The organism is Actibacterium sp. XHP0104, from assembly GCF_025751515.1.
Taxonomy (GTDB): Bacteria; Pseudomonadota; Alphaproteobacteria; order Rhodobacterales; family Rhodobacteraceae; genus Actibacterium_D.
Map to the genome: position 1 here is coordinate 222,247 of NZ_JAOWLE010000005.1, position 51,968 is coordinate 274,214.

A 51,968-nucleotide genomic window follows, 5' to 3' on the forward strand; every position below is an offset into this window, starting at 1 on the left:
GCGACGCCTGCCCGGTGGACGCGCTGGCCGACGGGTACGACGTGGCCGCCTGTCACGGATGGCTTGGCGGCCCCGGGGGGGAGGACTGCATGAATTCGGGCTGCGCCGTCCGCCGGGCCTGTCCGATCAGCGCAAGCTATGGCAGGATGACCGAACAATCTGCGTTTCATATGAAAGCCTTTTATCCATGAGTTTGCGCCTGATCCTTGTTCGCCATGCCAAGTCCAGCTGGGACGATCTGATGGTGGACGATCATGATCGGGTGCTGAACCGCCGGGGCCGGGCGACGGCGCCGCTGATGGCGCGGTTTCTGGCCACCCATGGGCACCGGCCCGCGCTGGTGGTCAGCTCGACCGCACGGCGCACTCTGGAAACCTGGGACAGGATGGCGCCCATTTTCGGCGGCACAGATATGCCGCCCCTGCACCCCGAGCCAAAGCTGTATCACGCCAGCGCCGACACGATGCTGGCGGTTCTGCATCGCTGCCCGCCCTCGACGGTGATGATGCTGGGTCATAACCCGGGGATCGGAGATTTCGCATCGGACCTGCTGGCCGAACAACCGCGCCACCCAAGCTTTCACGCCTATCCGACCTGCGCGACGCTGGTCGCGGATTTTCCGGCACGCCGATGGTCAGAGGTGCGGTTCGGCACCGGCCGGGTTGTCGATTTCGCGATCCCGGCCGATATGACCGATTAACGGAAGGGCGGCGAGTAAATCAGCCCGCCATGCGTCCATAGCGCGTTCAGCCCGCGCGACAGGCGGATCGGGGTGGCCTCGCCGATGTTGCGCTCAAAGATCTCGCCGTAATTGCCGCCGGCCATGATCGCCATCTTGGCCCAGTCGGGCGTCAGGCCCAGCGTTTCACCCATCGCGCCCTCGGCGCCCAACAGGCGGCGCACCTCGGGGTTGTCGGAATTGGCGGCCAGTTCCTCGACATTGGCAGAGTTCACGCCCAGCTCTTCGGCGGTGATCAGGGCGTTGAGCGTCCAGCGCACCAGATCGGCCCATTGTTCGTCGCCATGGCGCACCACGGGGCCAAGGGGCTCTTTCGAGATCACCTCGGGCAGCAGGATATGCGCGTCGGGGTCGACAAAGGTGGCGCGCGTCGCGGCCAGGCCGGACGCATCGGTCGAATAGACATCGCAGTCACCCGCGACATATTTCTGATGGGCGTCAGCCGCGCTTTCGACCAGTACGGGTTGGTAGGTGATGTTGTTGACGCGGAAGAAATCGGCCATGTTCAGCTCGCTGGTCGAGCCGGTTTGCACGCAGATCTTGCGGCCCTCCAGTTCCTTGGCCGAGGTCACGCCGGCGGACTTACGCACCATAAAGCCCTGACCGTCGTAATAGCTGATGCCGGCGAAATCCAGCTCGCGGCTGACATCGTTGACGAAGGTCCAGGTGGTTTTGCGCGCCAGCAGGTCGATCTCGCCCGACAAGAGCGCCTCGAACCGGGTCTTGGCCGAAACCTCGACATAGCTGACCGCCGCCGGATCGCCCAGCGCGGCCGCCGCCACGGCGCGGCAGAAATCGACGTCAAAGCCGCGCCACACCCCGTTGGTATCGGTCGCGGCGAAACCGACCAGCGTCGGATCGACGCCACATTTCACCGTTCCGCTCGCTTTCACACGATCCAACGTCCCGGCGCTGGCGCCCAAGGCCATAAAGGCCGCGGCCAGCACACCCAGAGACAGGGATTTAATCATTGCGATGTTACCTCTTCCCGATCTTTGTGTTTTTCGGCTCTGCCCTGCCTGCGGGACTGGCCCAATCGTTCACTCGGTCAATCATCCCCCTATATAGGGGTAAGTTTGGGCGGATAAAGCGAAACCCGTCAAGGTAAAGCGGCACACCGAGATGTGATCCTGCGTCGCGGGGGCCAATTGGCCCCTAGGCGCGGCACAGGGTGAGGAAACGGTGGGCGTGCAGGAAATCGCGGCGTTTGGCCTCGGCCATCTCGGCGGCTTCTTCGTCGATGCCCCATTGTTCCTCTTGCCAGGTCTCGTCAACGCGCGAGGCGCGCCAGATCTCTTCGGGGCTGGCCCAACCCTCGCTGGCGGCAAAACCCAGCACCAAAGACCCGCTGAGCGACACCAGGTCATGCAGGGCGGTCAGCTCGAACGGGGTAAAGGCGCGCACCTCGCCCGTCAGGCGGGCGATGCTGTCGGCGGGCTGGGCACAGTGGACAACGCCGCGATGCACCTCAAGCGGCGCGCCCAGATCGCGCGCGGCCCGGTCAAGATAGGGGTCCCAGGTCTCGGCCTGGCGGGCGATCAGCCCCTCGGGCGTTTCGGCGCGATAGCACAGCAGATCGGAATCGCCATAGGCGGCGATCAGCCCGGCCACTTCGGCATGTTGCGGCGTCACCTTGTCGATGGCGGCGTTGGCCGAGCGTGTGCAGGGCATCTTGGCGGGGTCGATCTCGGCCTCGACGGCGGCCCATTCGGCGGCGATGGCCTCGGCCAGCGGGCGGGTCGGCAGGATCAGCGTGGCCTTGGCCGGGGTCTTCAGCACCCGCCCGTCCAGCACCACGCCGAACCCGTTGTCATCCTCGGTAACGGTGGCCTCTTTCCAGAACCGTTTCTTCGCCCATCCGCTCATGTGTTTCTCCATAGTTCGTCCAGCGTCGGCAGCAGGTCGTCAAAGCGATCCAGCACCCGTGCAGCGGCGGCCAGTGCAGGGCGCGGGTGATAGCCCCAGCTAACCCCGATGCCGGTCACGCCCGCGGCGCGCGCCATGTCCATATCAAAGCTGGTATCCCCTATCACGACCGCATCGCCGGGTTCCACGCCTGTTTCGGCCAGCGCGGTCAACACCATCGACGGATGCGGTTTCGAGGGGTGATGATCGGCCACCTGTTGGGTGACGAAATACCGGCCCAGGTCATGCGCCTCGATCACGTGATCCAGCCCCTTGCGCGATTTGCCCGTCGCCAGACCCAGCAGCACCTCGTCACGCGCCCTTAGCGCATCCAGCGCCGCACGGGCACCGGGATAAAGCGGCGAGGGCAGATCGGCCGCACGCAGGTCGTGAAAGGCCTGTTTGTAGGTGGCAACCATGGTCGCGCGGGTGGGATCGTCAAGCTGGGGCGCCAGCCGGGCCATGGCCTCGGGCAGAGACAGGCCGACAATGCCCAGCATGTCGTGCGGCGCAGGCAGGCCCTGTTCGGCAAAGGCCGCCGCCATGGCGCCCTTGATATGGGCCTGGCTGTCGACCAGCGTGCCATCGACGTCAAAGATCACCAGTTTCAGGCGGGTCATTCGATCTCGTCAAAGGGGTCGGCGGGCACATCGGCCTCGCGCCAATCCAGCGTTTCCCAGGTGCGTTCCATATGCGGCGGCAGGGGTGCGGTGATTTCCAGCCGGTTGCCCGTCACAGGATGCGTCAGAGAGATCATCCGGGCATGCAGGTGCAGCTTGCGGCTGATCTCTCCGCCCAGCTGGGCACCCCAGCCGTCGCCCAGGTTTTCCTGGCCCGAGCCGCCATATTTGCCGTCGCCGATGATCGGGTGGCCCATCTCGGCCATATGGGCGCGCAGCTGGTGCGTGCGGCCCGTCACCGGCACCAGCGCGACCCAGCTGACCCGGCCGCCCAGGCCCGACAGCACCGCGTAATCGGTGACTGCGCGTTTCGCGTCGGGGGTCTTGTCGACGTCGCGCGGATGGATGCACAGCATCTTTTCCGCCTCGCCCTTGGCACCGTGACCGGGCGCCTTGACCAGACCATAGCGCACCGTGCCCATGGCGGGCTTGGGCTGGCCCGCGACGGCGGCCCAGTAAATCTTGCGGGTATCACGCGCCCGGAACGCGCCGGTCAGTGCGGCGGCAACCGAGCGTGTGCGCGCCAGCAGCAGCACGCCCGAGGTGTCCTTGTCCAGCCGGTGCACGAGGCGCGGCTTGTCGTCGAGCCCGAATTTCAGCGCCTCGGCCAGGCCATCGACATGGCGGGTTTGCCCCGTGCCGCCCTGGGTGGGCAGGCCGGGCGGCTTGTTCAGCGCGATGATGTGATCGTCGCGATACAGCACACAGGCCTGGATCATCTTGGCGTCGGCGTCCGAGACCTTGGGCTTGGGCTGCGATGTCACCTCGCCCGGATCGGGCAGCGGCGGCACGCGCACCATCTGGCCGGTCTCGACCCGGCTGGCCGGTTTCACCCGGCCGCCATCGACGCGGATTTCGCCCTTGCGGCACATCTTTTCGATGCGGCCCTGGCTGACATGGGGAAAGCGGCGGCGGAACCAGCGGTCCAGCCGCTGATCGCCCTCGTCGCTGGTCACCTCGACGGTCTGAACCCCGGTCATGCGAATACCCCGCGCATCATCATCATCGCCAGCACGATCGCCGCCAAAGACAGCACCACCGAGGCCAGCACGTAAACGCCAGCGACCATCACCTGCCCGCGTTCGAACAGGGTGATCGCATCCAGCGAAAAGGCCGAAAAGGTGGTGAACCCACCCAACAGCCCGGTCATCAACAGCGGCGCATAGCGGTTGCCGAATTTCACGGCCAGCAGCACCACCAGCACCCCCATTAGGAAAGAGCCCACCACGTTCACCGTCAGCGTGCCCCAGGGGAATCCATGCCCCATCAGGCGGGTGGCCCCCAGACCTGTCAGGTAACGGGCGCAGGCGCCGATCGCGCCGCCCAGTGCCACTTGTGCCAGAACTGTCATCATGGGGTCTCTCTCGGGCCGGGCGCGGCGGATGTCAACCGCCCTGCCGTTTTGCGCGCAGTTTGGCAAAGTAATCGACGCGCTTTTTCAGCTCGCGCTCATAGCCGCGTTCGACGGGGGTGTAATAGACGCCGTGTTTCATGCCGTCGGGGAAATAGTGCTGCCCCGAGAAGCCATCCTCGGCGTCGTGGTCATAGGCATAGCCGTCGCCATAGCCCTGGTCCTTCATCAGCGACGTCGGCGCGTTGAGGATGTGTTTGGGCGGCGGCTCGCTGCCGGTTTTGCGGGCGGCGGCGCGGGCCTGTTTATAGGCCACGTAGGCCGCGTTCGATTTGGGGGCCAGCGCCAGGTAGATCACCGCCTGCGCCAGCGCCAGCTCGCCCTCGGGGCTGCCAAGACGTTCGTATGTGGCCCAGGCATCCAGGCAGTGACGCTGGGCGGCGGGGTCGGCCAGGCCGATATCCTCGACCGCCATGCGGGTGACGCGACGCGCCAGATAGCGCGGGTCTTCGCCGCCTTCCAGCATCCGGGTGAACCAGTAGAGCGCCGCGTCGGGATCAGACCCGCGCACCGATTTGTGCAGGGCAGAGATCAGGTTGTAATGCTCGTCGCCCGATTTGTCGTATTTCGCCGCGCGCTTCATCAGGCGGGTGGCCAACTGGTCGGGCGCCAAGGGCTTGTCGGTCTTCCACGCCGCGACTTGTTCGATCAGGTTCAGCAGGGCGCGACCATCGCCATCTGCCATTTCCAACAGCTGTTCGCGCGCCGGGCCATTCAGGGGCAGCGCGCGGCCCAGTTCCTTTTCGGCGCGTTGCGCCAGCAGTTCCAGATCGGTCAGGTCCAGCCGTTTCAGCACCAGAACCTGCGACCGGCTAAGCAACGCGGCGTTCAACTCGAAACTGGGGTTCTCGGTCGTGGCGCCAACCAGCAGGATGGTGCCATCCTCCATATGGGGCAGGAACCCGTCCTGCTGCGCCTTGTTAAAGCGGTGGATCTCGTCCACGAACAACAGCGTCCCCTGCCCGTTCGCGCGGCGGATCTTGGCCGCCTCGAACACTTTGCGCAGCTCGGGCACGCCTGTGAAAATCGCGCTGATCTGCACGAAATGCAGATCGGTCTCATCGGCCAACAGGCGCGCAATCGTGGTCTTGCCCACGCCCGGCGGCCCCCAGAAGATCAGCGAGCCCAGACTGTTCGAGGCCAGCATCACCCCCAGCGGCGCGTCGGGGCCAAGCACCTGCTCCTGCCCGATCACCTGAGCCAGCTTGCGCGGGCGCAGCCGGTCGGCCAGGGGGCGCGGCGCCTCTTTGCCCGGTTGGGCGGCGGGGATTTGATCGAACAGATCTGCCATGGCCCTACCCTAGCGCGCCCCGGTCACAGCCGAAAGCGCTAGCGTTGCCCAGAGGGCCAGGGGAATCAGCGGCGGGTAGCATGGTTGGCTCCGATAGGTCAGGTATCGGATATGCGCCTGCCCCCGTTGGGTTTCAACAGGTTTGCGCCCCCCGCCACAAGGACGGAGGGCCGCATTTTATATCTGCGCTTAGTGCAGGTTCGACGCAAAGTTCATCGACACAACCTGGTTGTTGATGCCGTCGATCTCCATCACCGGACCCATGGCCGTCATGTCGACGCCCACGCGCTTGGACCACAGCGGCCAGTTGGCGTTCAGCAGGGTCACACAGCTGCTGGCGCCCAGCGAACGCGCGGCCTTGGTCAGTTCAAGCACCAGCTTGAAGTAGATCGGCCGGCGCTGTGCCAGAGGCACCCGCTGCGACACAAACAGGCGCGAGCTTTCCCAGACCATGTCCGACACCGGTGCCTCATCATAAAGCAGGTTGGCCGGGATGGTGTTGAGCAGCCCCTTTTGCGCATCGCGGATCATGTAGGTGTAGATCCCGCATTTGGCCGTGGTGGGGGTCAGACGGTTGCCGGCCAGAACCTGGCCGAACTCGTCATGCACGACGACCCAACGGCTGGCCGGGGTGTCGTACTGGTCGTATTCCATTCCCAGGGCCTCGGGCAGATCCCATTTGTTCTGCTCGATGAACAGCTCGCGACGTGCGCGAAGCATGTTCGCGAACAACTCGCCATGGTTGTGGATGTTTTCGAAAGAGAGGGTAGTGGTAAGCATGAGAGCCTCCTGCAAAGTTAAGTTGGGGTGGTAGTAACCTTGCGGAGGGCGAGTTTGCTTTTCAGAGCAGCCTGTAGTCTTTCGCTCGTTGAATCGCTTCGGCAGTTGTGCGTGCCATCAGGCGTTGTCGCGCAGAGTTCAGCCGCGCTTTCAGTGCACTTTCCGAGATTCCCAGCTTTGCAGCAGCAGCTGCGTGCCGGTCGCCATCCGCAATCAGTTTAAGCGCTTCGATCTGAGCTTGGGTAAGCTCTTGCGGTGGCTCGGTCATTTCATGAAGCCTGCGAACAATCGCTTCGGCTTGTTCCATTTCGGCGTCAGTGAATTCCCGATCTGCTCGTGCCAAGCTCGCAATAGTCCTGGAGCTGATAGGCCCACAGGAGATCGTCACGCCATACCTCAACCCGAATTTTGCGGCTTTTTTGAAGATGCCGAAGGGATCCGGGATAAACTTATTGCTCCACCGCGTTGCTCCGGTGGTTGCGAAGCCCCACGCGACAACGGGGTCGCGTAGAACATAACCGTGGTCGGTGTAGTAGCTCAGCCAGTCAGGGTCATAGGTCTGAAAGGTCATCAACGGAGACGTAAACCGGATGTGCAATCCGATGTTGTACCCTTGGGGGGCCAAGGGATCCAACTTCCGCAACTCGCGATCAAACACTGACTTTTCGAACATGTCTTTTTAGACAAGTTGCTTCAAACTCAGTCAACCTTAAATTGACGCATAGGAACACGAGTATATGAGAGTCGGGAGTAGCCCGTGAATACCATTCATCCAAACCTGTTTGCACAGTTGATGCGGCTACCTGCCGGGATTCGCGTTGATCTGCTTGAGTTCTTGGGCGCAACGCCGGTCGAGGATGCCCAGTTGCGGCAGATGTTGGCAGAGGCCATTAGCCGCACCCAACCCAGCAACCCTGAGTTGAATGTCGCCGCTTGATTCTTACCACTGCCAGAAACGAAAAACCCCGCCGAACCGGCGGGGTTTCGCTTTTCCGGGCTGGCCGGATAAGTCTTATTCTTCTTCGTAGGCGGCCAGTTCGGCCTCGACGCGGGCCTTGTCGGCGGCGCCTTTGGCGGCCGGGTCACGGTCGACGAATTCGATGATCGCCATCGGGGCCATGTCGCCATAACGGAAACCAGCCTTGAGGATACGGACATAGCCGCCCTGGCGTTCTTTGTAGCGGGGGCCTAGCACGTCGAACAGTTTGGCCACATAGGCATCCTGTTTCAGACGCGAGGCAGCCTGACGGCGGGCGTGCAGGTCGCCGCGCTTGCCCAGGGTGATCAGCTTTTCGATGATCGGGCGCAGTTCTTTCGCCTTGGGCAGGGTGGTCTTGATCTGTTCGTGTTCGATCAGCGAGCCAGCCATGTTGGCGAACAGGGCCTTGCGGTGTTCATGGGTGCGGTTCAGACGGCGATAGCCACGAGCATGACGCATTTTCTAATTCCTTCTTCAGGTTTTTGCTTTGTCTGGCGGCCGATGCGTGTCAGCCACTCTCCTTGGGGCGGGATTGCCCGGTTGATGCGGGGCCGCGAACGGCCCCGCGAATGGATCAGAACTGGTCTTCGAATTTCTTGGCCAGGTCTTCGATGTTCTCCGGCGGCCATTCCTCGACATCCATGCCAAGGTGCAGGCCCATGCCCGACAGAACCTCTTTGATCTCGTTCAGCGACTTGCGGCCGAAGTTCGGGGTGCGCAGCATCTCGGCTTCGGTTTTCTGGATCAGGTCGCCGATATAGACGATGTTGTCGTTCTTCAGGCAGTTTGCCGAACGGACCGACAGTTCCAGCTCGTCCACTTTCTTGAGCAGCAGCGGGTTGAACTCCAGGCCATCGTCTTCGTCCTGGCGGCCGGCGGCTTCGGGCTCGTCAAAGTTGACGAAGATCGACAGCTGGTCCTGCAGGATGCGGGCGGCAAAGGCGATCGCGTCCTCGGGGGTGATCGAACCATCGGTTTCGATCTTCAGGGTCAGCTTGTCATAGTCCAGCACCTGGCCTTCGCGGGTGGGCTGCACGTCATAGGCAACCTTTTTCACCGGCGAATAGATCGCGTCGATCGGCATCAGGCCGATCGGGGCATCCTCGGGCTTGTTCTTGTCAGCCGAGACATAGCCTTTGCCGGTATTCACGGTCAGTTCCATGAACAGGTCGGCGCCTTCGTCCAGGTGGCAGATCACGTGGTCCTTGTTCAGCACCTCGATGCCGGCGGTTTCCGAGATCTGGCCGGCGGTCACGGCACCGGGGCCTTTGGCGGCGATCGAAACGCGCTTGGGGCCTTCGACTTCCATGCGGATGGCGACGCCCTTGAGGTTCAGAACGATGTCGGTGACGTCTTCACGCACACCGGCGACGCTGGAAAACTCGTGCAGGACGTTGTCGATCTGAACGCTGGTGATGGCGGCGCCTTGCAGCGACGACAGCAGGATGCGGCGCAGGGCGTTGCCCAGGGTCAAACCATAGCCACGCTCCAGCGGTTCGGCGATCACGGTCGCCTGACGCGCGGGGTCGTTACCCGGTTTCACGTCCAGCTGGGTCGGCTTGATAAGTTCCTGCCAATTCTTGTGGATCATGCCTGTCTCCTCAATTCTTGTTCGCGCCCATGTCCAAAGTCGCGAACGCCCGAGGTGAAAAATGACGAAACCGGGCCGTGCGGAAACCGCGCGGCCCGGGCAGTAGAAACGAAATCAGACGCGGCGGCGTTTCGGCGGGCGGCAGCCGTTGTGCGCGATCGGGGTCACATCACGGATCGAGGTGATGTTGAAACCGACGGCAGCCAGCGCGCGCAGGGCCGACTCACGGCCCGAACCGGGGCCCTGAACTTCGACTTCGAGGGTTTTCACACCATGTTCCTGGGCTTTCTTGCCTGCGTCCTCTGCAGCCATCTGGGCGGCATAGGGGGTCGATTTACGCGAGCCTTTGAAGCCCATGGTGCCGGCCGACGACCACGAGATGGCGTTGCCTTGCACGTCCGAGATCAGGATCTTGGTGTTGTTGAACGAGCTGTTCACATGCGCCACGCCAGCGGCGATGTTTTTACGCTCTTTGCGTTTAATGCGGGTCTTATCGCGAGCCATTGTTCCTGCCTCCCCTTACTTCTTCTTGCCGGCGATCGGCTTCGCCGGGCCCTTGCGGGTGCGGGCGTTGGTGTGGGTGCGCTGGCCGCGCACGGGCAGGTTGCGACGGTGGCGCAGACCGCGGTAGCAGCCCAGGTCCATCAGGCGCTTGATGTTCATCTGAACTTCGCGGCGCAGGTCGCCTTCGACGGTGTAGTTGGCGTCGATATGTTCGCGGATCGCCAGAACTTCGGAATCCGACAGTTCATTGACGCGGCGGGTGGCTTCGATGCCAACGGCTTCGCAGATCTGCGAAGCGCTGTGGGCGCCGATACCGGTGATATAGGTCAGTGCGATGGGGACGCGTTTCCCCGTCGGGATGTTTACGCCAGCAATACGTGCCAAGACGGTCTTCCTCTGGTTGCGGTTCCGTAGCTCCAGAACCTTTTTTCACAACTGAAGCCCGAAAAGCGGCAAAGCCTTCGGGCAACGGCTAACTCGTCTTAGTGATTGGGCGGGTGCCCGGACAGACTCAAGACGATTCTCATACGAGAGGCCTGTCCGTAGGACCTTTTCAGCACAAGGTCAAGGGGTCGGCAGGGCTTTGTCAAGCACGGATTTGATTTCGGCGAAATACCCGCCGAAACGACACCGGCCGAGAGCGGGAAGCCCTGCTCTCGGCCGGTGATGTTGTTTGCGGCGACTGCGCGCCGATCAGCGGCGGACGGGCCGTTTCTTGGCCTTGCGCTTGGCGCCCTTGCCGCGCAGCTGCGATTTCTCGATCAGGCCCTCATACTGGTGCGCCAGCAGATGCGACTGAACCTGTTGGATCGTATCCATGGTCACCGACACGACGATCAGAACCGAGGTGCCGCCGAAATAGACTGGGATCGCCAGCTGCGTGCGCATGATCTCGGGCAAGAGGCAAACCAGCGCCAGATAGCCCGACCCGATCACCAGCACCCGCGTGACGACGTAATCGAGATACTCGGCGGTGCGCTTGCCCGGACGGATGCCAGGGATAAAGCCGTTCTGGTTTTTCAGGTTGTCGGCCACGTCATCCGATTTGAAGGCGACGTTGTAGGTATAGAAATAGGCAAAGAACACGATCATGCCCGCAAAGAACAGCAGGTAGAGCGGCTGTCCGGGCCCGAAATAGGCCAGCAGGGTGCTCATGATCGGGCCGCTTTGCGAGCCCTGCGAGAAGGTCGCGATCGTGGTCGGCAGCAGCAGCAGCGACGAGGCGAAGATCGCCGGGATAACGCCTGCGGGGTTGACCTTGATCGGCAGGTGCGACGAGCCACCGTCGTAGATCTTCATGCCGACCTGGCGGCGGGGATACTGGATATGGATCTTTCGCAAGGCCCTTTCCATGAACACCACGAACGCCAACAGCGCGATGATCATCACCACCACCAGCAGGATCACGGCGGGCGACACCGCGCCCGAACGGCCCTGCGACAGGAACTGCGCCATGGCGGCGGGGATCTGGGCGATGATGCCGACAAAGATGATCAGCGAGATGCCGTTGCCGACGCCGCGGGCGGTGATCTGCTCGCCCAGCCACATCAGGAACATCGTGCCGCCCACCAGGGTGATCACGGTCGAGGCGCGGAAGAACCAGCCCGGATCGGTGGCCAGGCTGCCGCCTTCGAGGCTGACCGCCATGCCATAGGCCTGGAACGTGGCCAGCAGCACGGTGCCATAGCGGGTATACTGGTTGATCTTCTTGCGGCCCGGCTCGCCCTCTTTCTTGAGAGCCTCCAGCGACGGCACCATGGCCGTCAGCAGCTGCACAATGATCGAGGCCGAAATGTAGGGCATGATCCCCAGGGCAAAGATGCCCATGCGGCCCAGGGCGCCACCGGTGAACATCGACAGGATGCCCCCCAGGCCCTGGCTGGCCTGCTCCATGAAATCACGCAGCGCGACGCCGTCGATGCCCGGAACCGGGATATAGGTGCCCAGCCGGTACACGATCAGAAGGCCGAGGGTGAAGAAAATCCGCTGACGCAGCTCGGTCGCCTTACCGAAGGCGCCCCAGCTCATGTTTGCGGCCATTTGCTCTGCTGCAGATGCCATGATGCCCTGTCTCTTGAACATGAGCGCCGCCAAACCGTTTCCCGGTCTGGCGGCGCTTGGAAAACTTGAACAGGATGTAAGCGGCCTTGGCGCCGCTCACAACCTCTTATTCGGCCTCTACGGCCGCAACTTTCAGCGAGCCGCCGGCTTTTTCCACGGCCTCGATGGCCGATTTCGAAGCGCCAGTGACATTCAGGTTCAGTTTCGAGGTCACTTCACCCTTGGCCAGAACCCGGACACCGTCCAGCTTGCGGCGCACGACGCCAGCGGCGATCAGCGCGTCTTCGTTGATCTCGGCCTTGACGTCCAGCTTGCCGGCCTCGACGAATTTCTCGATCAGGCCCAGGTTGACGACGGCGAATTTCTTGCGGTTCGGCTTGTTGAAGCCACGCTTGGGCAGGCGCTGGTACAGCGGCATCTGGCCGCCCTCGTAGCCCTTGATGGCCACGCCCGAGCGCGATTTCTGACCCTTGATACCACGGCCAGCCGTCTTACCCTTGCCAGAGCCAGGGCCACGGCCAACGCGCATGCGTTTCTTGGTTGCGCCTTCGTTGTCGCGCAGTTCGTGCAGTTTCATATCGCTTCTCCTTGCCGGAAATGACCCCGAAGCGGATTGGTCAAACACGGCTTTTCTTGGTTTTGATTCCGGGCGCCAAGCGCCACCGGGCGCGTATACGCTTTGGCGGGCTTCGTTGCAAGCCCCCTGCCCCCACACGGCAAACGCCCCGCATCCATGGCGGGGCGTCGGGGCGCAGGGTGCGGTCGGGTCAGTCGCGCAGCATGGTGAACACGTCGCCGATGCTGACTTCGGGCATATCAACCGCGCCATAGGCCGAAGCGATGGTTTTGGCCAATTCGGTTTCGCGAAAGGCGGCCAGGGCCTCGGCGCTTTCCCAGATCAGGAAGCCGCCATAGGTATCCTGATCACGAAACTCGAGATAGTATTTCTGAACCAGGCCAGGGGTGGCGCGATACATCGGCAGGCGGTCTTCGGCGACGCCGATAACCTCGGCGCGGGGCAGACCGGATTTGAAACGAACAAGCTGGGCAATCATCGGGTTTCTCCTTGGTTTCTGAGAACCGGCTTTGCGGAAGCGCCGGAATAGAAACATCATGCCCTGTTCTTTTTCGCACAAATATTCGCTATGATCGCAAGATATCTTTGCAAAAACAGACATGATACATGCCCTCTATGACCGATCGGATGGAATGGAACGATCTGGCCGTCATTCTGGCGATCGGGCGCAGCGAAAGCCTGTCTGGCGCCGCGCGGCAGCTGGGCCATACCCACAGCACCGTCTTTCGCAAGATCAACGACATCGAAGACCGCGCCGGCGTACGGTTCTTTGACCGGTTCCGCCACGGCTATATGCCCACCGATGCCGGGCGCGCGGCCATGGTCTATGCCGAGCGGATCGAGGGCGAGGTGCATGCCTTTGGCCTTGAGGTTCTGGGCAAGGACAGCGAACTGATCGGCCGGATCCGCCTGACCAGCCCCGAGGCCATGGCCGAGGACATCCTGCCCGGCGTCATCGCCCGGTTTCACGCCGACCACCCGGGCATTCAGATCGACCTGACGCCGGGCACCCCGGCGCTGGATTTCTCGCGCCGCGAGGCCGAGGTGGCGGTGCGCGCCACCCGCAAGCCGCCCGATGCCACCTTTGGCCGCGCGGTCTGCGACTTTCGCTTTGCGCTATATGCCAGCCCGGCCTATCTGGCGCGCGCCGGCGACCGGCCGCTGGCCGAGCAGGACTGGTGCCTGATCGAAGGCAGCGTGGGCTGGCTGGTGCCTTTGGTGTTTCGCAGCGCCGAAGAAGGCGTCGCCCGCGCCGTGTTTCAAAGCCGCGCATCGCGAGCGGTGCTGAATGGCTGTGCCGAGGGGCTGGGGCTGGGCTTTCTGCCCTGCTATGTGGGCGACGCCGATGACAGGCTGTTGCGGGTGTCAGACACGATTGCGCATCTCGATATGCGGCTGTGGGTTCTCACCCATCCCGACCTGCAAAAGACATCCCGCGTGCGCGCGCTGATGACCCGGCTGTTTTCCGAACTGCGCCAGCACTCCGCCCTGTTCGCGGGGCAGACGAAACCGGTCAGCGACACCAGGTTCGACCTGGGGCGTTAGTGGCAGTGCACGATTCCGGTGCTGGTCTGCATATGGCAGCATTGCCCCGGAGGCGACGATTTGCGACAGCCGCCGCCATGGTTCACCGTCGACTGATCCCACAACCCCGGCAGAGACGCATCAAACGCCCAGCCGGGCGACGCAAGCGCGGCCATTGCGGCCAGCACGTAAATGGATTTCAGCATCGGGGCCTCTTAGGAATGGTTAACCGTCTCAGGCTACAACCATCGCTCGAATTACCGAAACAAAAAACGCCCCGCAGTGGTCTGCGGGGCGTTTCGAATTCGCACTCAAAGATCGCTTAGTTGCGCTCTTCGACGATTTCCACCAGATGCGGGATCTTGTTGATCATGCCGCGGACGCTGGGGGTATCTTCCAGCTCACGCACGCGGTGCATCTTGTTCAGGCCCAGACCGATCAGGGTCTGACGCTGTTTTTCCGGGCGGCGGATCGGCGAGCCGATCTGTTTAACGACGATGGTTCCCATGGTTCAGGTCTCCTTACGCTTCGGCGGCTTCGGCAGCCGGCGCTTCGTCTTTCTTCAGAATGTCGGCCACCTTCTTGCCACGGCGCTGAGCGACCTGGCGAGGCGAGCTTTCTTTCTTCAGACCGTCCAGAGTGGCGCGGATCATGTTGTAGGGGTTCTGCGAGCCGATCGATTTCGACACCACGTCCTTGACGCCCAGCATCTCGAACACGGCGCGCATCGGGCCACCGGCGATGATACCGGTACCTTCAGGGGCGGTGCGCATCATGACCTTACCGGCGCCGTGACGGCCCTCGATGTCGTGATGCAGGGTGCGGCCCTCGCGCAGCGGCACGCGGATCAGGTTGCGCTTGGCTTGCTCGGTGGCTTTGCGAATGGCCTCGGGGACCTCTTTCGCCTTGCCTTTACCAAAGCCGACGCGGCCTTTCTGATCGCCAACAACCACCAGCGCGGCAAAGCCGAAGCGTTTACCACCTTTAACGGTTTTCGACACGCGGTTGATCGCAACCAGGCGATCGGCGAATTCCGGGTTCTCGTCGCGGTCGTCGCGGCGACCCCGGCGGTTTTCACGTTCTGCCATACGGCATTCCTTTCCTACTGGCGCTGCCTGCGCCGGTTGTTTCAATCCAGGTGGGCATTGGCCCCCGGATCATCGGGGTGGCGCGAGCGCCACCCGCAGTGATTAGAACTTCAGGCCACCTTCACGCGCGGCGTCGGCCAGAGCCTTGACACGCCCGTGGAAGAGAAAACCACCACGGTCGAAGTAGCACTCTTCGACACCGGCTTTCTTGGCACGTTCTGCGATCGCGGTGCCAACTTTGGCGGCCGCTTCGACGTTGTTCTTGCCGACCACGCCCAGATCTTTCTCCAGCGTGGAGGCCGATGCCAGGGTGACGCCTTTGACGTCGTCGATCAGCTGAACGCTGATGTTCTTGTTCGAGCGGTGCACCGACAGGCGAAGCTTGCCGACGTTCACTTTCCGCTGTTTGTTCCGAACGCGCAGGCGGCGCTTCAAGAACAGGTCTCGTTTGCTATTTGCCATTTTTCGCGTCCTTACTTCTTCTTGCCTTCCTTACGGAAGATGAACTCGCCCTTGTAGCGAATGCCTTTGCCTTTATAGGGCTCGGGCGCGCGCCACTCGCGAATGTTCGCGGCGACCTGGCCGACCAGCTGCTGGTCGATGCCTTCGATCACGATCTCGGTCTGCTTCGGGCAGGTCACGGTCACGCCGGCCGGCACGTCGAAGTTGACATCGTGCGAATAGCCCAGCGACAGCTTCAGGGTGTTGCCCTGCATCTGTGCACGGTAGCCGACGCCCTGGATTTCAAGCTCTTTCTTGAAACCGTCCGAGACGCCATCAACCAGGTTCTGAACCATCGAGCGCGACATGCCCCACTGTTGACGGGCACGTTTGGACGAGCCGCGGGGGGTGATGCTGACCACGTTGTCTTCGACAGCGATGGTCACATCGTCGGTTGCGGTAAAGCTGCGGGTCCCTTTGGGGCCTTTAACTTCTACGGTCTGGCCGGAGACGGACGCCGAAACACCCGACGGCAGCTCGACCGGTTTCTTACCAATACGAGACATTGCCAAACCTCCTTAGAAGACCGTGCAGAGCACTTCACCGCCAACATTGGCGGTACGTGCAGCTGCATCCGACATCACACCCTTCGAGGTCGAGACGATCGAAACACCAAGGCCCTGACGGACCGAGGGGATGTCTTTGACGCTCATGTACACACGACGACCGGGGGTCGACACGCGCTTGAGCTCGCGGATCACCGGGGTGCCGTCAAAGTACTTCAGGCTGATGACGATCTCGGGCAGGCCATTGGCGCCGTCGATCTTTTCGTAACCACGGATGTAGCCCTCGTCGAGCAGCACATCCAGAACCCAGGCGCGCAGTTTCGAGGCCGGGGTGCGAACGGTGGACTTGCCACGCATCTGCGCGTTGCGGATGCGGGTCAGCATATCACCAAGAGGATCATTCATAGACATGTTTACCCTCCTTACCAGCTCGATTTAACCATGCCGGGGATCTCGCCTTTGGAGCCGAGTTCACGCAGCATGATCCGCGACACCTTGAGCTTACGGTAGTAAGCGTGCGGGCGACCGGTCAGTTGGCAACGGTTGTGCAGACGGGTGGCCGAGCTGTTACGGGGCAGCTTGGCAAGTTTCAGGCGAGCCTTGAAACGCTCTTCCATCGGCAGGTCTTCGTTATTCGCGATCTCTTTCAGCGCAGAACGCTTGGCGGCATATTGCTCCACCAGCTTCTGGCGCTTTTTCTCGCGCTCGATCATTGCTTTTTTAGCCATCTATCTCTCTCCCCGCGCTCAGCTGTTGAAGGGCATGTTGAAATGCTTCAACAGCGCCTTGGCTTCCGCGTCGGTTTTCGCGGTGGTGGCAATCACGATGTCCATGCCCCAGACCTCGTCAACTTTGTCAAAGTTGATTTCGGGGAAGACGATGTGCTCTTTCAGACCCATGGCGTAGTTGCCACGACCATCGAACGATTTGCCCGGCACGCCGCGGAAGTCGCGGATACGGGGCATGGCGATGGTGATCAGGCGGTCGAGGAATTCGTACATCCGGTCGCCACGCAGGGTCACTTTGACGCCCAGCGGCATTTCTTCACGGACGCGGAAACCGGCGATCGATTTCTTGGCCTTGTTCACGACGGCGTTCTGGCCGGCGATCGCGGTCAGGTCTTCCTGAGCCGATTTGACCTTCTTCGAGTCGCGCACGGCTTCGGCACCGCAGCCGATGTTCAGAACGATCTTGTCCAGACGCGGGATCTGCATGTCGTTCTTGTAGCCGAATTCTTCCTTCAGCGCGGCACGGATCTGGTCCTTGTACTGCGACTTCAGGCGCGGGGTGTAGGTTGCAGCATCCAGCATCAGATGGCCTCCCCGGTGGTTTTGGCGAAACGCACTTTCTTGCCGTCTTCCTCGCGGAAGCCGACGCGGGTGGCTTTGCCGTTGGCATCAAGCAGAGCCAGGTTCGACAGGTCGATCGGCATCGCTTTGGGGATGCGGCCGCCCTGGCTGTTCTGGGTCTGACGCTGGTGGCGGATGGCGATATTGATGCCGTCCACGATGGCCTTGCCGTCCTTGGGCATCACGGCAGAGATTTCACCCTGCTTGCCCTTGTCCTTGCCGGCCAGCACGACGACCTTGTCGCCTTTACGGAGTTTCGCAGCCATTACAGCACCTCCGGAGCAAGCGAGATGATTTTCATGAAGTTCTTGGCGCGCAGCTCACGAACGACGGGGCCGAAGATACGGGTGCCGACGGGCTCGTTGTTGTTATTCAGGATAACAGCTGCGTTGCGATCGAAACGGATCGCGGTGCCGTCTTCACGGCGAACTTCTTTGGCGGTGCGCACGACGACGGCCTTACGGACGTCACCTTTTTTCACGCGGCCGCGCGGGATGGCTTCCTTCACCGAGACGACAATGATGTCGCCGACGGAGGCGTATTTACGCTTGGAACCACCCAGGACCTTGATGCACTGAACACGGCGAGCGCCGGAGTTGTCAGCGACATCCAGATTGGTCTGCATCTGGATCATGTGGTTTCTCCCGACCTGTGGGGACGAGGCCCCAGGGTTTCGATTAGACTGATGGTCGTGACCTTAGGCGGTCACAACTTCCCAGCGTTTGGTCTTCGAGATCGGCGCACATTCCTGAATGCGGACGCTGTCGCCGGTCTTGAATTGGTTGTTCGCATCGTGAGCCCGGTATTTCTTGGACTTACGGATGGTTTTCTTAAGAACGGGGTGCGTGAAGCGGCGTTCCACCAGAACGGTAATGGTCTGGTCGTTCTTGTCGCTGGTCACGGTGCCTTGCAGGATACGTTTGGGCATGTCTCAGTGCTCCTCTTACTCGGCCGCTTCGGCAGCTTTTTGGTTCAGAACGGTTTGCACGCGGGCAACGTCACGACGGACGGTACGCATGCGGGCGGTGTTCTCAAGGGCACCGGTCGCCTGCTGGAAACGCAGGTTGAAGGCTTCTTTCTTGAGCGCGGTCAGCTGGTCACGCAGCTGATCGGGCGTCTTGTCACGCAGTTCCTGGGCGTTCATCGCCTTTTTCCTTTCTCAAACACCGGCCAGCCCCTGATTGATCAGGGTAACCAAAGACCCGGTGGTTCAATGACAGACACACGATTCCCGTCGCCGGGTCTCGTGAGATGCCGCTCTATAAGGGAGGGGTTACCAGAGGGCAAGGGAAAGTTTGGATTTCGGGCTTTTGCTATTGCCTATGTACCCTGCCCTTCACAAGATCGCTGCGGGGCGTAAGCAGAAGCGAGATTCAGTATGTATCCAACAGATGCCAAACGCTTGTTCATTCGGTTCCAGACCGGGAACCTGCTGGTGTCACTACTACTGAAACTGGTGCCCCTCTGGACGGTTGGCATGGCCTGGCTGATCACGCCAATCTTTGCACTCAAGATGATCGCCCTACTTTGGTGGAACCGCTATCCGCAAGACAGATCCGGGTGGTCTTTAGCCTTTTTCGGGATCGCCTGCCTAGACGTGGCGGCGCTTTTCCTGACCGGGGCGTTCTCGATCTACAGCCTGCTTATCACGCTTCTGCTGTAAGACGTTCGCCCGGATACCCAGCGCCTTCGCGGGTCAGGTGCCTTCCCAAATGAAAACCCCCGCCAATGGCGGGGGTTCATCATTTTGCTTATGTCCGACCTTACCAGTCTTCGCGAACCACCACGCGGCATTTCACCGGCAGTTTCATCGCGGCCAGGCGCAGAGCCTCGCGCGCCACGGCTTCCGAGACACCATCGATCTCGAACATGACGCGGCCGGGCTTGACCTTGGCGGCCCAGAAGTCGACCGAACCTTTACCTTTACCCATACGAACCTCGGTGGGTTTCGACGTCACCGGGGTGTCGGGGAAGATACGGATCCAGACACGGCCCTGACGCTTCATGTGGCGGGTCATGGCACGACGCGCAGCTTCGATCTGACGCGCGGTGATGCGCTCAGGCTGGATCGATTTCAGACCATAGGTGCCAAAGTTCAGGGTCGAACCGCCTTTTGCTTCGCCGTGGATACGGCCTTTGTGCATCTTGCGGAATTTCGTACGCTTCGGTTGCAGCATCTCGTCAACTCCTTAACGACGGCCGCCGGCGCCACGGGGCGCGGGACCTTCCTGGAGCTCCTGCTGGCGACGGTCACGAGCCTGAGGGTCGTGTTCCATGATCTCGCCTTTGAAGATCCAGACTTTGATGCCGATGATGCCATACGGGGTCGAAGCCTCGGCATGTGCATAATCGATGTCGGCACGCAGGGTGTGCAGCGGCACACGGCCTTCGCGATACCACTCGGTGCGGGCGATCTCGGCGCCACCCAGACGGCCAGCGACGTTCACGCGGATGCCCAGGGCACCCATACGCATGGCGTTCTGAACCGAGCGCTTCATGGCACGGCGGAACGACACACGGCGTTCAAGCTGCTGAGCGATGCTCTCGGCCACCAGGGTGGCGTCCAGCTCGGGCTTGCGCACTTCAACGATGTTCAGGTGCAGTTCGCTGTCCGTCATGTTGGCCAGCTTCTTGCGCAGAACTTCGATATCGGCGCCTTTTTTGCCGATGATCACGCCGGGGCGGGCGGTGTGGATCGTGACGCGGCACTTTTTGTGCGGACGCTCGATAATCACACGGCTGATGCCGGCCTGCTTGCACTCTTCCTTGACGAACTCACGGATTTTCAGGTCTTCCAGCAGAAGATTCCCGTAATCCTTGGTGTCGGCATACCAGCGGCTGTCCCAGGTGCGGTTCACCTGCAGGCGCATGCCGATCGGATTAACCTTATGACCCATTAGGCTTGCTCCTCAACTTGACGCACCTTGATGGTGAGTTCCGAAAACGGCTTCATGATCTTGCCAAACCGGCCACGGGCACGCGGGCGACCGCGCTTCATGGTCAGGTTCTTGCCAACATAGGCTTCGGCGACGATCAGCTCGTCCACATCCAGGTTGTGGTTGTTTTCGGCGTTGGCGATGGCCGACTGAAGGCATTTCTTCACGTCGTCAGCGATACGCTTTTTGCTGAAGGTCAGATCGGCCAGGGCCTTGTCGACCTTCTTGCCACGGATCATGGCAGCAACCAGGTTCAGTTTCTGCGGCGAAGTGCGAAGCATGCGCGTCTTGGCGATGGCTTCGTTCTCGGCCACGCGGCGCGGGTTCTTTTCCTTACCCATGGCTTACTTCCTCTTCGCTTTCTTGTCCGCGGCGTGACCGTAGTAGGTACGGGTCGGCGCGTACTCACCGAACTTCTGACCGATCATGTCTTCCGACACGTTGACCGGAATGTGCTTTTGACCGTTGTACACGCCAAACGTCAGGCCCACGAACTGGGGCAGGATCGTCGAGCGGCGCGACCAGATCTTGATAACTTCGTTGCGGCCCGATTCCCGAGATTTCTCAGCTTTCTTGAGAACGTAGGAATCAACGAAGGGGCCTTTCCAAACAGAACGTGCCATGTCTTACCGGCCCTTCTTCTTGGCGTGACGCGAGCGGATGATCAGCTTGCTGGACGCCTTGTTCTTGTTGCGAGTGCGAGCACCCTTGGTCGGCTTACCCCAGGGGGTAACCGGGTGACGGCCACCCGAGGTGCGGCCTTCACCACCGCCGTGCGGGTGGTCGATCGGGTTCATAACCACACCACGGACCGACGGACGCTTGCCATAGTGGCGGTTACGACCGGCTTTGCCGAGGTTCTGGTTGCTGTTGTCGGGGTTCGACACGGCGCCAACGGTGGCCATGCATTCCTGACGCACCATGCGCAGTTCGCCCGAGGACAGGCGGATCTGGGCATAGCCGCCGTCACGACCAACGAACTGGGCATAGGTGCCGGCAGCGCGAGCGATCTGACCGCCCTTGCCCTGCTTGAGTTCGATGTTGTGAACGATGGTACCGATCGGCATGCCGGTGAACGGCATGGCGTTGCCCGGCTTCACGTCAGCCTTGGTCGAGGCGACAACGCTGTCACCAACGGCCAGACGCTGCGGCGCCAGGATGTAGGCCTGCTCGCCATCTTCATAGCGAATGAGGGCAATGAATGCGGTCCGGTTGGGATCGTATTCGATGCGTTCCACGGTTGCGGGAACGTCGAACTTGTTCCGCTTGAAGTCCACGATACGATAAAGACGCTTCGCGCCACCGCCGCGGCGGCGCATCGTGATCCGTCCGGTGTTGTTCCGGCCGCCCTTCTTGGTCAGACCCTCGGTGAGGGCTTTGACAGGACGTCCTTTCCACAGCTCCGAACGGTCGATCAGCACCAGCCCACGCTGGCCCGGCGTCGTCGGCTTATACGACTTGAGTGCCATGCTTTCTGTCTTCCGTCTAGCTAACGGCGGGTTACCCCGCCTATGTGCGACCCCTTGCGGGGCCAGGTTATAGGGCCCCGAAGGTCCCAAAATTCCAAAATCAACGGGCCCCGGAACGAATCCGAGGCCACGCGATGGCCGGGGTATAGTGCGATTGCGGGGGGTTGTCTATAGCAGCAGCCTTGTTTCTTTGGCCAAACCCGCGTGCGCGCCCGAAGCGCTGACCGGCGGAATGGCGCCTTTGGTGCGGGAATTCAATCCAGATCAAATCGCCCCTGCCCGATCCGTAGTAAACTAGGCCATCAAGAAGAAAACAGGAGAGAAGCGATGGCGAAATCCGCTAAGAAACCCGAGGCCGCCGATAACAGCATGTCGGCGATGACCGCGGCCATGATGGCCGGGAACCCGCTGCTGGCCAAGGCATGGACCGACATGATGGAGGAAAGCGCCCGCTTTCTGTCCGAGCGGCTGAAAGAGGATATGGACACCCAGGCCGCCTTTATGGCGTGCAAGTCGCCGGTCGAGATGGCGCAGGTGCAGTCCGAGTTCTTTCGCAAGGCGATGGAGGATTACACCGCAGAGGCGCAGCGGATGTTCGCGCTGATGACCGAAGCCACCGAACAGGCGCTCAAGCAATCCGGGACGGGCGTCAAGCGTAAATACGACGACGTGCCGATCTGACGGCGCGTGTCGCCCCGCCCTGCCCTGCCCGGGCTGGCAACGAAAAACCCCGGCCGCTGGCGCAGCCGGGGTTTCTTTCTTTTCAGGCTCTCGCTCGACTTACAGACCGGTGGTCACGTCGATCGTGTTGCCCTCTTCCAGGGTCACGTAGGCCTTTTTGACGTCCTTACGCTTGCCCAGCATGCCGCGGAACCGCTTGACCTTGCCTTTGGTGATGGTGGTGTTCACCGACTTCACCTTGACGCCAAACAGGCTTTCGACGGCCTCTTTGATCTGCGGTTTGTTCGCGTCGATCGCGACCTCAAAGACAACCGCGCCGTTTTCGGACGCCATGGTGGCCTTTTCGGTGATGATCGGCTTGCGGATCACGTCGTAATGTTTTGCTTCGGCACTCATTTCAGTCGAGCCTCCAGAGCTTCGACACCCGCCTTCGTGAGCACCAGGGTGTCACGCTTGAGGATGTCATAAACGTTGGCACCCATCGACGGCAGCACATCGAGACCTTCGATGTTGCGGGCAGCGCGGGCGAAACCTTCGTTCACCGTTGCACCGTCGATGATCAGGGCACGTTTCCAGCCCAGGTTTTTCACCTGTTTGGCCAGGGCCGCGGTCTTGCCATCCGACTCGGCGGCGTCGATCACGACCAGCTCGCCTGCGGCCAGCTTGGCCGACAGGGCGTGCTTGAGACCCAGCTTGCGGAACTTCTTGGTCAGGTCATGACCATGGCTGCGCGGGGTCGGGCCCTTGTAGATACCACCCTTGCGGAAGATCGGCGCGTTGCGGTCACCGTGGCGGGCGCCGCCGGTGCCTTTCTGGCGATAGATCTTCTTGGTCGAGTAGCTGGTCTCCGAGCGGGTCTTGACCTTGTGGGTGCCGGCTTGCGCGTTGTTGCGCTGCCAACGGACCACACGGTGCAGGATGTCCACGCGGGGCTCCAGGCCGAAGATGTCATCGGCCAGCTCGATCGAACCGGCTTTGCCGGCATCCAGCTTGATCACATCAAGTTTCATGCTTCGCCTCCTTCGGCAGGCGCTTCTTCAGCGGCGGCTTCAACCTGGGCCGAACGCAGGGCGGCGGGCAGAACCAGGTTCTCGGGAACCGGCTTCTTCACGGCGTCCTTGATCGTGACCCAGCCACCTTTCGAGCCGGGAACGGCGCCCTTGACCATGATCAGACCACGGTCGGCATCGGTTTTCACGACTTGCAGGTTCTGGGTGGTCACACGGGCAGCACCCATGTGGCCGGCCATTTTCTTGCCTTTGAACACGCGGCCCGGTTCCTGACACTGACCGGTCGAACCGTGCGAACGGTGGCTGATCGACACACCGTGCGAGGCGCGCAGACCACCAAAGTTGTGGCGTTTCATGGCACCGGCAAAACCTTTACCGATCGAAGTGCCCGAAACGTCGACATACTGACCTGCGAAATAGTGGTCAGCGGTGATCTCTTCACCAACCTCGATCAGGTTTTCGGGGGCCACGCGGAATTCGGCCAGCTTGCGCTTGGGCGCAACGTTGGCTTTGGCGAAAACGCCACGCATGGGGGCCGAAACCCGTTTGGCCTTGGCCGTGCCGGCGCCCAGCTGAACGGCGGTGTAGCCGTCTTTGTCAGCGGTACGCTGTGCAACAACCTGCAGGTTGTCGAGCTGAAGAACGGTCACAGGGATCTGCTTTCCGTCTTCCATGAAAAGCCGGGTCATGCCGACTTTCTTTGCGATAACTCCAGAGCGCATCTGCGATACCCTCCTTAAACCTTGATCTCGACGTCAACGCCGGCGGCGAGGTCGAGCTTCATCAGCGCGTCCACGGTCTGGGGCGTCGGGTCGATAATGTCGAGAAGGCGCTTGTGGGTACGGATTTCCCACTGGTCACGCGATTTCTTGTCGACGTGGGGGCCACGGAGAACCGTGAATTTTTCGATCTTGTTCGGCAGCGGAATCGGGCCACGAACCTGCGCGCCAGTGCGCTTTGCAGTGTTCACGATTTCCTGGGTGCTGGCGTCCAGTACCCGGTAATCAAAGGCCTTAAGCCGAATGCGAATGTTTTGCGACTGCATAGTCAGTGCCTTTCGCGGCTAGAGGTTGAGAGGTGGAGCGGGGGTCATTCCCCGCCCCACGTCGAACCCGAAGGTTTTTTGTTACTCGATGATTTTCGAGACGACGCCGGCGCCGACGGTGCGGCCGCCTTCACGGATGGCGAAGCGCAGGCCGTCTTCCATGGCGATCGGCGCGATCAGTTCAACGTTGAACTTCAGGTTGTCGCCCGGCATCACCATCTCGGTGCCTTCCGGCAGAATCACGGTCCCGGTCACGTCCGTGGTACGGAAGTAGAACTGCGGACGGTAGTTCGCGAAGAACGGGGTGTGACGGCCGCCTTCTTCCTTGGTCAGGATATAGGCTTCGGCTTCGAACTTGGTGTGCGGGGTCACCGAGCCGGGCTTACACAGAACCTGGCCGCGCTCGACGCCATCACGCTCAACACCACGCAGCAGGGCGCCGATGTTGTCGCCGGCTTCACCGCGGTCCAGCAGCTTGCGGAACATTTCCACACCGGTACAGGTGGTTTTCTTGGTGTCGCGGATGCCGACGATTTCCATCTCGTCGCCAACGTTGATCACGCCACGCTCGACACGGCCGGTCACAACGGTGCCGCGGCCCGAGATCGAGAACACGTCTTCAACCGGCATCAGGAAGGGCAGGTCAACAGCGCGGGCCGGGGTCGGGATGTATTCGTCCACGGCGGCCATCAGGGCTTTGATCTTCTCTTCGCCGATTTCCGGGTCACGGCCTTCCATCGCGGCCAGGGCCGAACCGGCAATGATCGGAATATCGTCGCCGGGATATTCATACGAGCTCAGCAGCTCGCGGATTTCCATCTCGACCAGCTCCAGCAGCTCTTCGTCGTCGACCTGGTCAACCTTGTTCATGAACACGACCATGTAGGGAATGCCCACCTGGCGACCCAGCAGGATGTGCTCGCGGGTCTGCGGCATCGGGCCGTCAGCAGCGTTCACAACCAGGATCGCGCCGTCCATCTGGGCGGCACCGGTGATCATGTTCTTCACATAGTCGGCGTGGCCGGGGCAGTCGACGTGGGCATAGTGACGGGCTTCGGTCTCATACTCGACGTGGGCGGTCGAGATGGTGATGCCGCGGGCCTTCTCTTCGGGCGCGCCGTCAATCTGGTCATAGGCTTTGAAGTCACCAAAATACTTGGTGATCGCTGCCGTCAGGGTCGTCTTGCCGTGGTCAACGTGGCCAATCGTGCCGATGTTCACGTGCGGTTTCGTGCGTTCAAACTTTGCCTTAGCCATAATGGCCTCCTGTTAATCTGTGGCAGGCGGTGCGCCCGTAGGCGCACCTCTCGCTGTTTCGCTTAGGCGTATTTCGCCTGAATTTCTTCCGAGATGTTGTTCGGCACCGGCTCATAGTGGTCGAACTGCATCGTGAACTGCGCGCGGCCCGAGGACATCGAGCGCAGGGTGTTGATGTAGCCGAACATGTTGGCCAGCGGCACGAAGGCGTTGATCGCGATCGCGTTGCCGCGGTTCTCCTGGCCCGACACCTGACCACGACGCGAGGTCAGGTCACCGATGATGCCACCGGTATATTCTTCGGGGGTGATAACCTCGACCTTCATGACGGGTTCCAGCAGTTTCGCACCGGCCTTTTTCAGACCTTCGCGCATACCTGCACGGGCGGCGATCTCGAAGGCCAGAACCGACGAGTCGACGTCGTGGAAGGCACCGTCGATCAGCGCAACCTTGAAGTCGATCACCGGGAAGCCGGCCAGCGGGCCCGAGTCCATGACGGACTGGATGCCTTTTTCGACGCCGGGGATGTATTCCTTCGGAACCGAGCCACCAACGATCTTCGACTCGAACGAGTAGCCTTCGCCGGCCTCGGTCGGGGTGATGACCATTTTGACGCGCGCGAACTGACCCGAACCACCCGACTGTTTCTTGTGGGTGTAGTCGACCTCGGCTTCGTGGCTGATGGTCTCACGGTAGGCCACCTGGGGCGCACCGATGTTGGCCTCAACCTTGAATTCACGCTTCAGGCGGTCAACCAGGATGTCCAGGTGAAGTTCGCCCATGCCCTTCATGATGGTCTGACCCGATTCAATATCGGTTTCGACGCGGAAGGACGGGTCTTCGGCGGCCAGACGGGCCAGACCCTGCGACATCTTCTCTTGGTCAGCCTTGGTTTTCGGCTCAACAGCGATCTCGATCACCGGATCGGGGAAGGTCATGGTTTCCAGAACCACGGCATCCTTGATGTCACACAGGGTGTCACCGGTGGTGGTGTCTTTCAGACCAGCCAGCGCGATGATGTCGCCGGCAAACGCTTCTTCGATTTCCTCGCGGTTGTTCGAGTGCATCATCATCATCCGACCAACGCGCTCTTTCTTGCCTTTGGTCGAGTTCAGCATCGTGTCACCCTTTTTCAGGGCGCCCGAGTAGATGCGGGTGAAGGTCAGCGAGCCGACGAAGGGGTCGTTCATGATTTTGAACGCCAGACCGGCAAACGGCATGTTGTCGTCGGCACGGCGGGCGATGTTACGAACTTCTTCTTCGTCACCGGGTTTGAAGCCCATGTAATCGACGACGTCCAGCGGGCTGGGCAGATAGTCGATCACGGCGTTCAGCAGCGGCTGGACACCCTTGTTCTTGAAGGCCGAACCACCCAGAACCGGCACGAAGTGCAGGGCCAGGGTGCCCTTGCGCAGCAGTTTGCGCAGGGTCGGAACGTCGGGCTCATTGCCTTCCAGGTATTCCATCATCGCGTCGTCGTCTTCTTCGACGGCCGCTTCGATCATCTTACCACGCCATTCGTCGGCCATGTCCTTCAGCTCGTCGCGGATATCGACTTGGACCCACGAGGCGCCCAGGTCTTCACCCTTCCACAGCCACTCTTTCATGGTGACCAGGTCGATGAGGCCTTCCAGCTCGGTCTCGGCGCCGATCGGAATACCGACGGGAACGGCGCGGGCGCCGGTGCGGTCTTCGATCATGCGAACGCAGTTGAAGAAGTCTGCGCCGATCTTGTCCATCTTGTTGACGAAGACCATACGCGGAACCTTGTAGCGGTCAGCCTGACGCCACACGGTTTCGGTCTGGGGCTCAACACCGGCGTTCGCGTCGAGAACGCAAACGGCGCCGTCGAGAACGGCCAGCGAACGCTCGACCTCGATGGTAAAGTCCACGTGGCCGGGGGTGTCGATGATGTTCAGGCGGTGCTTCGGGGTGTCGGCGGTCTGGCCGTCCTCGGTGCGCTCCCAGAAGGTGGTGGTCGCAGCCGAGGTGATGGTGATGCCGCGTTCCTGTTCCTGCTCCATCCAGTCCATGGTGGCTGCACCGTCGTGCACCTCACCGATGTTGTGGGATTTGCCGGTGTAGTACAGGATGCGTTCCGAGCAGGTGGTCTTGCCTGCATCGATATGCGCCATGATACCGAAGTTGCGGTACAGTTCGAGCGGATATTCGCGTGCCATTGGTTTTGTGTCCTAGGCCAAAAGTTACCAGCGGTAATGGCTGAAGGCTTTGTTCGCCTCGGCCATCTTGTGAGTGTCTTCGCGCTTTTTCACCGCGGTGCCACGGCTGTTGGCTGCATCAAGCAGTTCACCGGCCAGGCGTTCTTCCATGGTGTTTTCATTGCGGTTGCGCGAAGCAGCGATCAGCCAGCGGATGGCCAGGGCTTCGCGGCGCTCGGGGCGCACTTCGACGGGAACCTGATAGGTGGCACCGCCCACACGACGCGAACGAACCTCGACCGAGGGCTTCACGTTGTCCAGAGCCTCTTGGAAGACTTCGACGGGCGAGCGTTTCAGCTTGCTCTCGACGCGCTCCAGGGCGTTGTAGACGATTTTCTCGGCGGCAGATTTCTTGCCGTCGATCATCAGGTTGTTCATGAATTTGGTCAGCACGCGATCGCCATACTTGGCGTCGGGCAGAACTTCGCGCTTCTCAGCGGCGTGACGACGAGACATTCCGGGATCTCCTTACTTCGGACGCTTCGCGCCGTATTTCGAACGGCGTTGCTTACGGTCTTTGACGCCCTGGGTATCCAGAACACCGCGCAGGATGTGGTAACGCACACCCGGAAGGTCTTTTACCCGGCCGCCGCGGATCAGGACCACCGAGTGCTCCTGAAGGTTGTGGCTTTCACCGGGGATGTAGGAAATCACCTCGAAACCGTTCGTCAGGCGCACCTTGGCAACCTTACGCATAGCCGAGTTCGGCTTTTTCGGGGTGGTGGTGTAGACGCGCGTACAAACGCCACGCTTCTGAGGGCAGGCCTGCAGATGCATGGACTTTTGGCGCTTAACTTTCGGCTGCCGCGGCTTGCGGATCAGCTGTTGGATCGTTGGCATGCACGTTCCTCGTGTTGCTCTCTTGTCAATACTCGCCCCCAACCGGGGACGCCGCTTCTCGACGGTGTCGTGCACGTTTGCAAAACACCAATACCGCATCCATTCCCTCGATCGCGGGAACGACGCGGTGGAATTCCAGAGGATCGGGGCGTTTCGGCCCGGATCTTGACCACTCAATTGTGATTTTGCACCGGCAGAGACACTAACCCCTGCGGCACAGGTGCGCGCGGTATATGAAGAGTCGTTGGGGTTGTCAACAGCCGCCCCCCTTTTGTTTTCAAAGGCCCGGGCGAGGGTCAGCCTGCCCGTCATCGCCCATCTCGCGCGCCTTTGCAACCGCGGCATCCAGCCCGGCGGCCACCACCTGCCCCAACCCCGCCTCGCGCATCGCCACCATGCCGGCGGCGGTCGTGCCGGCATAGTCGATCATCGCCTGCACCTGCTGACCGGGCGAGGCCAAGACCGGCCCGGCGGCCGAAAACAGCTGGCGCACCGCGCGTTCGGCCAGTTCGGGCGCGATGCCCTGGGCGCGGGCATAATCGGCCATGGTTTCGGCAAACAGCGCGACAAAGCCCGGCATCGGGCCGGTGATCGCGGTGAACACATCCAGATGCGCCTCGATGGTCAGGCGATCGGTGGCGCCGATCGCGGAAAATATCTGCCGCGCGATGGCATGATCGGCATCCAGGCAGCCGGGCGCGGGAAACCAGGGCGAATAGGCCTGGCGCTGCGCGGCGGCGGGGCTGGACATGGCGCGGATGATGCGGGGCGTGCCGGTGATGCGGGCGATCGTGTCGATGGTGATGCCCGCCATGACCGACATCACCAGCTTGTCGCCAACCGGAACGCGCAGGCCATGGGCCTGTTGCGGCGGCAGAGACAGCAAGATCACATCGCAATCCGCGGCCAGCGCGGCCAGGTCATAGGTATAGCCAACCTGCGGATAGCCCGGCAAACCGCCCTGCCCCCGACGCCCGCCCAACAGGATATTGCCGGGCGCGATGGTCGCGCTTGTGATCAGGCCGTGCGCGATTGCGCTGCCCAAGGCGCCGGTCCCGCCGATGATGCCAATGCGATATGTCATGACCCCAGCCTAGCACGCCGTGCGCTAAAAACGAAAAACCCCCGCACGTGGCGGGGGTTTTCCTTGTTCTTATGCGAGGCGCTTATTCGCCACGGCTCTCCGGCGTATCCACCAGACCACCGTCGAAGTCGCCACCACCGACGTAATCGTCGATCGGGGCGGCCAGGGCGGCGGCGGCTTCGGCCTCGGCCTGACGCGCGTCGATCACCTTTTGGTCGCGATCCGAGGCGATCCGGCGCACGCGCTGGGTGGCGCCACCGGTACCCGCCGGGATCAGACGGCCGACGATCACGTTCTCTTTCAGGCCGACCAGCTTGTCGCGCTTGCCCTGAACCGAAGCCTCGGTCAGCACGCGGGTGGTTTCCTGGAACGAGGCCGCCGAGATGAACGAACGCGTCTGCAGCGAGGCCTTGGTGATGCCCAGCAGGATCGGCTGGCCCTTGGCGGGCTGGCCACCCTTGGCGATCGCCTTGTCGTTGGCTTCATCAAACTCGGCCTTATCGACGTTCTCGCCTTTCAGCAGGGTGGTTTCACCGCTGTCGAGGATCTCCCACTTTTGCAGCATCTGGCGAACGATCACCTCGATGTGCTTGTCGTTGATCTTCACGCCCTGCAGGCGATAGACGTCCTGAACCTCGTCGATCATGTAGTCGGCCAGAGCCTCGACACCCATGATGGCCAGGATGTCATGCGGCGCCGGGTTGCCGTCCATGATGTAGTCACCTTTCTGGACGAAATCACCTTCCTGAACAGGAATGTGCTTGCCCTTGGGCACCATGTATTCGACGGGCTCACGGCTGTCATCCGACGGCTCGATCGAGATGCGGCGCTTGTTCTTGTAGTCGCGGCCAAAGCGCACGTAACCATCGATTTCGGCGATGATGGCGTGATCTTTGGGGCGGCGTGCCTCGAACAGTTCGGCCACACGCGGCAGACCACCGGTGATGTCCTTGGTCTTGGCGCCTTCGCGCGGGATACGCGCGACAACGTCACCGGCTTTGACATCCTGACCGTCTTCGACCGACAGAATGGCGTCAACCGACATCGGGTAGGTGACCGGGTTGCCCGCTTCGTTGCGCACCGGCTCGCCGTCTTCGCCCATGATGATGATCTCGGGCTTAAGCTCGTTGCCCTTGGGCGCGTTGCGCCAGTCGGTCACGATCTTCTGGGTCATGCCGGTCGCATCGTCGGTATCGTCGCGCACCGAGATGCCCGACACCAGGTCGACGAACTTGGCCACACCGGCCTTTTCGGCGATGATCGGCAGGGTGTAGGGGTCCCACTCGAACAGCTTGTCGCCACGCTTGATCTTGGTGCCTTCGGTCACGTGGACCTTGGTACCATAGCCCAGCTTGTGGCTTGCGCGTTCGACACCGTTATCGTCGATGATCAGCATCTGCATGTTGCGGCCCATGACGATCATCTCGCCGGCGGCGTTTTCCAGCAGGTTCGGGTTGCGGAACTCGATCTTGCCTTCCTGACCCGCTTCCTGGAACGACTGCTGACCACCCTGGGCGATACCGCCGATGTGGAAGGTCCGCATCGTCAGCTGCGTGCCGGGTTCACCGATCGACTGGGCGGCGATGATGCCGACGGCTTCGCCGACGTTCACCATGGTGCCGCGAGCCAGGTCACGGCCATAGCACATCGCGCAGACGCCTTCTTCGGCGTCGCAGGTCAGCGGGCTGCGCATGCGGATCGAGGCGAGACCCGCCTTTTCGATCGCATCCGCCTTGCGCTCGTCGATCAGCTCGTTGCGGCTGACCAGCACCTCGTCGGTGCCGGGGCGCAGCACGTCCTCGGCCGCGACACGGCCCAGGATGCGTTCCGCCAGCGACGCCACGACCTCGCCGTCATTGACGGCAGCCTCGGCGGTGATCGCGTTGTCGGTGCCGCAGTCGTTGCTGCGCACGATGCAGTCCTGCGCCACGTCGACCAGACGACGGGTCAGATAGCCCGAGTTCGCGGTTTTCAGCGCGGTATCGGCCAGACCCTTACGGGCACCGTGGGTCGAGTTGAAGTACTCGAGCACGGTCAGACCTTCTTTAAAGTTCGAGATAATCGGCGTTTCGATGATCTCGCCCGACGGTTTGGCCATCAGGCCGCGCATACCGCCCAGCTGTTTCATCTGCGCCGGCGAACCCCGCGCACCCGAGTGCGACATCATGTAGACGCTGTTGGGCTCTTTCTCGGCACCGGCATCGTCGAACCGCATGGCCGAGATCTCGGCCATCATCGCGGCCGCCACCTCGTCCGAGCATTTCGACCAAGCATCGACAACCTTGTTGTACTTTTCGCCCTGGGTAATCAGGCCGTCCATGTACTGTTGTTCGAATTCCTTCACCTGGTCGCGCACGCCGTCGACGATGGTCCACTTGGTTTCGGGGATCAGCATGTCGTCCTTGCCGAACGAGATACCGGCCTTGAAGGCCTCCTGGAAACCCATGCGCATGATCTGGTCACAGAAGATGACCGACTCTTTCTGACCGCAGTAACGGTAGACGGTGTCGATGACCTGCTGCACCTCTTTCTTGCGCAGCAGACGGTTGACCAGCTCGAACGGCGCCTTGGCGTTCAGCGGCAGCAAAGCACCCAGGCGCACACGGCCCGGAGTGGTTTCAAAGCGCTGGTAGACCTCGTTGCCTTCGCCGTCGATCTGCTTGACGCGGGCGGTGATCTTGGCGTGCAGATGCACTTCGCCGGCGTTCAGGGCGTGCTCGATCTCTTCGACCGAGGCAAAGGACATGCCTTCGCCCTTCATGCCCTTACGCTCCATCGAGATGTAGTAGAGACCCAGGATCATATCCTGCGACGGAACGATGATCGGCGCGCCGTTGGCGGGCGACAGAACGTTGTTCGTCGACATCATCAGAACGCGGGCTTCCAGCTGGGCCTCAAGGCTCAGCGGGACGTGAACGGCCATCTGGTCGCCGTCAAAGTCGGCGTTAAAGGCCGAACAGACCAGCGGGTGCAGCTGAATGGCCTTGCCTTCGATCAGGATCGGCTCGAACGCCTGGATGCCCAGACGGTGCAGCGTCGGCGCGCGGTTCAGCAGAACCGGGTGCTCGCGGATCACCTCGTCGAGGATGTCCCAAACCTCGGGACGCTCTTTCTCGACCAGTTTCTTCGCCTGTTTCACGGTCGACGACAGGCCCTTGGCCTCAAGCCGCGAGTAGATGAACGGCTTGAACAGCTCGAGAGCCATCTTCTTGGGCAGGCCGCACTGGTGCAGCTTCAGCTCGGGGCCGGTCACGATGACCGAACGGCCCGAAAAGTCGACGCGTTTCCCCAGAAGGTTCTGACGGAAACGGCCCTGCTTGCCTTTCAGCATGTCCGACAGCGATTTCAGCGGGCGCTTGTTGGCGCCGGTGATCACGCGGCCGCGGCGGCCGTTGTCGAACAGGGCATCGACCGACTCTTGCAGCATCCGCTTTTCGTTGCGGACGATGATGTCGGGCGCGCGCAGTTCGATCAGGCGCTTGAGGCGGTTGTTACGGTTGATGACGCGGCGATACAGATCGTTCAGATCCGAGGTCGCGAAACGGCCACCATCCAGCGGCACCAGCGGGCGCAGTTCCGGCGGGATGACCGGCACGACGGTCAGGATCATCCATTCCGGGCGGTTGCCCGATTCCAGGAACGACTCGACCACTTTCAGGCGCTTGATGATCTTCTTGGGCTTCAGTTCGCCGGTGGCTTCCTTCAGCTCTTCGCGCAGGCGGTCAGCCTCGGATTCCAGGTCGATCTGGCTCAGCATCTCGCGGATGGCCTCGGCGCCGATACCGGCGGTAAAGGCGTCGGTGCCGTACAGATCCTGGGCGTCCATGTATTCTTCTTCGGTCATCATCTGACCATAGGTCAGGTCGGTCAGGCCCGGCTCGATGACAACGTAGTTTTCGAAATACAGCACGCGTTCCAGATCACGCAGCGTCATGTCCAGCATCAGGCCGATGCGGCTGGGCAGCGATTTCAGGAACCAGATATGCGCGACGGGCGCGGCCAGTTCGATATGGCCCATGCGTTCGCGGCGCACCTTTTGCAGGGTGACCTCGACGCCGCATTTCTCGCAGACAACGCCGCGATATTTCATGCGCTTGTATTTGCCGCAGAGGCATTCGTAATCCTTGATCGGGCCAAAGATACGCGCGCAGAACAGGCCGTCACGCTCGGGCTTGAACGTGCGGTAGTTGATGGTTTCCGGTTTCTTGATCTCGCCATAGGACCACGACAGGATGCGTTCCGGCGAGGCCAGAGAGACCTTGATTTCGTCAAACTGCTTGGGCTGGGCCAGCGGGTTGAACGGGTTGGTTGTCAGTTCCTGGTTCATTCTATTCTCCCCAAATGGGTAAATATCCAAAGATTGCGGCGTCTGCGGCAGTAGCTAAAAGCAAGATGCCCCAGACAAAGGCTTTTGGTCTTTCCGGGTCATACCAGGGGCTGGCGGCACAGGGTTTCCAGAATGCGGCGACAATCAGCACCACCCCAATCGGGAAACCCAGATATGCAATCCAAGCTGGTATCACAAATCAGACCTATTCCTCATCCTCCGCATCCAGGAGTTCCATGTTCAGGCCGAGGCCGCGGACTTCTTTCACGAGCACGTTGAAGCTCTCAGGCACGCCGGCCTCGAAGTTGTCCTCGCCCTTGACGATCGATTCATAAACCTTGGTCCGGCCTGCAACGTCGTCCGACTTGACCGTCAGCATCTCTTGCAGGGTGTAGGCGGCGCCGTAGGCTTCCAGAGCCCAGACTTCCATCTCACCAAAGCGCTGACCACCGAACTGCGCCTTACCGCCCAGCGGCTGCTGGGTGACCAGGCTGTAGGGGCCGGTCGAACGGGCGTGGATCTTGTCGTCCACAAGGTGGTGCAGTTTCAGCAGGTATTTGACACCCACGGTCACCGGGCGGGCGAATTGCTCGCCGGTGCGGCCGTCGAACAGGATCGACTGACCCGACTGATCGAACCCGGCACGGGCCAGGGCGTCGTTCACGTCGGCCTCTTTGGCACCGTCGAAAACCGGGGTCGCGATCGGCACGCCACGAATGACGTTGCCAGCGGCCTCGACCAGCTGATCCTCGTCCATGCCGGTGATGCCTTCCTCGAAGACATCCTCGCCATAGGCGATGCGCATGGCCTCTTTCACCGGGGTCAGGTCACCCGTGCGGCGATAGTCCTGAAGGGCATCGTCGATCTTGAGGCCCAGACCGCGCGCGGCCCAGCCCATGTGGGTTTCCAGAATCTGCCCGACGTTCATCCGCGAGGGCACGCCCAGCGGGTTGAGGCAGAAATCGACCGGGGTGCCGTCGGCCAGGAAGGGCATGTCTTCCATCGGCACAACGCGCGAGATCACACCCTTGTTGCCGTGACGGCCGGCCATCTTGTCGCCCGGCTGCAGCTTGCGCTTCACCGCCACGAACACCTTGACCATCTTCATCACGCCCGGGGGCAGATCGTCGCCACGGCGCACTTTCTCGACCTTGTCCTCGAAACGGTGCTCAAGCGCACGTTTCTGGGCCTCGAACTGCGAATGCAGCGCTTCGACCTGGGCGGCGTCGGCCTCGTCACCGAGGGCCAGTTGCCACCATTGGCCGCGCGACAGGGTGTCGAGCAGCTCTTCGGTGATTTCCGAGTTCGACTTGACGCCCTTGGGGCCTTTGACGGCGGTCTTGCCAAGGATCATGCCCTTGAGGCGGGCATAGATGTTGCGCTCGAGGATGTGCAGCTCGTCGTCGCGGTCGCGCGCCAGGCGCTCGACTTCTTCGCGTTCGATCTGCAGGGCACGCTCGTCTTTTTCCACGCCGTGGCGGTTAAAGACGCGCACCTCGACCACGGTGCCGTAATCGCCCGGCTTGACGCGCAGCGAGGTGTCACGCACGTCGCTGGCCTTTTCGCCAAAGATCGCGCGCAGCAGTTTTTCCTCGGGGGTCATCGGCGATTCACCTTTGGGGGTGATCTTGCCGACCAGGATATCGCCCGGCTCGACATCGGCGCCGATGTAAACGATGCCGGCCTCGTCGAGGTTGCGCAGCGCTTCTTCACCGACGTTCGGAATGTCGCGGGTGATTTCCTCGGGCCCAAGCTTGGTGTCACGGGCGGCGACTTCGAATTCCTCGATATGGACCGAGGTGAACACGTCGTCACGCGCGATGCGTTCCGAGATCAGGATCGAGTCTTCGTAGTTGTAGCCGTTCCAGGGCATGAAGGCGACGATCACGTTCTTGCCGAGGGCCAGTTCGCCCATGTCGGTCGACGGGCCGTCGGCGATGACCTCGCCCTTGCCGACCATGTCGCCCACTTTCACCAGCGGACGCTGGTTGATGCAGGTGTTCTGGTTCGACCGCTGGAACTTGCGCAGACGATAGATGTCGACGCCCGGATCGCCGGGTTCCAGATCTTCGGTGGCGCGCACAACGATACGGGTCGCGTCGACCTGGTCGATCACGCCGCCGCGGCGGGCCTGGATGGCCGCGCCCGAGTCAATCGCGACCTTGCTTTCGATGCCGGTGCCGACCAGCGGCGCCTCGGCCTGCAGCAGAGGCACGGCCTGACGCTGCATGTTCGAGCCCATCAGAGCGCGGTTGGCGTCGTCGTTTTCAAGGAACGGAATCAGCGAGGCGGCGACCGAAACCAGCTGTTTCGGCGACACGTCGATCAGGTCGACATGCTCGCGCGGGGCCAGCATGTATTCGCCCGACTGGCGGGTCGAAACCAGATCGTTGATGAACTTGCCGCTTTCATCCAGCTGCGCGTTGGCCTGCGCCACGGTGTGACGCATTTCCTCGGTCGCGGACATATAGTTCACCTCGTCGGTGACCTGTCCCTCGATGACCCGGCGATAGGGGGTTTCGATGAAGCCGTATTTGTTCACGCGGGCATAGGTGGCCAGCGAGTTGATCAGACCGATGTTCGGACCTTCGGGCGTTTCAATCGGGCACATCCGGCCATAGTGGGTCGGGTGCACGTCGCGAACCTCAAAGCCCGCACGCTCGCGCGTCAGACCACCCGGGCCAAGCGCCGACAGGCGGCGTTTGTGGGTGACTTCGGACAGCGGGTTGGTCTGGTCCATGAACTGCGACAGCTGCGACGAGCCAAAGAACTCGCGCACGGCGGCCGCGGCCGGTTTCGCGTTGATCAGGTCTTGCGGCATGACGGTGTCGATCTCGACCGACGACATGCGTTCCTTGATCGCGCGTTCCATGCGCAGCAGGCCGACGCGATACTGGTTTTCCATCAGCTCGCCGACCGAACGCACACGACGGTTGCCCAGATGGTCGATGTCGTCGATGTCGCCCTTGCCGTCGCGCAGTTCGACCAGGGCCTTGATGCAGGCCACGATGTCGTCGCGATCCAGCGTGCGCTGGGTGTCGGGTTTCTCGAGCGCCAGGCGCATGTTCATCTTGACGCGGCCCACGGCCGACAGGTCATAGCGCTCGCTGTCGAAGAACAGGGTTTCGAACAGGGCGGTGGCGGCCTCGACGGTGGGCGGCTCGCCCGGGCGCATGACGCGGTAGATGTCCATGAGCGCGGTGTCGCGGCTCATGTTCTTGTCTTGCGCCATGGTGTTGCGGATGTAGGGGCCGACATTGATGTTGTCGATGTCGAGAACCGGGATGTGGGTGATGCCCGCATCCATCAGCTCTTTCAGCGACCCGCCGATGACTTCGCCGTCCTTATCCAGATCCCAGGTCAGCTCATCGCCGGCCTCGACATAGATCGCGCCGGTTTCTTCGTTGATGATGTCCTTGGCGACATATTTGCCGACGATGCGGTCGAAAGGCACCAGCAGGTTGGTGATCTTGCCTTCGTCGATGATCTTCTTGACGGCGCGCGGGGTGACCTTCTGGCCAGCCTCGGCGATGACTTCGCCGGTGGCCGCGTCAACCAGATCATAGCTGGGGCGGGTGCCACGCACACGCTCGGGGAAGAACTTGGTGACCCAGCCCTTGTTCTTTTCCAGCTTGTAATCGACGGTGTCGTAATAGGCATCCATGATGCCTTCCTGATCGAGACCCAGCGCATAAAGCAGGGTCGTCACCGGCAGCTTGCGGCGACGGTCGATACGGGCGAACACGATGTCCTTGGCGTCGAATTCGAAATCCAGCCACGAGCCGCGATAGGGAATGATGCGGCAGGCAAAGAGCAGCTTGCCCGACGAGTGCGTCTTGCCCTTGTCGTGGTCGAAGAACACACCGGGCGAACGGTGCATCTGGGAAACGATCACACGCTCGGTGCCGTTGACGATGAAGGTGCCGTTGGGCGTCATCAGGGGCATATCGCCCATGAACACGTCCTGTTCCTTGATGTCCTTGACCGACTTGGCGCCGGTGTCCTCGTCGACATCGAACACGATCAGGCGCAGGGTGACCTTCAGCGGGGCGCTGTAGGTCATGTCGCGCTGCATGCATTCATCAACGTCGTATTTCGGTTTTTCCAGTTCGTAGCGAACGAATTCCAGAACCGCGGTTTCATTGAAGTCCTTGATCGGGAAAACCGACTGGAACACGCCCTGAATGCCCTCGCCATCGGCGGGCTGCGGCTGGTCGCCGGAATTCAGGAACAAGTCATAAGAGGATTTCTGAACCTCGATGAGGTTCGGCATCTCCAGAACTTCGCGGATTTTACCGTAGAATTTGCGAATGCGTTTCTGGCCAACATACGTCTGCGCCATGTGCGTCGTCACCTTTCGTCTTCGCGTCTGCGCATGCCGTCGGGCCCCGGCTGCGCGCCGCTCACGAATGAAGGGGGTCAGGTTCCATTCCTGCGAGCCGTCCCACCGGCCGCTCCCGAACCTAATAACCGCGCCTTAGAAAGGGCTTGGGCGACAAGCCCTTTCTAAGACAGGTTCGGCTGGACCCGACTTTCCGTCGGGACCAGCCTGTTTTTCTGCTCGCGGCACAAAAGGCCGCGATGAATTACTTGAGCTCGACTTCGGCGCCAGCTGCTTCCAGCTTGGCTTTGATGTCTTCGGCTTCGTCCTTCGAGACCTGCTCTTTGACAGCCTTGCCGCCGGCTTCGACCAGCTCTTTGGCTTCTTTCAGGCCCAGGCCGGTGATGGCGCGGACTTCTTTGATCACGTTGATCTTGTTGGCGCCAGCGGCCTTCAGGATCACGTCGAATTCGGTTTTCTCTTCGGCAGCAGCGCCGGCGTCAGCAGCCGGGCCAGCAACCATGACAGCGCCGCCAGCGGCGGGCTCGATGCCGTATTCGTCTTTCAGGATGGTTTTCAGTTCCTGGGCTTCCAGGAGGGTCAGGCCAACGATTTGTTCGGCCAGTGCTTTCAGATCAGCCATTTCAGGTTTTCCGTTCTATCTGATGTGTTCCAACGCAGGGTGTTCAATACCCCACACAGGCTCCAAGTTGCTTAAGCGGCTTCCGCACGCTCCTCGATGGTCGAGAGGATGCTCGCGATGTTCGAAGCAGGCGCACCAATGGCACCAGCGATGTTCGAAGCAGGCGCACCGATGCAGCCAACGATCGAAGCGATAAGCTCTTCACGCGACGGCATAGCGGCGACAGCTTTGACACCGGCCTGGTCCAGAGCGTTCTCACCCATTGCACCACCAAGGATGACAAACTTGTCATTGCCCTTGGCATAGGCCTCGGCAACCTTGGCAGCAGCCACGGGGTCTTCCGAGTAGGTAAGAACGGTCATGCCCGTCAGAAGGTCACCGATGCTTGCGCAGGGTTTGCCTTCAAGGGCGATCTTGGCGAGCTTGTTCTTGGCGACGCGAACAGACGCACCGGCTTCGCGCATTTGCGAGCGGAGGTCTTGCATCTCGGCAACCGTGAGACCTGCGTAGTGTGCAACCACGACCACGCCAGAGCTTTCAAAGATCTGGCCGAGTTCCTCGACCAACTTCTCTTTCTGGGCTCTATCCACAGTTCTACTCCAAGTATGGGAGGCTCTCGCCCCCCGGCTCTTATTTGCAGGGCGTTAACCCTGCGTTCAGGTCCGCATTACGGGGCACTGCCAAGTTCGCCCGAGGTTTAACCCACGGCTAATCTTGTCGTTTCCCGTCTCAGGCAGGAAATTAAGGAAGCCAGATTGGCCCCACCCACCGTCTTGGACGAAACGCAAAACAGCGCACGACGAATCGCACGCTGGCTTGCGAGGTTGCGGTTTAGGGGGATTTGCCCATCGGGGCAAGGGGCAATGCCTGACGATTTTTGTGAATCGACTTTACCCCACGTCATCGTGATCGGCAAATGTCACGCGCAGATATCGCGGCAAAGAAAAAGGCGCCCCAAGGGGCGCCCTTTCCGATCTTTGCGATCTGCGGCTTAGTTGCCGGTGGCGCTGGCCACGTCGATCGACACGCCGGGGCCCATGGTCGAGCTGATGGCGATCTTTTTCATGTAGGTGCCCTTGGCGCCGGTCGGCTTGGCCTTTTGAACGGCATCCACGAAGGCGCGGATGTTCTCGGCCAGCTTGGCGTCGTCGAACGATGCCTTGCCAACACCGGCGTGCACGACACCGGCTTTCTCGGCCTTGAACTGAACCTCACCGCCCTTGGCGGCCTCGACGGCGGCCTTGACGTCCATGGTCACGGTGCCAACCTTGGGGTTCGGCATCAGGTTGCGCGGGCCCAGGATCTTACCCAGACGGCCGACGATCGGCATCATGTCCGGGGTGGCGATGCAGCGATCGAACTCGATCTTGCCCGACTGGATGGTTTCCATCAGATCTTCGGCGCCCACGATGTCGGCACCGGCGGCGGTGGCTTCATCGGCCTTGGGGCCACGGGCGAACACGGCGACGCGAACGGTTTTGCCGGTGCCGTTGGGCAGGCCGACAACACCGCGGACCATCTGGTCGGCGTGGCGCGGATCGACGCCCAGGTTCAGGGCGATCTCGACGGTTTCATCGAACTTGGCCGAGGCATTGCCTTTAACCAGTGCGATGGCCTCTTCGACCGACAGTTCTTCTTTGCCAGCGAAGGCTTCGCGAGCGGCGCGGGTGCGTTTACCAAACTTTGCCATGGCGATTAACCTTTCACCTCGATGCCCATCGAACGGGCCGACCCCAGGATGATCTGCATTGCGCCTTCAACGTCGTTGGCGTTCAGATCCTTCATTTTCGCTTCGGCGATCTCGCGCACCTGGGCGACGGTCACGGTAGCGATGGTTTCACGGCCGGGCTTCTCGGCACCACGGGGGCGGTTACGCTTGCCCACGGGCTTCAGGCCGGCGGCCTTCTTCAGATAGAACGACGCGGGGGGCGTCTTGATGTCCATCGTGAAGGATTTGTCCTGGTAATAGGTGATCACGGTCGGGCAGGGTGCGCCCGGCTCCATGTCCTGCGTCTTGGCGTTGAACGCCTTGCAGAATTCCATGATGTTGATCCCGCGCTGACCCAGGGCCGGGCCAACCGGCGGCGACGGGTTCGCTTTGCCGGCAGGGATCTGCAGCTTCATCTTGCCTACGAGTTTCTTGGCCATCTGGCCTTCTCCTTTTCTCACCGCACCCGGTCACGCGTGACCCGATGCATCGGTTTAGTGGTCCGGCCGTCGGGCGCGCCCGCGTGCCTCCCACAGTGATCACATCAGGCCTGTTTCGCGACCTGCGTGAATTCCAGCTCGACCGGGGTTGCCCGGCCAAAGATCGACACCGCCACCTTGAGGCGCTGGTTGTCGTCGTCCACTTCCTCGACCATGCCGTCGAAGCCCTCGAACGGGCCGTCGGTCACGTTCACCTTTTCGCCGATCTCGAAATGGATCAGCGTGCGCGGAGCCTCGACGCCCTCTTCGACGCGGTTGAGGATCGCGTTCACCTCGGCGTCGCGCATCGGCATCGGGCGGCCCTGAGGCCCCAGAAAACCGGTGACGCGGTTGATCGAGTTGATCAGGTGATAGCCGGCATCCGACATCTCCATGCGCACCAGCACATAGCCGGGCATGAAGCGGCGCTCGGTCGTCACCTTCTTGCCGCGGCGCACCTCGATCACCTCTTCGGTGGGCACCAGCACTTCTTCGATCTGATCCTCAAGGCCCTTCTCGATGACAGCGGCCTTGATCTGTTCAGCGATTTTCTTCTCGAAATTCGAGAGCACGCTCACCGAATACCACCGCTTCGCCATCTTGCCCGTTACCTCATCTCGATCGACGCGAGGCGCCGAATTCATTCCAAATTCCGTGCGGTTCACCCGCTGCTCTGCCGAACACAAAACAGCGCGCAACCCGAATCGATGCGCGCCGGTGTCCGAAGATGCGCCCGCATTACCGGCATGGCCCCGTCATTTCAAGGCCATGACCGTGAAAACCGTCAGCCGAACAGCGCCAGCAGCTCGGTCAGACCGACCCGGATCACCAGATCGACCAGCGTAAAGAACAGCGCGGCAACCGCGGCCAGGGCCACAACCATAGCCGTGGTCAGCATCACCTCGCGGCGGGTCGGCCAAGAGATCTTGGTCGTTTCAGCGCGAGTCTGCTGAATGAACTGTAGGGGGTTCGCTTTCGCCATGATGATCCCGATCTTCTGTCAACGCGCAGCAGATACGCCCATCAGAGGCAGATTTCAACCCTGCCCGTCTGGCGACCTGACTGTCCGGATGTGGCCTGGCAGGGGCAGCAGGGTTCGAACCCGCGACCTACGGTTTTGGAGACCGTCGCTCTACCAGCTGAGCTATACCCCTAAGGCCGGTCGATGAGATACGAAAGCGCCCGCCGGTTTGCAAGGGCAAATCATGCGCCGGGGCAGGAATTCCCGCACGCCTAGTCGCCCGCGTCTTCGGTCAGATAGGCGCCCGAGGCCCAGCCCAGCCGTGCACCCTCACGCGACAGCAGGCACCAGCGCGGCAAAGTTGCCAGCTGCGCGCGGGTTGCGTCGTCCATGGCGTCATATTGCGCGAAAGTCAGGGTCGGTACGCAGATCTCGGCCTGAAGGCCGCGCGCATCATGGGCCAGCGTGCCGATCACCGGATGGGCCGTGCCCGGCCCGGTACGCAGGTTCAGCATGTCGCCGGGCGCCACCCGGTATACCCGCCAGGCATCGGGGCCATCAGCGGTGGCCCAGGCCGGGCCGGTTAGCAGCAGCATCGCCAGGATAAGCCGTCGCATTCGTGCTCCTTAGGGCAAAAGGGCCGCCCAAGGCGGCCCTGATGCAGGTATCTTGCGTCAGGCTTTGCGGCGGCGCAACAGCCCAAGGGCCCCCAGCCCGCCCAGCAGCAGCACGCCACCAGCCGGAAGCGGAACCACGCTCGGAGGCACAGGCGGCTCGGTCACAGAGCGGAAGCTCAGACCCACTTCGATGGTGCCGCCATCTCCGTCAAAGTTCATGTGAACCTTGAACAGCGTGTCGCTGACGACCTCGGTAAAGCCCGCGCCGCTCAACACCTCGCCCGGGGTTGCGCTGATCAAAGACAGTCCATTCACGATCGGTTCGACCCCGGCTGTATCGAGAATCTCGACGATCAGCTGCAGCGTCGCACTACCGGTCAGATGGGTGATGATCGAGGTGCCGGTAAAATCGACATACTCGCCGCCAAATAGAAAATTAGTGTCCAGGCTTGATCCGTCGCCAGAACTCAACTCGGCTCCGGCGCCAACGGTCACGGTGTCGGAGGGGTACAGGTTGCACCCAAGGCAGCCGTCATAGCTGATCCGCAACTGCTCGCCCGAAAGCGTCGAGGCCGAGGCAATATTCGGCGCGCCCAAGGCCAGAACGGCCGCAGCCGCACCCAGCATGGTCTTGAAATAGTTCATAATCAGTCCCCACCAATGGTTGTATTATTCTCGGAAAATTCTTGGTTAGCGAATAATGCTTCACCAGAATCGCATATATTGCAAGTTTTCTATGACCGGCTTGGGTACACCCCGTCGACCGCGATCCAGTAGTTCATCGCCAGATAAGGCTGGCGGTTCTCATGCGGCGCGGCCGGCACCGGGGGGGTGTTGTCGACCATATCAAGGTCAAGCCTGTCCAGCGCCGAGCCATCCTGAACGCGATAGATTGTCGCCGAGGCCAGCAGGCCGGCATTCGAGGCTTGCGGCCCATCCCTGCTGGCGCGCATCGTGTGGCTGTGGGCCGGCGCGTGCTGCGGCAAAAGGCTGACGGTATCGGCCCCATCACGCGACCCGATCGGCCGGTTGGTCAGCCCCGGCCCCTGCCCCATATGCAGCGGCACGCGGTCGCGCAGGTCGGGCAGCGCAAAGGTCGTGTGCCCATCGCCGCCATAGCTGGTGCCGATCAACGAGAACAGCGCCTGGAACTGATTGATCGCCAGAATCTGGCCATTGCACATCTGAAACGAGGACGGAGCGAAAGTGCCGCCGAACAGCATGATGTCGCCTATGTAGATCGTCATGTCTCTTCCCCTTAATTGCGCGACGGAAACAGGCCCTGCAGGCAGATGCAGTAATTGACCGTTTCGAATGGCATCATGTTGTTATGCGCGACACCCGCACCCGGCGGCGCGCCGACGGACACGGCATTCATGTTCTCGTCCTTGGTGCCGCTGTTGAAAGCCGCCGCCTCCGAGGCCAGCATGTTGCCCTGCGGATCGGTGGTGGTTGCGGCGCCCATTGCCAGTTCGGTCTGGTGATTGTGCGGCGGGATCTGCGAGGTCTCTAATGCGACCTCTTCGTGGCCCGCCCGCGCACCAAGCTTGTAGTTTTCGCCTTCGCGCTGGCCCTGTGACAGCGCCACCCGCCCACGCAGGTCGGGCAGGGCAAAGCTGGTCTGGCCGTTGCCGCCATAGGTGGTGCCGATCAGCGCGAACAGCGATTGATATTGCTGGATCGGCAGCAACTGGCCGTTGCACTGCGCCCAGTTACGCGGGGCAAACCCATAGGCCATCGGGCGCACGTCGCCGATATAGTCCTCCTCCTCCAGAGGAGCTATGCCGGACGAGCGTGACGGATAGGTGCCCTCAAGCGCGATGACGTAATGCAGCGTGTTGTAGGGCTGCATGTTGTCATGCGGCTGGCCGCCGCCGGTCTCGGCCAGAACATGTTCTTCCTGGTTCACCTTGGTCCCGCCGCCCAGCGGCCGATAGATCGCCGCCCCGCGCGGGGCGCCGGCGGCCAGAAGGGTGTTCGCCGGGGTGCTGCTGGTGGCCTCGGCCGAGCTGGCCATGACCGGGTGCTGGTGCGAGGGCATCGTGCCGATGTTCAGCGTCACGTTGCGCTGCCCGCCCACATGGCCCAGAGGGTTCTTGGGCCCGACATGGATCGGCACGCGGCCTGACAGGTCGGGCAGCCTGAACTCGGTCGTGCCATTGCCGCCAAAGCTGACCCCCAACAGAGAGAAAAGTGCCGTATGGCTGGATATGGCCAATGACTGGCCATCGCATGTTGCATAGCCCTGCGGCACAAAGCCGTAGGCCACCAGTTTCACCGTCCCCATGATCGCCACGAAAAATCCCCCCATGTTAGAATGGCAAGATCTACGCTAACGCATAAGGCGATAATTTCCTAAACCTGATTCCGGGCATGAAAAAGGGCCGCCCCATCGGGCGGCCCCTGATCTTGTCTCGCGTCGGCCGGTGGCCGGCTGCGATTACTCGATGATTTTCGAGACGACGCCGGCGCCGACGGTGCGGCCGCCTTCACGGATGGCGAAGCGCAGGCCGTCTTCCATGGCGATCGGCGCGATCAGTTCAACGTTGAACTTCAGGTTGTCGCCCGGCATCACCATCTCGGTGCCTTCCGGCAGAATCACGGTCCCGGTCACGTCCGTGGTACGGAAGTAGAACTGCGGACGGTAGTTCGCGAAGAACGGGGTGTGACGGCCGCCTTCTTCCTTGGTCAGGATATAGGCTTCGGCTTCGAACTTGGTGTGCGGGGTCACCGAGCCGGGCTTACACAGAACCTGGCCGCGCTCGACGCCATCACGCTCAACACCACGCAGCAGGGCGCCGATGTTGTCGCCGGCTTCACCGCGGTCCAGCAGCTTGCGGAACATTTCCACACCGGTACAGGTGGTTTTCTTGGTGTCGCGGATGCCGACGATTTCAATCTCGTCGCCAACGTTGATCACGCCACGCTCGACACGGCCGGTCACAACGGTGCCGCGGCCCGAGATCGAGAACACGTCTTCAACCGGCATCAGGAAGGGCAGGTCAACAGCGCGGGCCGGGGTCGGGATGTATTCGTCCACGGCGGCCATCAGGGCTTTGATCTTCTCTTCGCCGATTTCCGGGTCACGGCCTTCCATCGCGGCCAGGGCCGAACCGGCAATGATCGGAATATCGTCGCCGGGATTTTCATACGAGCTCAGCAGCTCGCGGAGTTCCATCTCGACCAGCTCCAGCAGCTCTTCGTCGTCGACCGGGTCAACCTTGTTCATGAACACGACCATGTAGGGAATGCCCACCTGGCGACCCAGCAGGATGTGCTCGCGGGTCTGCGGCATCGGGCCGTCAGCAGCGTTCACAACCAGGATCGCGCCGTCCATCTGGGCGGCACCGGTGATCATGTTCTTCACATAGTCGGCGTGGCCGGGGCAGTCGACGTGGGCATAGTGACGGGCTTCGGTCTCATACTCGACGTGGGCGGTCGAGATGGTGATGCCGCGGGCCTTCTCTTCGGGCGCGCCGTCAATCTGGTCATAGGCTTTGAAGTCACCAAAATACTTGGTGATCGCTGCCGTCAGGGTCGTCTTGCCGTGGTCAACGTGGCCAATCGTGCCGATGTTCACGTGCGGTTTCGTGCGTTCAAACTTTGCCTTAGCCATGTCGTGGCGCCTCATGGATTAGGGGGCCGACAGTGGCCCGATTCAACATCGCGGGCTACTTATTGCCTGCAGCGCCGGAAATCAAGCGCCTGTTGGCATTTACGGCTGTTTTGGCGCGGTTACTGAGCCACGGGGGCAAGGGGCTGAACGCTGATCTCACCCTCGGGGGCGGGGGCGGCATCCTCTGACAGTTCGGCCATGGGCGCGGCGCCGATCTCGCCGAACCATTCGGCGGCGTTCTCGGACATCCACTCTTCGACCTTCTTCGCGGCGTTGCGCGACAGGTTTTCCATCTGCACTTCGCGGGTCTGTGTCAGGCCCGAGCCGATGAATGTCTTGCCAGAGATGTTTTCCAGGATGGTGATCTGCTTGGGCTCTTCATTCAGTTTCTTGCCGGCCTCGTCGTCCCAGATCGTGGCCGACACCACCAGCGCCGATTTCGGCGAGACCAGCACCGGAACACCCGGCACGGCCAGCGCATAGGCATCGACCGCCAGGGCGATGTGGTAATAGCGGGTGCCGTCATAGCGGCCAAACCGCTGCTTCACCTGGTCGCTGAGAACGGCTTTCCATTCCTCGGGCGTGGCGCTGCGCGAGGGCGGCACCATCTTGGCCTCATCGGCCACCACGATCGCATAGCCCAGCAGGAAATCACCCATCGGCACGGGTGGTTCGTTCAGATCGTTCGACGCGGTGCAGGCCGCCAGCAGGACCATCCCCGCCGCAAATGCCCCGGTGCGCAGCTTTGAAAAGATCGCGTTCATGGCCCCTGCCCCTTGTTGTTTGAACGAAACGTTACCCTGCCCGGCGGGATGTCTCAACGTTTCAGGTAAAGCGGTTGTCACGCGGGAAGCCGCGCGGCGCCATGCGGCCGGTGCCCGCGCGCTTGCCCATCCATTCGGTCAGGTCGGTCTCGGTTCGGGTGCGCCCGGCGGGGTCTTTCCACGACAGGCCATCGGCCAGGGTAAAGGTCGTGGCGTCGTTCAGGCCGCCATCCTTGTATTTCTGCAACCGAACCCCCTTGCCGCGCGCCATTTCGGGCAGCTCGTCCAGCGCGAACACCAGAACCTTGCGGTTCTCGCCCACACAGGCGACGTGATCGCCCGCCACATAGCGGCAGACCTGCGCCACGACGCCATCCTTGACGTTCAGCGCCTGCTTGCCGCTGCGCGTCTGGGCCACGACATCATCGGCCGCCACAAGGAAGCCGTCACCGGCAGACGAGGCCAGCAACAGTTTCTCGCCGGGGCGGTGGATGAACAGATCGACGATCTCGGCCTCGTTGGGCAGATCGACCATCAGGCGCACGGGTTCACCCATGCCGCGCCCGCCCGGCAGCTGCGAGGCCGGTAGCGTGTAGAACCGCCCATTGGCCCCCAGCAACAGCAGCCGGTCGGTGGTTTCGGCGTGGAAAGCGAACCGCCCCTCGTCGCCATCCTTGAATTTCAGCGCCTGGCTCAGGTCGATATGACCCTTCATCGCGCGCACCCAGCCCATCTTGGAACAGACCACGGTAATCGGCTCGCGCTCGATCATGGCCTCCAGCGGCACATCCTCGACCTCGCCCGCCTCGGCGAACTGGCTGCGGCGCGCGCCGCCTTCGGATTTCTTGCCGAACTTGGTGCGGGTCTCGCGCAGCTGGTCGGCAATGGTGGCCCACTGCACGTCTTCGTTTTCCAGCAGGTCTTCCAGCGTGGCGCGCTCTGCCATCAACGCGTCGCGTTCGCGCACCAGTTCGATTTCCTCAAGTCGCCGCAGCGACCGCAGGCGCATGTTCAAGATCGCTTCGGCCTGCACCTCGGACAGCTCGCCCGGCCCCGCGCCGGGGCTGACGTAATCCTTTTCCGACATGGCGCGGCGGTGTTCCAGCGACCAGTCTTCGCGCATCAAGGCGGCCTTGGGATCGTCGTCATAGCGGATGATGTCGATCACGCGATCAAGGTTCAGGAAGGCAATGATGAAACCTTCGAGCACCTCAAGCCGGTGGTCGATCTTGTCCATCCGGTGCTGGCTGCGGCGCACCAGAACCTCGCGCCGGTGATCAAGAAAGGCGCGCAGCACCTCTTTCAGGCTGCACACCTTGGGGGTGCGCCCGTCGATCAGCACGTTCATGTTCAGGCTGAACCGCACCTCAAGATCCGACTGGCGGAACAGCGTGCCCATCAGAACCTCGGGATCGACGTTCTTGGTGCGCGGTTCCAGGATCAGGCGGATATCATCGGCGCTTTCGTCGCGCACATCGGCCAGGATCGGAATTTTCTTCAGCTGGATCAGCTCGGCGATCTTTTCGATCAGGCGCGATTTCTGCACCTGATAGGGGATCTCGGTCACGACGATCTGCCACTGGCCACGGCCCAGATCCTCGACCTCGTACTTGGCGCGCAGGCGGAAACTGCCGCGGCCGGTGCGATAGGCCTCGAGGATATTCTCGCGCGGTTCGACGATCACGCCGCCGGTGGGGAAATCGGGGCCGGGAATATGTTCGATCAGGGTCTCGTCGCGCGCATTCGGGGCCTTGATCAGATGCAGGCAGGCATTGATCAGCTCTTCGATATTGTGCGGGGCGATGTTGGTGGCCATGCCCACCGCGATGCCGCTGGACCCGTTCGCCAACAGGTTCGGATACGAGGCCGGCATCACCACAGGTTCGGTCAGCGTGCCGTCGTAGTTGTCGCGGAAATCGACGGCGTTTTCGGCCAGCCCCTCCATCAACGCCTCGGCGGCGGCGGTCAGGCGGGCCTCGGTGTATCGGCTGGCGGCGGGGTTGTCGCCGTCGATATTGCCAAAGTTCCCCTGCCCGTCGACCAGCGGGTAGCGCACGTTGAAATCCTGCGCCAGACGCGCCATCGCGTCATAGATCGCCGCGTCGCCATGGGGATGATAGTTGCCCATCACATCGCCCGAGATCTTGGCCGATTTGCGGAAGCCCCCGGTCGAGCTGAGCTTCAGCTCTCGCATGGCGTAGAGAATCCGCCGGTGCACCGGTTTCAGACCATCACGCGCATCGGGCAGCGCCCGGTCCATGATCGTGGACAGCGCATAGGTCAGATAGCGCTCGCCAATGGCGCGGCGCAGCGGTTCGGCCAGTTCCTTGGGGTCGATATTGGGTGTGTCGGCGATGTCATCCATAAGTGTTGTGATAGCGGTCCCCGCCCGCCCCGGCAAGCAGGCAGAGCACCACCGGCAGGAAAGAGCCAGCCGCCCCGCCCCACGCCGATTGCCCCGCCCCCCGATATGCCCTAGCTTGCGCGCAAAATCGGGCAGGCAGGGCCATGCAAAAATCCATTCTGATCACCGGCTGTTCCTCGGGCATCGGCTATGACGCGGCGCATGGGCTGCACGCGCACGGATGGCGCGTCTTTGCCACCTGCCGCCGGGCCGAAGACTGTGACCGGCTGCGGGCCGAGGGGCTGGAAAGTTTCGTGCTGGATTACGCCGACACCGACAGCATCACCGCCGCCGTGGCCGAGACCCTGTCGCGCACCGGAGGCACGCTGGACGCGCTGTTCAACAACGGCGCCTTCGGTTGCCCCGGCGCGGTCGAGGATCTGCCCCGCGGCGCGCTGCGCGAGATCTTTGAGACCAACCTTTTCGGCCCGCATGAACTGACCCGGCAGGTGATCCCGGCGATGCGCGCCCAGGGCCACGGCCGGATCATCAACAATTCATCCGTGCTGGGGTTCGTGCCGCTGACATGGCGCGGGGCCTATGTGGCCACGAAATACGCGATGGAGGGTCTGACCGACACGCTGCGCTTGGAGATGCGCGACACGCCGCTGCATGTGATCCTGTTCGAACCGGGCCCGATCACCTCGGATATCCGGGTCAAATCCATCCCGCATTTCGAGAAATGGATCGACTGGGAAAACTCGCCCCGCGCCGAGCAATACCGCGCCAGCCTGCTGAAGCGGCTGTACAAGGGCCCCAGCACCGAACGCGACCCGTTCGAGCTGCCCGCCAGCGCCGTCACCGCCAAACTGATCCGCGCGCTGGAAAGCCCCCGCCCCAAGGCGCGCTATTTCGTGACCACGCCGACCTACGCAATGAACCTGTTCCGGCGTATGCTGCCCACATGGGCGCTGGATTGGTTGATCGCCAAGGGCTAAAAAGGTTCGCTTTTTGCACCGGGGCGGCTATGTCCTGCCCAACTGAAAGGATTGCCCATGCTGAACGACCCGCTGTTCATCGTCGTCGCTGCCGCCTGTCTGGTGGTGGTGTTTATCCTGCTGTTGGGCATCGGCGGTTTCGCCAAGGGTGGCGACTTTAACCGCAAACACGCCAACCGCCTGATGCGCTATCGGATCGTGGCCCAGTTCGTCGCGGTGGTGCTGATCCTGCTGTTTGTCCTGCTACGCCGGAATGGAGGCTGACCATGGTTGTTCTCAACAAGATCTACACCCGCACCGGGGATCGCGGCGAAACCGCGCTTGGCAATGGTACTCGTGTCGCCAAGCATTCGCCCCGCGTCGCCACCTATGGCACCACCGACGAGGTGAACGCCACCGTCGGCTTGGCCCGGCTGCATTCCGAGGGCGAAATGGACGCCCGCCTGGCCGCCATTCAGAACGACCTGTTCGATCTGGGCGCCGATCTGTGCCGCCCCGACATGGAAAAGGACGCCGAACAGCCCTACCCGGTGCTGCGCATGGTCGATGCCCAGGTGGTGCGGCTGGAAACCGAGATCGACCAGATGAATGCCGGGCTTGACCCGCTGCGCAGTTTCATCCTGCCCGGCGGCACCCCGCTGGCCGCGCATCTGCACCTGTGCCGCACCGTGTCGCGCCGCGCCGAGCGCCTGGCCGTCGAGCTGGCCGAGATCGAGGCTGTGAACCCCGCGGCGGTGAAATATCTCAACCGCCTGTCCGACTGGTTCTTCGTCGCGGCCCGTATCGCCAATGAAAACGGCACCGCAGACGTGCTGTGGGTGCCCGGCGCCAACCGCTAGGCGCCGCGCAGGCCGTTACAATTCCGTAAGGTTTCGCCAACTTTTGGCAAAGAAACCATGCCATACCCGGCCAATCCGGCGCGGAAATGTTCAAGCGCGTCGATTTTGCACTGTTTTCCACGGCCATGACTCGCTAACACATGGCCGTGAAATCTGCCTCGGAACCCCAGGGGCGAAATCGAAGGAGAGACCAGCTTATGAAGGTATTGGTGCCTGTGAAGCGGGTGATTGACTATAACGTCAAGGTACGTGTCAAGGCTGACGGGTCTGGCGTTGATCTTGCGAATGTTAAGATGTCGATGAACCCGTTTGACGAGATTGCGG

At 61.8% G+C, this 51,968-nt stretch carries 65 protein-coding genes, 1 tRNA gene and 1 pseudogene (1 of these 67 running past the window's edge); 10 read left to right on the forward strand and 57 right to left on the reverse strand.

Going from position 1 to position 51,968, the window contains the following annotated elements:
- Positions 1–191, forward strand: the 3' portion of a protein-coding gene (locus OE856_RS10150) for a ferredoxin (protein WP_263715983.1). It extends 409 nt beyond the left edge of the window; the window shows 191 of its 600 coding nt (coding positions 410–600); the start codon falls outside the window, past its left edge; the stop codon is at positions 189–191.
- Positions 188–700: a SixA phosphatase family protein gene (locus OE856_RS10155; RefSeq protein WP_263715984.1), complete on the forward strand. Its 513-nt coding sequence runs from the start codon at positions 188–190 to the stop codon at positions 698–700. The genes OE856_RS10150 and OE856_RS10155 overlap by 4 nt, the downstream gene beginning before the upstream one ends.
- Here the strand turns inward: OE856_RS10155 and OE856_RS10160 are convergent.
- The 8 genes from OE856_RS10160 to OE856_RS10195 form a co-directional block, all read right to left on the reverse strand.
- Entirely contained in the window at positions 697–1,710 is a 1,014-nt protein-coding gene (locus OE856_RS10160) for an amino acid ABC transporter substrate-binding protein (protein ID WP_263715986.1), read from the reverse strand. The two genes, OE856_RS10155 and OE856_RS10160, sit on opposite strands and share 4 nt — an antisense overlap.
- Positions 1,711–1,894: 184 nt before the next feature.
- Complete coding sequence (locus OE856_RS10165; protein WP_263715987.1) at positions 1,895–2,605, reverse strand: ATP12 family chaperone protein; 711 nt, start codon at positions 2,603–2,605, stop codon at positions 1,895–1,897.
- Positions 2,602–3,264, reverse strand: a complete 663-nt coding sequence (locus OE856_RS10170; RefSeq protein ID WP_263715988.1) for an HAD-IA family hydrolase — start codon at positions 3,262–3,264, stop codon at positions 2,602–2,604. The genes OE856_RS10165 and OE856_RS10170 overlap by 4 nt, the downstream gene beginning before the upstream one ends.
- A complete protein-coding gene (locus OE856_RS10175; protein WP_263715989.1) occupies positions 3,261–4,304 on the reverse strand; it encodes an RluA family pseudouridine synthase in 1,044 nt (347 codons plus the stop codon). The genes OE856_RS10170 and OE856_RS10175 overlap by 4 nt, the downstream gene beginning before the upstream one ends.
- Positions 4,301–4,678 (reverse strand): fluoride efflux transporter CrcB, encoded by a 378-nt coding sequence (crcB, locus tag OE856_RS10180; RefSeq protein WP_263715990.1) that lies wholly within the window; start codon positions 4,676–4,678, stop codon positions 4,301–4,303. Before crcB ends, OE856_RS10175 begins: the two co-directional genes overlap by 4 nt.
- A gap of 31 nt (positions 4,679–4,709) precedes the next feature.
- Positions 4,710–6,026, reverse strand: coding sequence for a replication-associated recombination protein A (locus tag OE856_RS10185; RefSeq protein ID WP_263715991.1), 1,317 nt, complete (start codon positions 6,024–6,026; stop codon positions 4,710–4,712).
- A gap of 189 nt (positions 6,027–6,215) precedes the next feature.
- Positions 6,216–6,806, reverse strand: a complete 591-nt coding sequence (locus tag OE856_RS10190) for an acyl-homoserine-lactone synthase (RefSeq protein ID WP_263715992.1) — start codon at positions 6,804–6,806, stop codon at positions 6,216–6,218.
- A 61-nt stretch (positions 6,807–6,867) separates the two neighbouring features.
- On the reverse strand, positions 6,868–7,479 hold the full coding sequence (locus OE856_RS10195) for a helix-turn-helix transcriptional regulator (RefSeq protein WP_263715993.1): 612 nt from the start codon (positions 7,477–7,479) through the stop codon (positions 6,868–6,870).
- A gap of 84 nt (positions 7,480–7,563) precedes the next feature.
- On the opposite strand from OE856_RS10195, the gene OE856_RS10200 reads away from it, so the two are divergent.
- The gene (locus OE856_RS10200) at positions 7,564–7,743 is read left to right on the forward strand and encodes a hypothetical protein (protein ID WP_263715994.1); all 180 of its coding nucleotides are present in this window, start codon (positions 7,564–7,566) and stop codon (positions 7,741–7,743) included.
- Between the two features lie 75 nt (positions 7,744–7,818).
- Here OE856_RS10200 and rplQ read toward each other — a convergent pair whose 3' ends face one another.
- The 7 genes from rplQ to OE856_RS10235 form a co-directional block, all read right to left on the reverse strand.
- A complete protein-coding gene (gene rplQ / locus OE856_RS10205) occupies positions 7,819–8,244 on the reverse strand; it encodes a 50S ribosomal protein L17 (protein WP_263715995.1) in 426 nt (141 codons plus the stop codon).
- Between the two features lie 115 nt (positions 8,245–8,359).
- The gene (locus tag OE856_RS10210) at positions 8,360–9,376 is read right to left on the reverse strand and encodes a DNA-directed RNA polymerase subunit alpha (protein WP_263715996.1); all 1,017 of its coding nucleotides are present in this window, start codon (positions 9,374–9,376) and stop codon (positions 8,360–8,362) included.
- Between the two features lie 114 nt (positions 9,377–9,490).
- The gene (gene rpsK, locus OE856_RS10215; RefSeq protein WP_263715997.1) at positions 9,491–9,880 is read right to left on the reverse strand and encodes a 30S ribosomal protein S11; all 390 of its coding nucleotides are present in this window, start codon (positions 9,878–9,880) and stop codon (positions 9,491–9,493) included.
- A 15-nt stretch (positions 9,881–9,895) separates the two neighbouring features.
- Positions 9,896–10,264: a 30S ribosomal protein S13 gene (gene rpsM, locus OE856_RS10220; RefSeq protein ID WP_263715998.1), complete on the reverse strand. Its 369-nt coding sequence runs from the start codon at positions 10,262–10,264 to the stop codon at positions 9,896–9,898.
- 309 nt (positions 10,265–10,573) lie between these two features.
- Positions 10,574–11,941 carry a preprotein translocase subunit SecY gene (secY, locus tag OE856_RS10225; protein ID WP_263715999.1) on the reverse strand — a complete coding sequence of 456 codons (1,368 nt, stop codon included), beginning with the start codon at positions 11,939–11,941 and terminating at the stop codon, positions 10,574–10,576.
- A gap of 106 nt (positions 11,942–12,047) precedes the next feature.
- A complete protein-coding gene (rplO, locus tag OE856_RS10230; RefSeq protein WP_263716000.1) occupies positions 12,048–12,518 on the reverse strand; it encodes a 50S ribosomal protein L15 in 471 nt (156 codons plus the stop codon).
- A gap of 190 nt (positions 12,519–12,708) precedes the next feature.
- Entirely contained in the window at positions 12,709–12,996 is a 288-nt protein-coding gene (locus tag OE856_RS10235; protein ID WP_263716001.1) for a hypothetical protein, read from the reverse strand.
- 128 nt (positions 12,997–13,124) lie between these two features.
- Here OE856_RS10235 and OE856_RS10240 point away from each other — a divergent pair, with 128 nt between their 5' ends.
- Positions 13,125–14,063, forward strand: coding sequence for a LysR family transcriptional regulator (locus tag OE856_RS10240; protein ID WP_263716002.1), 939 nt, complete (start codon positions 13,125–13,127; stop codon positions 14,061–14,063).
- Here the strand turns inward: OE856_RS10240 and OE856_RS10245 are convergent.
- From OE856_RS10245 to rpmC, 12 genes are all read right to left on the reverse strand, one after another.
- Positions 14,060–14,248, reverse strand: a complete 189-nt coding sequence (locus OE856_RS10245; RefSeq protein WP_263716003.1) for a hypothetical protein — start codon at positions 14,246–14,248, stop codon at positions 14,060–14,062. The two genes, OE856_RS10240 and OE856_RS10245, sit on opposite strands and share 4 nt — an antisense overlap.
- A gap of 116 nt (positions 14,249–14,364) precedes the next feature.
- Positions 14,365–14,550, reverse strand: a complete 186-nt coding sequence (gene rpmD, locus OE856_RS10250; RefSeq protein ID WP_263716004.1) for a 50S ribosomal protein L30 — start codon at positions 14,548–14,550, stop codon at positions 14,365–14,367.
- Between the two features lie 13 nt (positions 14,551–14,563).
- Complete coding sequence (gene rpsE, locus OE856_RS10255; RefSeq protein ID WP_263716005.1) at positions 14,564–15,130, reverse strand: 30S ribosomal protein S5; 567 nt, start codon at positions 15,128–15,130, stop codon at positions 14,564–14,566.
- 102 nt (positions 15,131–15,232) lie between these two features.
- On the reverse strand, positions 15,233–15,592 hold the full coding sequence (rplR, locus tag OE856_RS10260; RefSeq protein ID WP_263716006.1) for a 50S ribosomal protein L18: 360 nt from the start codon (positions 15,590–15,592) through the stop codon (positions 15,233–15,235).
- 11 nt (positions 15,593–15,603) lie between these two features.
- Positions 15,604–16,137 carry a 50S ribosomal protein L6 gene (rplF, locus tag OE856_RS10265; RefSeq protein ID WP_263716007.1) on the reverse strand — a complete coding sequence of 178 codons (534 nt, stop codon included), beginning with the start codon at positions 16,135–16,137 and terminating at the stop codon, positions 15,604–15,606.
- Positions 16,138–16,149: 12 nt separating this feature from the next.
- Positions 16,150–16,548, reverse strand: a complete 399-nt coding sequence (gene rpsH, locus OE856_RS10270; RefSeq protein ID WP_263716008.1) for a 30S ribosomal protein S8 — start codon at positions 16,546–16,548, stop codon at positions 16,150–16,152.
- An 11-nt stretch (positions 16,549–16,559) separates the two neighbouring features.
- Positions 16,560–16,865 carry a 30S ribosomal protein S14 gene (gene rpsN / locus OE856_RS10275; RefSeq protein WP_263716009.1) on the reverse strand — a complete coding sequence of 102 codons (306 nt, stop codon included), beginning with the start codon at positions 16,863–16,865 and terminating at the stop codon, positions 16,560–16,562.
- Positions 16,866–16,883: 18 nt separating this feature from the next.
- Entirely contained in the window at positions 16,884–17,447 is a 564-nt protein-coding gene (gene rplE, locus OE856_RS10280) for a 50S ribosomal protein L5 (protein WP_263716010.1), read from the reverse strand.
- Positions 17,447–17,752 carry a 50S ribosomal protein L24 gene (gene rplX, locus OE856_RS10285; protein WP_263716011.1) on the reverse strand — a complete coding sequence of 102 codons (306 nt, stop codon included), beginning with the start codon at positions 17,750–17,752 and terminating at the stop codon, positions 17,447–17,449. Before rplX ends, rplE begins: the two co-directional genes overlap by 1 nt.
- Complete coding sequence (gene rplN, locus OE856_RS10290) at positions 17,752–18,120, reverse strand: 50S ribosomal protein L14 (protein ID WP_005621870.1); 369 nt, start codon at positions 18,118–18,120, stop codon at positions 17,752–17,754. The genes rplX and rplN overlap by 1 nt, the downstream gene beginning before the upstream one ends.
- 63 nt (positions 18,121–18,183) lie before the next feature.
- Positions 18,184–18,414 (reverse strand): 30S ribosomal protein S17, encoded by a 231-nt coding sequence (gene rpsQ / locus OE856_RS10295; protein WP_263716016.1) that lies wholly within the window; start codon positions 18,412–18,414, stop codon positions 18,184–18,186.
- 15 nt (positions 18,415–18,429) lie between these two features.
- The gene (gene rpmC / locus OE856_RS10300) at positions 18,430–18,630 is read right to left on the reverse strand and encodes a 50S ribosomal protein L29 (protein WP_263716017.1); all 201 of its coding nucleotides are present in this window, start codon (positions 18,628–18,630) and stop codon (positions 18,430–18,432) included.
- 333 nt (positions 18,631–18,963) lie between these two features.
- Between rpmC and OE856_RS10305 the strand changes: the two genes are divergently transcribed.
- Positions 18,964–19,149, forward strand: coding sequence for a hypothetical protein (locus OE856_RS10305; RefSeq protein ID WP_263716019.1), 186 nt, complete (start codon positions 18,964–18,966; stop codon positions 19,147–19,149).
- Between the two features lie 100 nt (positions 19,150–19,249).
- Here OE856_RS10305 and rplP read toward each other — a convergent pair whose 3' ends face one another.
- Genes rplP through rplB form a run of 5 tightly spaced genes read right to left on the reverse strand, consistent with a single transcriptional unit; the run spans position 19,250 to position 21,891 of the window.
- Complete coding sequence (gene rplP / locus OE856_RS10310; protein ID WP_263716020.1) at positions 19,250–19,663, reverse strand: 50S ribosomal protein L16; 414 nt, start codon at positions 19,661–19,663, stop codon at positions 19,250–19,252.
- Positions 19,664–19,675: 12 nt separating this feature from the next.
- Positions 19,676–20,383 carry a 30S ribosomal protein S3 gene (gene rpsC, locus OE856_RS10315; protein ID WP_263716021.1) on the reverse strand — a complete coding sequence of 236 codons (708 nt, stop codon included), beginning with the start codon at positions 20,381–20,383 and terminating at the stop codon, positions 19,676–19,678.
- On the reverse strand, positions 20,383–20,763 hold the full coding sequence (rplV, locus tag OE856_RS10320; protein WP_263716022.1) for a 50S ribosomal protein L22: 381 nt from the start codon (positions 20,761–20,763) through the stop codon (positions 20,383–20,385). Before rplV ends, rpsC begins: the two co-directional genes overlap by 1 nt.
- Positions 20,764–20,766: 3 nt before the next feature.
- Entirely contained in the window at positions 20,767–21,045 is a 279-nt protein-coding gene (gene rpsS, locus OE856_RS10325; protein ID WP_263716023.1) for a 30S ribosomal protein S19, read from the reverse strand.
- Positions 21,046–21,048: 3 nt separating this feature from the next.
- Entirely contained in the window at positions 21,049–21,891 is an 843-nt protein-coding gene (gene rplB / locus OE856_RS10330) for a 50S ribosomal protein L2 (protein ID WP_263716024.1), read from the reverse strand.
- A gap of 327 nt (positions 21,892–22,218) precedes the next feature.
- On the opposite strand from rplB, the gene OE856_RS10335 reads away from it, so the two are divergent.
- Positions 22,219–22,572 (forward strand): phasin family protein, encoded by a 354-nt coding sequence (locus OE856_RS10335; RefSeq protein ID WP_263716025.1) that lies wholly within the window; start codon positions 22,219–22,221, stop codon positions 22,570–22,572.
- Between the two features lie 99 nt (positions 22,573–22,671).
- Here OE856_RS10335 and OE856_RS10340 read toward each other — a convergent pair whose 3' ends face one another.
- The 25 genes from OE856_RS10340 to OE856_RS10460 form a co-directional block, all read right to left on the reverse strand.
- A complete protein-coding gene (locus OE856_RS10340; protein ID WP_263716026.1) occupies positions 22,672–22,968 on the reverse strand; it encodes a 50S ribosomal protein L23 in 297 nt (98 codons plus the stop codon).
- Positions 22,965–23,582 carry a 50S ribosomal protein L4 gene (gene rplD, locus OE856_RS10345; protein ID WP_263716027.1) on the reverse strand — a complete coding sequence of 206 codons (618 nt, stop codon included), beginning with the start codon at positions 23,580–23,582 and terminating at the stop codon, positions 22,965–22,967. Before rplD ends, OE856_RS10340 begins: the two co-directional genes overlap by 4 nt.
- Positions 23,579–24,304 carry a 50S ribosomal protein L3 gene (gene rplC, locus OE856_RS10350; RefSeq protein ID WP_263716028.1) on the reverse strand — a complete coding sequence of 242 codons (726 nt, stop codon included), beginning with the start codon at positions 24,302–24,304 and terminating at the stop codon, positions 23,579–23,581. Before rplC ends, rplD begins: the two co-directional genes overlap by 4 nt.
- Before the next feature lie 14 nt (positions 24,305–24,318).
- Positions 24,319–24,627, reverse strand: coding sequence for a 30S ribosomal protein S10 (rpsJ, locus tag OE856_RS10355; RefSeq protein WP_037209276.1), 309 nt, complete (start codon positions 24,625–24,627; stop codon positions 24,319–24,321).
- Positions 24,628–24,708: 81 nt separating this feature from the next.
- Complete coding sequence (tuf, locus tag OE856_RS10360) at positions 24,709–25,884, reverse strand: elongation factor Tu (RefSeq protein ID WP_263716030.1); 1,176 nt, start codon at positions 25,882–25,884, stop codon at positions 24,709–24,711.
- Positions 25,885–25,946: 62 nt separating this feature from the next.
- A complete protein-coding gene (gene fusA, locus OE856_RS10365; RefSeq protein WP_263716031.1) occupies positions 25,947–28,064 on the reverse strand; it encodes an elongation factor G in 2,118 nt (705 codons plus the stop codon).
- Positions 28,065–28,088: 24 nt separating this feature from the next.
- Entirely contained in the window at positions 28,089–28,559 is a 471-nt protein-coding gene (gene rpsG, locus OE856_RS10370) for a 30S ribosomal protein S7 (protein ID WP_263716032.1), read from the reverse strand.
- A gap of 12 nt (positions 28,560–28,571) precedes the next feature.
- Positions 28,572–28,943, reverse strand: coding sequence for a 30S ribosomal protein S12 (rpsL, locus tag OE856_RS10375; protein WP_035253348.1), 372 nt, complete (start codon positions 28,941–28,943; stop codon positions 28,572–28,574).
- A 277-nt stretch (positions 28,944–29,220) separates the two neighbouring features.
- Positions 29,221–30,027 carry a pyrroline-5-carboxylate reductase family protein gene (locus tag OE856_RS10380; protein ID WP_263716033.1) on the reverse strand — a complete coding sequence of 269 codons (807 nt, stop codon included), beginning with the start codon at positions 30,025–30,027 and terminating at the stop codon, positions 29,221–29,223.
- A gap of 82 nt (positions 30,028–30,109) precedes the next feature.
- Positions 30,110–34,354 carry a DNA-directed RNA polymerase subunit beta' gene (gene rpoC, locus OE856_RS10385; protein ID WP_263716034.1) on the reverse strand — a complete coding sequence of 1,415 codons (4,245 nt, stop codon included), beginning with the start codon at positions 34,352–34,354 and terminating at the stop codon, positions 30,110–30,112.
- A gap of 205 nt (positions 34,355–34,559) precedes the next feature.
- Positions 34,560–38,696, reverse strand: a complete 4,137-nt coding sequence (gene rpoB, locus OE856_RS10390) for a DNA-directed RNA polymerase subunit beta (RefSeq protein WP_263716035.1) — start codon at positions 38,694–38,696, stop codon at positions 34,560–34,562.
- Positions 38,697–38,940: 244 nt separating this feature from the next.
- Entirely contained in the window at positions 38,941–39,318 is a 378-nt protein-coding gene (rplL, locus tag OE856_RS10395) for a 50S ribosomal protein L7/L12 (protein WP_263716036.1), read from the reverse strand.
- 71 nt (positions 39,319–39,389) lie between these two features.
- Entirely contained in the window at positions 39,390–39,908 is a 519-nt protein-coding gene (gene rplJ / locus OE856_RS10400) for a 50S ribosomal protein L10 (protein WP_263716037.1), read from the reverse strand.
- Positions 39,909–40,309: 401 nt separating this feature from the next.
- Positions 40,310–41,008: a 50S ribosomal protein L1 gene (rplA, locus tag OE856_RS10405; protein ID WP_263716038.1), complete on the reverse strand. Its 699-nt coding sequence runs from the start codon at positions 41,006–41,008 to the stop codon at positions 40,310–40,312.
- A gap of 5 nt (positions 41,009–41,013) precedes the next feature.
- Entirely contained in the window at positions 41,014–41,466 is a 453-nt protein-coding gene (gene rplK / locus OE856_RS10410) for a 50S ribosomal protein L11 (protein ID WP_263716039.1), read from the reverse strand.
- Positions 41,467–41,570: 104 nt separating this feature from the next.
- On the reverse strand, positions 41,571–42,104 hold the full coding sequence (nusG, locus tag OE856_RS10415; RefSeq protein ID WP_263716041.1) for a transcription termination/antitermination protein NusG: 534 nt from the start codon (positions 42,102–42,104) through the stop codon (positions 41,571–41,573).
- A 185-nt stretch (positions 42,105–42,289) separates the two neighbouring features.
- Positions 42,290–42,487: a preprotein translocase subunit SecE gene (secE, locus tag OE856_RS10420; protein WP_263716042.1), complete on the reverse strand. Its 198-nt coding sequence runs from the start codon at positions 42,485–42,487 to the stop codon at positions 42,290–42,292.
- A 96-nt stretch (positions 42,488–42,583) separates the two neighbouring features.
- Positions 42,584–42,659, reverse strand: a tRNA-Trp gene (locus OE856_RS10425).
- 79 nt (positions 42,660–42,738) lie between these two features.
- Positions 42,739–43,083: an SH3 domain-containing protein gene (locus tag OE856_RS10430; protein ID WP_263716043.1), complete on the reverse strand. Its 345-nt coding sequence runs from the start codon at positions 43,081–43,083 to the stop codon at positions 42,739–42,741.
- A gap of 57 nt (positions 43,084–43,140) precedes the next feature.
- Positions 43,141–43,728, reverse strand: a complete 588-nt coding sequence (locus tag OE856_RS10435) for a VPLPA-CTERM sorting domain-containing protein (RefSeq protein ID WP_263716044.1) — start codon at positions 43,726–43,728, stop codon at positions 43,141–43,143.
- Positions 43,729–43,817: 89 nt separating this feature from the next.
- The gene (locus OE856_RS10440; RefSeq protein ID WP_263716045.1) at positions 43,818–44,330 is read right to left on the reverse strand and encodes a phage tail protein; all 513 of its coding nucleotides are present in this window, start codon (positions 44,328–44,330) and stop codon (positions 43,818–43,820) included.
- Between the two features lie 11 nt (positions 44,331–44,341).
- Positions 44,342–45,370 carry a phage tail protein gene (locus tag OE856_RS10445; RefSeq protein WP_263716065.1) on the reverse strand — a complete coding sequence of 343 codons (1,029 nt, stop codon included), beginning with the start codon at positions 45,368–45,370 and terminating at the stop codon, positions 44,342–44,344.
- A gap of 153 nt (positions 45,371–45,523) precedes the next feature.
- Positions 45,524–46,699 carry an elongation factor Tu gene (gene tuf, locus OE856_RS10450; RefSeq protein ID WP_263716046.1) on the reverse strand — a complete coding sequence of 392 codons (1,176 nt, stop codon included), beginning with the start codon at positions 46,697–46,699 and terminating at the stop codon, positions 45,524–45,526.
- Positions 46,700–46,818: 119 nt separating this feature from the next.
- Positions 46,819–47,463, reverse strand: coding sequence for a hypothetical protein (locus OE856_RS10455; protein WP_263716047.1), 645 nt, complete (start codon positions 47,461–47,463; stop codon positions 46,819–46,821).
- A gap of 61 nt (positions 47,464–47,524) precedes the next feature.
- Entirely contained in the window at positions 47,525–49,828 is a 2,304-nt protein-coding gene (locus OE856_RS10460; RefSeq protein WP_263716048.1) for a DNA topoisomerase IV subunit A, read from the reverse strand.
- A 143-nt stretch (positions 49,829–49,971) separates the two neighbouring features.
- On the opposite strand from OE856_RS10460, the gene OE856_RS10465 reads away from it, so the two are divergent.
- From OE856_RS10465 to OE856_RS10480, 4 genes and pseudogenes are all read left to right on the forward strand, one after another.
- Positions 49,972–50,805: an SDR family NAD(P)-dependent oxidoreductase gene (locus tag OE856_RS10465; protein ID WP_263716049.1), complete on the forward strand. Its 834-nt coding sequence runs from the start codon at positions 49,972–49,974 to the stop codon at positions 50,803–50,805.
- Between the two features lie 57 nt (positions 50,806–50,862).
- Positions 50,863–51,069, forward strand: coding sequence for a twin transmembrane helix small protein (locus OE856_RS10470; RefSeq protein ID WP_263716051.1), 207 nt, complete (start codon positions 50,863–50,865; stop codon positions 51,067–51,069).
- 2 nt (positions 51,070–51,071) lie between these two features.
- On the forward strand, positions 51,072–51,644 hold the full coding sequence (locus tag OE856_RS10475) for a cob(I)yrinic acid a,c-diamide adenosyltransferase (RefSeq protein WP_263716053.1): 573 nt from the start codon (positions 51,072–51,074) through the stop codon (positions 51,642–51,644).
- A 197-nt stretch (positions 51,645–51,841) separates the two neighbouring features.
- Positions 51,842–51,968, forward strand: a pseudogene (locus OE856_RS10480) (electron transfer flavoprotein subunit beta/FixA family protein); the annotation flags it as partial.

Coding starts and splice junctions, on each gene's coding strand:
- OE856_RS10155 (WP_263715984.1), top strand. CDS start 188: ATGAGTTTGCGCCTGATCCTTGTTCGCCATGCCAAGTCCAGCTGGGAC.
- OE856_RS10160 (WP_263715986.1), bottom strand. CDS start 1,710: ATGATTAAATCCCTGTCTCTGGGTGTGCTGGCCGCGGCCTTTATGGCC.
- OE856_RS10165 (WP_263715987.1), bottom strand. CDS start 2,605: ATGAGCGGATGGGCGAAGAAACGGTTCTGGAAAGAGGCCACCGTTACC.
- OE856_RS10170 (WP_263715988.1), bottom strand. CDS start 3,264: ATGACCCGCCTGAAACTGGTGATCTTTGACGTCGATGGCACGCTGGTC.
- OE856_RS10175 (WP_263715989.1), bottom strand. CDS start 4,304: ATGACCGGGGTTCAGACCGTCGAGGTGACCAGCGACGAGGGCGATCAG.
- crcB (WP_263715990.1), bottom strand. CDS start 4,678: ATGATGACAGTTCTGGCACAAGTGGCACTGGGCGGCGCGATCGGCGCC.
- OE856_RS10185 (WP_263715991.1), bottom strand. CDS start 6,026: ATGGCAGATCTGTTCGATCAAATCCCCGCCGCCCAACCGGGCAAAGAG.
- OE856_RS10190 (WP_263715992.1), bottom strand. CDS start 6,806: ATGCTTACCACTACCCTCTCTTTCGAAAACATCCACAACCATGGCGAG.
- OE856_RS10195 (WP_263715993.1), bottom strand. CDS start 7,479: ATGTTCGAAAAGTCAGTGTTTGATCGCGAGTTGCGGAAGTTGGATCCC.
- rplQ (WP_263715995.1), bottom strand. CDS start 8,244: ATGCGTCATGCTCGTGGCTATCGCCGTCTGAACCGCACCCATGAACAC.
- OE856_RS10210 (WP_263715996.1), bottom strand. CDS start 9,376: ATGATCCACAAGAATTGGCAGGAACTTATCAAGCCGACCCAGCTGGAC.
- rpsK (WP_263715997.1), bottom strand. CDS start 9,880: ATGGCTCGCGATAAGACCCGCATTAAACGCAAAGAGCGTAAAAACATC.
- secY (WP_263715999.1), bottom strand. CDS start 11,941: ATGGCATCTGCAGCAGAGCAAATGGCCGCAAACATGAGCTGGGGCGCC.
- rplO (WP_263716000.1), bottom strand. CDS start 12,518: ATGAAACTGCACGAACTGCGCGACAACGAAGGCGCAACCAAGAAACGC.
- OE856_RS10235 (WP_263716001.1), bottom strand. CDS start 12,996: ATGATTGCCCAGCTTGTTCGTTTCAAATCCGGTCTGCCCCGCGCCGAG.
- OE856_RS10240 (WP_263716002.1), top strand. CDS start 13,125: ATGCCCTCTATGACCGATCGGATGGAATGGAACGATCTGGCCGTCATT.
- OE856_RS10245 (WP_263716003.1), bottom strand. CDS start 14,248: ATGCTGAAATCCATTTACGTGCTGGCCGCAATGGCCGCGCTTGCGTCG.
- rpmD (WP_263716004.1), bottom strand. CDS start 14,550: ATGGGAACCATCGTCGTTAAACAGATCGGCTCGCCGATCCGCCGCCCG.
- rpsE (WP_263716005.1), bottom strand. CDS start 15,130: ATGGCAGAACGTGAAAACCGCCGGGGTCGCCGCGACGACCGCGACGAG.
- rplR (WP_263716006.1), bottom strand. CDS start 15,592: ATGGCAAATAGCAAACGAGACCTGTTCTTGAAGCGCCGCCTGCGCGTT.
- rplF (WP_263716007.1), bottom strand. CDS start 16,137: ATGTCTCGTATTGGTAAGAAACCGGTCGAGCTGCCGTCGGGTGTTTCG.
- rpsH (WP_263716008.1), bottom strand. CDS start 16,548: ATGTCTATGAATGATCCTCTTGGTGATATGCTGACCCGCATCCGCAAC.
- rpsN (WP_263716009.1), bottom strand. CDS start 16,865: ATGGCTAAAAAAGCAATGATCGAGCGCGAGAAAAAGCGCCAGAAGCTG.
- rplE (WP_263716010.1), bottom strand. CDS start 17,447: ATGCTGGATGCTGCAACCTACACCCCGCGCCTGAAGTCGCAGTACAAG.
- rplX (WP_263716011.1), bottom strand. CDS start 17,752: ATGGCTGCGAAACTCCGTAAAGGCGACAAGGTCGTCGTGCTGGCCGGC.
- rplN (WP_005621870.1), bottom strand. CDS start 18,120: ATGATCCAGATGCAGACCAATCTGGATGTCGCTGACAACTCCGGCGCT.
- rpsQ (WP_263716016.1), bottom strand. CDS start 18,414: ATGCCCAAACGTATCCTGCAAGGCACCGTGACCAGCGACAAGAACGAC.
- rpmC (WP_263716017.1), bottom strand. CDS start 18,630: ATGAACGCCCAGGAACTGCGTGACAAGACGCCCGATCAGCTGCGTGAC.
- OE856_RS10305 (WP_263716019.1), top strand. CDS start 18,964: ATGGCCTGGCTGATCACGCCAATCTTTGCACTCAAGATGATCGCCCTA.
- rplP (WP_263716020.1), bottom strand. CDS start 19,663: ATGCTGCAACCGAAGCGTACGAAATTCCGCAAGATGCACAAAGGCCGT.
- rpsC (WP_263716021.1), bottom strand. CDS start 20,383: ATGGGTCATAAGGTTAATCCGATCGGCATGCGCCTGCAGGTGAACCGC.
- rplV (WP_263716022.1), bottom strand. CDS start 20,763: ATGGGTAAGGAAAAGAACCCGCGCCGCGTGGCCGAGAACGAAGCCATC.
- rpsS (WP_263716023.1), bottom strand. CDS start 21,045: ATGGCACGTTCTGTTTGGAAAGGCCCCTTCGTTGATTCCTACGTTCTC.
- rplB (WP_263716024.1), bottom strand. CDS start 21,891: ATGGCACTCAAGTCGTATAAGCCGACGACGCCGGGCCAGCGTGGGCTG.
- OE856_RS10335 (WP_263716025.1), top strand. CDS start 22,219: ATGGCGAAATCCGCTAAGAAACCCGAGGCCGCCGATAACAGCATGTCG.
- OE856_RS10340 (WP_263716026.1), bottom strand. CDS start 22,968: ATGAGTGCCGAAGCAAAACATTACGACGTGATCCGCAAGCCGATCATC.
- rplD (WP_263716027.1), bottom strand. CDS start 23,582: ATGAAACTTGATGTGATCAAGCTGGATGCCGGCAAAGCCGGTTCGATC.
- rplC (WP_263716028.1), bottom strand. CDS start 24,304: ATGCGCTCTGGAGTTATCGCAAAGAAAGTCGGCATGACCCGGCTTTTC.
- rpsJ (WP_037209276.1), bottom strand. CDS start 24,627: ATGCAGTCGCAAAACATTCGCATTCGGCTTAAGGCCTTTGATTACCGG.
- tuf (WP_263716030.1), bottom strand. CDS start 25,884: ATGGCTAAGGCAAAGTTTGAACGCACGAAACCGCACGTGAACATCGGC.
- fusA (WP_263716031.1), bottom strand. CDS start 28,064: ATGGCACGCGAATATCCGCTCGAACTGTACCGCAACTTCGGTATCATG.
- rpsG (WP_263716032.1), bottom strand. CDS start 28,559: ATGTCTCGTCGTCACGCCGCTGAGAAGCGCGAAGTTCTGCCCGACGCC.
- rpsL (WP_035253348.1), bottom strand. CDS start 28,943: ATGCCAACGATCCAACAGCTGATCCGCAAGCCGCGGCAGCCGAAAGTT.
- OE856_RS10380 (WP_263716033.1), bottom strand. CDS start 30,027: ATGACATATCGCATTGGCATCATCGGCGGGACCGGCGCCTTGGGCAGC.
- rpoC (WP_263716034.1), bottom strand. CDS start 34,354: ATGAACCAGGAACTGACAACCAACCCGTTCAACCCGCTGGCCCAGCCC.
- rpoB (WP_263716035.1), bottom strand. CDS start 38,696: ATGGCGCAGACGTATGTTGGCCAGAAACGCATTCGCAAATTCTACGGT.
- rplL (WP_263716036.1), bottom strand. CDS start 39,318: ATGGCTGATCTGAAAGCACTGGCCGAACAAATCGTTGGCCTGACCCTC.
- rplA (WP_263716038.1), bottom strand. CDS start 41,008: ATGGCAAAGTTTGGTAAACGCACCCGCGCCGCTCGCGAAGCCTTCGCT.
- rplK (WP_263716039.1), bottom strand. CDS start 41,466: ATGGCCAAGAAACTCGTAGGCAAGATGAAGCTGCAGATCCCTGCCGGC.
- nusG (WP_263716041.1), bottom strand. CDS start 42,104: ATGGCGAAGCGGTGGTATTCGGTGAGCGTGCTCTCGAATTTCGAGAAG.
- secE (WP_263716042.1), bottom strand. CDS start 42,487: ATGGCGAAAGCGAACCCCCTACAGTTCATTCAGCAGACTCGCGCTGAA.
- OE856_RS10430 (WP_263716043.1), bottom strand. CDS start 43,083: ATGCGACGGCTTATCCTGGCGATGCTGCTGCTAACCGGCCCGGCCTGG.
- OE856_RS10435 (WP_263716044.1), bottom strand. CDS start 43,728: ATGAACTATTTCAAGACCATGCTGGGTGCGGCTGCGGCCGTTCTGGCC.
- OE856_RS10440 (WP_263716045.1), bottom strand. CDS start 44,330: ATGACGATCTACATAGGCGACATCATGCTGTTCGGCGGCACTTTCGCT.
- OE856_RS10445 (WP_263716065.1), bottom strand. CDS start 45,370: ATGGGGACGGTGAAACTGGTGGCCTACGGCTTTGTGCCGCAGGGCTAT.
- tuf (WP_263716046.1), bottom strand. CDS start 46,699: ATGGCTAAGGCAAAGTTTGAACGCACGAAACCGCACGTGAACATCGGC.
- OE856_RS10455 (WP_263716047.1), bottom strand. CDS start 47,463: ATGAACGCGATCTTTTCAAAGCTGCGCACCGGGGCATTTGCGGCGGGG.
- OE856_RS10460 (WP_263716048.1), bottom strand. CDS start 49,828: ATGGATGACATCGCCGACACACCCAATATCGACCCCAAGGAACTGGCC.
- OE856_RS10465 (WP_263716049.1), top strand. CDS start 49,972: ATGCAAAAATCCATTCTGATCACCGGCTGTTCCTCGGGCATCGGCTAT.
- OE856_RS10470 (WP_263716051.1), top strand. CDS start 50,863: ATGCTGAACGACCCGCTGTTCATCGTCGTCGCTGCCGCCTGTCTGGTG.
- OE856_RS10475 (WP_263716053.1), top strand. CDS start 51,072: ATGGTTGTTCTCAACAAGATCTACACCCGCACCGGGGATCGCGGCGAA.